Here is a 56928-nt window from a genome sequence, read left to right on the forward strand (position 1 = left end):
TGGCTGAACCTGGATACACGCGACAACGCTCCCACCAGGCTTGTCCCGTATTTGTTTAATGCCGTAGGAAGGCTGTTGCCAGGAGGTGATGCCGGTCAAGCACCTGTTGATTTTGAATACCTGGGTTCGCTTGAACTCGCTTTTAGCAATCTTGAAGTACTGGTCGAACAGCTTGGACCGAATTGTGTCCTATTTATGGACGACTTTCATTTCATCAAGAATCCTCAAGTCCTTGAACAAATGAATTATCTTCTCGATGCGTGTGACGTGCACCTGCGATTGATGCTGGGTGGGCGGGAACTGCCATTGATCAGCCCTACTTAAGTGGTCCAGTTTGAATGTTAGGCGGTGTTGACAAAAGGGATTCACAACGCACCGCAGGCGTGATTCAAGCTGGTATCTTCGATGGAGACCAGCTTGGCACGAGATCTGATGACGGATGAGGAATGGGCGTTTTTTTTGAACACTTCATCCTCGCTATCCGCGCTGCAAACGGGCGCAAACCGGCCAACCACCGCCTTGTTCTGGATGGGATTTTCTGGATATCCAGAACCGGGTCCCCGTGGCGGGACCTACCTGAGGAGTTCGGCAAATGGTCCAGCGTTTACCGCCAGTTCAGGCGCTGGACCCTGGCAGGGCTTTGGGAGGATATCCTGGATGCCCTGAACCAGAGCAGAGCCGTCCCCGACGCCCTGCAAATGGTTGATAGCACCGTGATCCGCGCGCACCACCAAGCCGCTGGCGCAAAAGGGGGACTCCGGAACAGGGTTTTGGCCGCTCAAGAGGTGGGTTTTCGACCAAGATCCACCTCCGCGTCAACGCGCACGGGTTGCCAATGAGAACCGAGATCACGCCGGGGCAAACGTCAGATTACCTTGGCTTTGATCTTGTCATGGCTGACAACCTGCCCGAGCCGAAAGTGCTGCTGGCAGATCGTGGATATGACGCTGATCGCATTCGGGAAAACATGAACGAGCGCATTATCCAGCCGCAAATCCCGATGCGAAAGACCCGCAAGATGCGTGTTGGAGTGGATCATACGCTTTACCGGCTGCGCAATATGGTCGAACGGTGCTTCAACAAGCTCAAGAACGCGCGCCGTGTCGCAACCCGTTATGACAAAACTGCTGAGAGTTTTCTGGGTTTCATCGACATCACGTCAATCCGCCTATGGTTCCGCCATTTGTCAACATGACCTAGTGCATGATTGGCCTGGGTTTCATCGGGACGATGGTTTCCGGGGCCGGTGGGCGGTAGCCCAGGGCACTATGTGGTCGTTTCGTGTTGTAGTGCTTCCTCCATTTTTCAATCAGAATTTGCGCCTCTCGCAGGCTGTAGAAGACCTCCCCGTTCAGCAGTTCATCCCTGAGGCGGGCGTTGAAGCTCGCGCAGTATCCGTTCTCCCAAGGCGAGCCGGGCTCGATGTAGACCGTTCTGGCACCGGCCGCTGCGATCCAGGCCCGAACGGCCTGAGCTATGAACTCCGGGCCATTATCTGACCGAATGTACGCAGGCACGCCGCGCAGGATGAACAGGTCGGTAAGCGCGTCGATGACCTCGGTCGAGTTCAGCTTGCGCTTCACCCGGATCGCCAGACATTCCCGGCTGTGTTCATCCAGGATGTTGAGCGTTCGGAACGCTTTCCCATCATCGGTTCGATGATGCATCGAGCCATTGGGAACGCCATTGGTCCGAGTGACAATGGCGAGCGTCATACGACCAGACATGGTTGCGATACTCTGGCCGTAATCGAATGCATGAACCGTCCACTGCCCGGCAGGGCATTGCGAAGCAATGTCCCGAGAGGGTTCAGCCAGAGCCGCCCTTTCTTGGGCTGCTTCATTGGCACTTTAAGCCCCTCACGCCTCCATCGGCGTTCAACACGCTTGTCGTTCACCCGTTGCCCGGCAGGCGATTGCGAAGCAATCTGCCGGGAGGGGGCAGCCCGCATCTCGCAGCAAAGCCGCAATCCGGCGATAACCGTAGCGGCCATATTGCCTGGTCAATTCAATCATGTCGGCAACCAGCCGGTCTTCATCGGCACGGCCCCTCGGAGCTTTGCGCTGCGTCGAACGATTCTGACGCAACACTCGGCAGGCCCGCCGCTCTGAGATGTGGAGCTGACTTTGCACATGGTCAATGCAAGCACGGCGACGCGAAGGGCTCAGGGGCTCCGCCCGTTCAGGCCTGAATTGATCCACAGGATCAATTCCTAGACGGCCATCACTCCCCGTGCGGCCTCCGATAGGATCAGCTTGTCCAGCGTCAGGTCGGACACGGCTCGGCGCAAGCGATCATTCTCTTTCTGGAGCCGTTTGAGTTCTTTCAGTTGCTCGGGTTCCATGCCGCCATATTGCTTACGCCAGCGGTAAACCGTCTGCTCGGTTATCTGCACCTGGCGGATGGCATCAACACGCGGCATCCCTTGGCCGCATAGCACCTCAACCTGCCGTAACTTCGTGACAATCTCTTCCGGCTTGTGTCGCTTTATTCCCATATTCGATCCTCCGTTTCCTGACTATACGGGCGGACCACTTCAGTGGGGGAGGATCAATTCCTGTCAGCAAGCGCCCTCCCGGCGTTAGTCATTTACTGGTTATGAAACCTGACCCCAGGGCTGATTTTGCCACCTCGTGACTCTACAACACAGCCGGACTGATAATCCGCCTCAAAAACGGCTCGAACATCTTCTTCGGATAGTCTGCCGTGCGAACCCTCAAACTTTCTCGAGAAACCAGCCTCTGCAGACATTCTAAGCCTACACCGCCACTTCAGCCTTTATGTGGGGATGGGGATCGTATCCCTCCACTTTAAAGTCCTCAATCTGATAGTCGTCAATACTAGCAGCGCGCCTAGTCAGAGAAATTTTGGGCAAGGGACGAGGTTCGCGCTTCAGCTGCTCGCGGGCCTGTTCAATATGATTGAGATATAAATGCACATCACCACCAAACCAGACCAGTTCGCCCGGTTGAAGATCCGCCTGTTGCGCAAGCATGAGCAGGAGTGCTGAAGCCCCTACGTAGTTGAAGGCGGCGCCCAGCAGCAAATCGACTGACCTCTGGAATAAAATGCAATCCAACCGCCCATCAGACGTCACATGGTACTGGTATACCATATGACAAGGCGGCAATGCCATCTCTCCTAGTTCGGCGACATTCCAGCCATGAAAGAGCATGCGGCGGCTTGCCGGAGTTTCCCGCAGCGACCGGATCAGCATCTCAATCTGGTCATGCTCACGCCCGTCAGCCCCCATCCAGCGCCGCCACTGTTTCCCATAGACGGGACCGAGTTCACCCCATTGAGCTGCAAAGCTATCGTCTTGAACAACCCTTCGCTCAAATTCCTCTTGCGTTACTTGCTCACCGGTCTCGCGGCGATAGACTGCAAGCGGCCAATCTGTCCAAATCCGTACATTTTCCCGCAGTAGTGGCTGAATGTTCGTTCCACCAGTTAAGAACCAGAGCATTTCCTTGATGGCGGTCTTCCAATAGACGCGCTTGGTCGTCAGAATCGGCGCACTTCCATCCGACAGGTCAAACCGGACCATCGCGCCGAACAGTGACCGCGTTCCAACGCCGGTTCTATCAATGCGTTCGTCCCCGCGCTCTAGAACCTGCTCCATCAGGTCCAGATACTGATACTCCGGATGCCGCATAACTCTGCCTCCACAAACGTTTCTTTACCGCCGCCAGCTAATAACTGCGGCCACTTTCCTCAATCATAATGCAAAGCGCGCGCGGGTTACAGCTCATTCGGCCACAATAGCGCTATTAAGCCACGGTTGCGCGCAAGGGCCTGAAAAAGCTCAACAACAAGCGGGTCGCGACCTCCGCTATGCCGGAAAAGAACGGCGCCCCAGCAGCAAATCGGCCGATCTCTGGAACAAATGGCAATTCAGGCGCCCGTCAGAGGTCACGTGATACTGATAGACCATATCACATGGCGGCAGCGCCATTTCTCCCAGTTCTGCAACGCTCCAGCCGTGAATCAGCAGACGCCGGCTCGCAGGGGGTTCGCGCAGCGAGGGGATCAGCGTCCCGATCTGGTCATGTTCGCGGCCATCTGACCCCATCCAGCGCCGCCACTGTTTCCCGTTTACAGGGCCAAGCCCCCATCAGGCGGCAAAGCCGTCGTCCCCGGTAATTCTGCGCTCAAAGTCCTGTTGCGTGATGCCTTCGCCTGTCTCGCGGCGAAAGGCCGCCAGCAGCCAACCTGTCCAGATCCGCACATTTTCCCGCAGCAGCGGCTTAATATTGGTGCCCCTGGTCAGAAACCAGAGCATCTCCTTGATTGCGGTTTTCCAAAAGACGCGCTTGGTCGTCAGAATAGGCGCAGTGCCATCCGACAGATCAAAGCGAACCATGGCTTCGAACAGCGAGCAGGTGCCGATCCCTGTTCTGTCAACCCGATCGTCCCCGTATTCAAGGACTCGTTCGATCAGGTCCAGATACTGTTATTCCGGGTGCCGCATGCCTCTGTCTCCACATCTTTTGCTATCAACAAAAACTTGCGCAGCAGGCCTTTTCAATCATAATGAATAACACGTGCCAGGCGATAGCTCATTCTTCTGTCCCAAGAACGTTCCACAACGTTTTGTGAAACAGAAAGCCGCGGCACCAGCCCAGATACCGATGCATGGCTGCTTGCCTCGATTTGCACCCGGAATTCACGCCCCGGCATATCGGCTGCGCCATCAAGCGCCAAGATCAAAAACACCTCCGCGCCGTTCCTTTCATACAACATATGCGCAGCCTGGCTTGAATTGGAGCTACATGCAGGTAGCGTATCCGCCACGGTTGCGTCCAAATGCCAACGGCTCAATTGACAACAGGCCAGCCTGGACCGAAGGTGGCGCAAAACGATAAAACATATTGAGGTACAGGCAGATGAGGCGCTATTGGCTGGGGCTCGCGGTTGTCACCGCGCTGTCCGCATGCGGCGGGGGCAATCCCTTTGTTACCGAAGACGAAACCGGCACGGATCCCGGAACTGATCCCGACACCGGCACGCCGATCACCCGTGACGGCATTCCTCCGGGAACCGCGTCTCCGACTCCGGATCAGGCCATCTTCCGGTCTGAACCAACAGAGGCAGACGGCGGTGAACTCGGCGATGGCTATGCTTCCGGCATTGCGTATAACGCCGGTGATGACACTTTTACCGTCGACAACCTCGGCTTTGATGGCGACAACACCTATGCCCGCGGGTCCGCCGTCAGCAGCCTCGGTCCTTTTGCGGTCTATGAAGCGGACGCGCAGTTCCCCGATATTGTTGATGGCGATGTCATCAACCAGTTCACCCATCGTGCGATTTACGGCGTCAGCACCTCTGGAAACAGCCAGTTTGCGATTGTCCGCACCGGCGCCTATGTCGACTATGGCTTCGGCGGTTTTGTCTACCAGCGCGACAACAGCGTCACCCTGCCGGATACCGGCCAGGCAGTGTATCAAGGCTCCCTTGCCGGAGTCCGCGACTTCAAAGGCTCGGGCGGCCTGGAATACACCACCGGCGACATCGAAATCGCGATCGACTTTGATGACTTCAACGACAGCACCGGCCAGCGCGGCGATGCGATTTCCGGCAGAATCAGCAACCGTTTGATCTTTGACACCAACGGCACCCATATCACCGATCAGGTCCTGAACCGCATCAATACCGAAAACTCCCTCAGCCTGTCCGAGATTCCGACTCTGACCTTTGACGTCGGACCCGGCAATCTGGACGACAACGGGGAAATCCTCGGCAGTTTGAAAAGCTATTATGCTGACGCCAACGGGATCACTCAGGTCTATGAAAGCGGCAACTATTATGCCCTGGTATCCGGTGACAACGCCGAGGAAATCACCGGTATTGTTGTTGTGAAGAACACCCTGGACCCGGCTGGCACCGAAGTGCGGGAAACCGGCGGCTTCATCGTTTACAACAACGAATGATCCCCGATGCCTGCTTTGCATAAAGGCTGGCGCGGGCGCGTTCTGGCGGCATTGCTGATGGCAATGCCGCCGCTTGCGCTGGTGGCCTCCCCGGCCAGGAGACCGCAACCCCGGATCAAGTCCGCGAAGCTGCTGCTGTTGCGCTGAAGCAGGGCCGGAATGCGCAGGCCTACAGTTTTTCCGAGGCGCTGTTGCACCGGGATCCGCAGGACCGTCTGGCCTTGCTGATCAAATCCCGGTCTGCACGCTCATTGGGAGAGTTCCGCGACGCCCGCCTTTCCGCACGGCAGGCCTGGAAACTGGCCGAAAGTGACAGCCAGAAATATGCCGCCTCGATGGTGATGGCACAGGCGCTGTCCTCCGGCGGCCAGAAAACGCTGGCCAAATTCTGGCTGCGCCGCGCCGTCCAGCACGCCCCTAACAGGCATCTGGAAAGGGTCGCCATCCGCGACTTCCGCTATGTGCGCGCCGCCAGTCCCTGGTTGCACCGGTTTTCCTTTTCAGTTGCACCGGAATCCAATATCAACAACGGATCTTCGGAACGCTCCTCCTTCCTGAACTATGCGCTGACAGAAGTCCTCCTTGGCGGGCCAGCGGAATTTCAGCTCGGCGGCAGCCAGCGTGCGCTTTCCGGCATCGAATACTCCTTCAACTCCCGCTCCCGCTTCCGGTTCCGCGAAACCCCGACCCGCGCCCATGACCTGACAGTTGCCGTCGATCTGCGCACATATACCCTCTCTTCCGAGGCCAAGGCGCAGGCGCCCGACGCCAAGGGCAGCGATTTCAGCTACGCCTCCTATGCGCTTGGCTATGCGCATAAGGGTCTGAATTTCGACCGGAAAGGAGAGTATCGGCTTTCCGGTCAGGCCGGGCAAAGCTGGTACGGCGGCGACGAATACACCCGTTTCATCCGGCTGTCCGCCGGCCAAAGCTACAAGCTGGAGCGCCAGCGCAGGGTCAATGCCCGGCTGTCCACAGAACGGCAGTTCGGCGTTATGACCAGCGATCAGGATACCTGGCGCGGCGATCTCTCCTACAGCTTCCGGCTCGGCAGCGGCGCAACTCTGTGGAGCGGCCTGACCCTGGCACAGGCCAGCGCCAGCACCGCGTCAAACGAGTTTTCCGAGGCCGGCCTCAGCACCCAGCTCACCCTGGCCAAGCCGGTGCTTGGCGCTACGGTCCTCTTCGGCCTGTCTGCGCGCGACCGCGACTATGACGTCTCCCGCCACAGCCCCGACGGGCGGCAGGACCGCAAATACAGCGCTGATGTCTCTCTTCTTTTCAGGGACATTGATTATTACGGCTTCAATCCCACCCTGCGCCTGTCCGCCTCCAAGAACGACAGCAACATCGGGCTTTATGAATCGCACCGCTTCGGGGTGAACTTCGGCATCCAATCGGCTTTCTGATCCCGGTTCCTCGACTTCCCGCAGCCGCACGTTAGGCTGCTGCGGAAACCGACGCACAAAGGAATCGCCGATGCCCCTCACATATCTGCACACCATGGTCCGAGTGAAGGATCTGGAAAAATCCATGGCATTTTACACTCTTCTGGGCCTGCGCGAGACCCGCCGCTGGGAGAATGATCAGGGCCGGTTCACCCTGGTCTTCATGGCCCCGCCGGGCCAGGACGAGGCGCCGCTGGAACTGACCTGGAACTGGGACGGCGATGATGCGCTGCCTGATGACAGCCGTCATTTCGGCCATCTCGCCTATGGCGTTGATGATATCTATGCCGCCTGCCAGCACCTGATGGACAATGGCGTCACCATCAACCGCCCGCCCCGCGACGGGCATATGGCCTTTGTCCGCTCCCCCGACAATGTGTCAATAGAACTGCTGCAAAACGGTGAGTCGCTGGCACCGGCAGAACCCTGGGCCAGCATGGAAAACACCGGCAAGTGGTAGAGTAACACCCCGTTCCGCAACGCAAATAACCCGGCGCAGCACCGGTTTGGTGCTGCCCGTTCCGTGCGGCATCTGCATCCGCCTATTGGTTTCCTGCAACCCTCAAACCCGGTAACAAGGGCGGCCGCTTCTGCAGCCGTCTGCCATGGACCTTCATGCGGATCCTGGCGCTTTGCCCTTCAATACGTCCAGAGCACGGTTTCCCCTCATGCCCTGTCAGCGGCCCGCCGGTGTTTTCCCGGCTTTTGCGGCCCGTTGCCCGCTGGGATTTCACACCCCAACCGGCGGCTTAGTAAATGTAACGGATCTGGTCAGACCAATACCGCTCCATCCGCTTCAGCGCGGTGGAGATATCATCGATCCCTTGGGAGGAGATCACATCCTTGTTCTCCAGGCCTTCCGCATGGCGCGAGAACAGCGCTGAGACGATATCGCGGATTTCCCGGCCCCGCGGGGTCAGGCGGACACGTACCGACCGGCGGTCGATCTCGCAGCGCTGATGGTGCATATAGCCCATCTCGACCAGCTTCTTCAGGTTATAGCTGACATTGCTGCCCTGATAGTAGCCGCGGGTCTTCAATTCCCCGGCGGTCACTTCATTGTCGCCGATGTTGAACAGCAGCAGCGCCTGCACCGCGTTGATCTCCAGCACGCCGACGCGTTCGAACTCATCTTTGATGACGTCCAGAAGCAGACGATGAAGGCGCTCAAGCAGACCCAGCGCCTCCAGGTAGCCAGTCATGAACCCTTTGCGGTCCGTCTGGCCGATTGGCATTTCCATACTCATTCGCATCTCCGACTCGAATTTGCTCTTGAGACAAGATGCCAACAATTCCCCAAAAATCAGTTAAGCCGGTATTTTATTATTTTTGGTACGTTTGCGATATATCGGCAACCAGGGTGCGGAACCGCTCTTGCGGTGCCGCCTGACCGGTGACCCATTGATACAGATCCTGATCATTCTCAAGCAGCAGCTGATCATAAAGATACAGCTGCGCCTCGTTCATCTGCTCAAGATTCGCGGCTGCAAAAGCTGACAGAAGGATATCCATTTCCTTGATACCCCGGCGCATTGAACGCATCTGCAGCCGCTTCAGACGGGTGGCACGGTCTTCCTGCATCCCGGTCTCAGGCAGCTTCAGTTGCCTGGCTTTCATTGACTTGCAGCAGGGTCCGCAGTTTTTTCTCCAAACGCGCCGCGCGATCTGCATTCTGGCGCATCTCGCTGCGCAGATCGCGCAATTCGCTCAGAACGCTTGCGAAATCACCAGCGTCCAGCTCCAGCGGCGCCGGTTCCGACATGCCTTCGCCTTCGCCGGTCAGCAGCCACGACATGGAGACGTTCAACACACCCGCCAGCATGGTCAGCTTGTTGGCACGCGGTTCTGCCAGATCCCGCTCCCAGGCGCTGAGAGTGGATTTCTTGATGCCAAGCCGGCGCGCCAGCTGGCCCTGGGTCATCCCGGCAGCTTCCCGTGCGGCCGCCACGCGGTCGCCGAAAGTTGCTGCATCCGGACCGTACCAGTCTGTGTTCTGCTCCGTCATTGCCAGTTCTCCTAAATCCAGTTTCGACGCGGCTTGATCGCCATCTAGCCGCACCCTATGACAGTTATGCGAAACATACAAACCAAGGCCATAGCCCATGTCTTTCCTGTCCGAGACCTTATCCCGCGTCAAACCGTCACCGACCATTGCAATGACCGCAAAAGCCGCCGAGCTGCGGACCGCGGGACGCGACGTCATCGGCCTCAGCGCCGGCGAGCCGGACTTTGACACGCCGCAGAACATCAAGGACGCAGCGGTCGCCGCCATTGCCGCGGGCAAGACCAAATACACCGCCCCCGACGGTATCCCCGAGCTGAAGCAGGCGGTCTGCGCCAAGATGAAGCGCGACCACGGGCTGGACTACACACCCGCGCAGGTGTCGGTCGGAACCGGCGGTAAACAGACGCTGTACAATGCGCTGATGGCGACCCTGAATGCGGGCGACGAGGTGGTGATCCCTGCCCCCTATTGGGTCAGCTACCCGGACATGGTGCTGCTGGCCGGCGGCACGCCGGTGATTGCCGAGACCTCGATCCAGACCAATTTCAAACTGACCGCCGATCAGCTGGAGGCCGCGATCACCCCGAACACCAAATGGTTCATCTTCAACTCCCCCTCCAACCCCACCGGTGCGGGCTACAGCCGGGACGAGTTGAAGGCGCTGACGGATGTGCTGCTGCGCCACCCGCATGTATGGGTGATGACCGACGACATGTATGAACACCTGGCCTATGACGGGTTCGAATTCTGCACGCCCGCCCAGGTGGAACCGGCGCTGTACAGTCGCACCCTCACCTGCAACGGCGTCTCCAAGGCTTATGCGATGACCGGCTGGCGCATCGGCTATGCAGCAGGCCCGGAGAACCTGATCGCCGCCATGCGCAAGGTGCAATCACAATCCACCTCCAATCCTTGCTCGGTCAGCCAATGGGCCGCGGTCGAGGCACTGAACGGCACCCAGGAATTCCTCGTCCCCAACAACGAAACATTCGTCCGCCGCCGCGACCTGGTGGTGCGGATGCTGAACGAAATCGACGGCATCTCCTGCCCGACGCCGGAAGGCGCCTTCTATGTCTACCCGTCGATTGCCGGGCTGATCGGCAAGACCACGCCCGCAGGCAAGGTAATCGAAACAGACGAGGATTTCGCCACCGCGCTTCTGGAAGAGGCCGACGTCGCGGTGGTGTTCGGTGCCGCCTTCGGGCTGTCGCCGAACTTCCGCGTCAGCTACGCTACATCCGACGCAGCGCTGGAGACGGCCTGCAGCCGCGTCCAGGCCTTCTGCGCCTCGCTGACGTAAACAGGAGAACAAGACATGAGCGCCGATCTGCCGGACTATTACTTCCGCGTCCGTGAAAACGGCGCTTTTGTCTTTCGCGTGGACACCGAGAACCGCCAGCGGCGGATCGAAATGGACCAGATCGCCGTTGTGAATATCCGCAACGGCGAGATCAAACCGCATGGCCAGCGCGAATTGTCCGAACAGGACATCGCCGAGATCAAATCCTGGATGGAAGACCGCGCTGCCACCATTGCCGCCCGCGATACCGACGATATCCACCGCGCCATCGATCACCTGAACCTTACCGCTCATTGGGCCAACAGCCGGGCTACGGATGCGCAGCTGGAAGACGTCACCGACGCTTTGCTGCTGGCCATGCACGACCTGCGCGGCGTGCTGGTGCGCAAAAAGGCCGACCGGCTGATGAAGGACCGAAGCGGGGAATGACCTCCCGCCCGCCCGGATGCTTCAGCCGCAGTACAGCGACCGCACTGAATAAGACCGGAACCGGGTCTCCGCCCGCCCGGGGGCCGGGTCTTGCAGGCCTGCCTGGCGCCTGGGCAACAGCGGGTTGCCCAGCACAAACCTTCTGCGCTGCCACAACTGTTCTGCCGTTCCGGCCTCAGGCGCGCGCAGCCCCAGCCGCAACTGCAGATGCAGGCTCCATCTTTCATGGCGGTCACCACCCAGGCGGAACAGCTGCCGGCTGTCCTGCAGCGGTCGGGGCACCGGCGCCGGCCCGTCCAGACTGGCAACCTGACAGATGTACTGCTCCTTGACCGCGGCCTCCAGATAGGCGCCGCTCCGCGTCAGGGTGATCTTGTGCCCGCCTTTGATCCCTGCCCCGCGGATGGCAAATTCCAGCACCTCCGGCAGCTTGAAGATCCGCGTTCCGGGTCCGAAAAGCCGCCCCTCGCCCTGCCAGCCTGATCCGCTGGCAAAATGCAGCAGGTAACGGCCCGGCGGCACCAGCACTTTGAAGAACGCACCGCCCTTGAAATAGGCTGCCAGCGCCTCCTCGCCGCTGTCTTCGCTGCTTAGCACCAGATAATAATCCGCTCCCGGCGGGCTTTTCACCTGCAGTGGAAACACGGCCGGCAGTCCGGTTTTGTTCCACATCAGCCCGCTCCGGGGCCGCTCAGTCTCTGCCGCGGCGCCCGCAGCCAGGGCAATCAAAACCAGGCAGGCCAGCAAAACGCCCCAAAGAGACGCCGGAAAAACAAAAGCGGGAACGGAATTTGCCATTGCAGGTGCCTCCTGACTGCCGGTGCGGTGATCCTGCCAAGTGTACCACACCGCTTCAGCGAATGCAGATCAACCCTTAGGGGATTAATTTTGCATTTACACAATCAAAGTATCACTTCAGGATTGTTATCGCCTGGACAGCCCCGCAGCCGAAAAAAACGCGGTGCACCGGTACGTCCCGCTTATGTTCTCAGTTACAACAGGAATCCTCATGCAAAAACCTATTCTGTCCCTGGCCGCCGCCACTGTTTCAACACTGCTCGCCGGGACCGCAGCCCATGCCGCCGGCGCAGGCGCCGTTGCGGACAGTGTGATTGCCGAACAGCGCGCAGCCCTCGCGGCCAAGACCAAGGGCGCCGGCTTCGGCCCCCAGTCGCCACGCGACATAGACGCCGCCGCTGGCAGCAACACGCGCAGTTTCCAAGCGGCACCGGACTATGCGGAAATGAACCTGTGCAACATCCACTTTCACGAAAACGCCGAACACCGCGGCGGTGACTTCACGACTTTCGCCGGCAATGGCGACGGCCACGGCTATGGCACCGGCTACAAATACGACGGCACGCTGACCGCCGCAGAACTGGCACCGCTGGATCACCCCGTCGGTGCCACCGCGCACGGCGACCTGCAGCCCGGCGACACGATCGAGGTGCATTACGTCCACTCCACCGCCCAGGTGCAGCCCGGCCCGACCCTTGGGTCCTGTCTCAGCGACGCGATCAAGAACCCGCAGCTGCGGGTCGAGGCACAGGTTTTTGTGCTGGTGAACGACGAAAATGCGCTCGACTTCAACACGCTGGCCTGGATTGGCAAGGCAAACGGGCTGCATCAGGCCAGCAATATTCCCAGCGATACCGGTACCCCGGTGCAATATGCCGGCTCCACCACCGGCCCCGGCTATAACGAGGACGGTTCGCCCTTCCAGGTCTCCTGGAGCGTGCGCCCCAAGGTCGCCAAGGTGAACATTCATTCCGTCGCCAAATGGCTGGAAGGCAATGTCTTTATGGAGGATCACGCCCACGGTGTGCGCAATCTGGTGATGAACCCGGATCTGCTGTCGGACATCAGCCACTAGAAACGGCCGCGCTAAGGCGCTGATTGCTTGTCCGCCGAATCCCCCCACGCAGGACAAGCCAAGGGCTTCGCGCTGCCCGCGCGAAGCCCTTTTTTCTTTCAGACTGACACGCGGTCCGTTGCGGCTCAGGACGCCGTGGCGGCGGCGGCGTCTTTCATTGCATCGACGCCTTTCTTCCACAGGTTGCCCTGCCACAGCTCCTCAAGGCCAGTTTCGCCGCTGGCGCCCTTGGTGGTCAAATAGTCATAATAAGAGGTCGGCTTGTGCCCGGTGATGTTATAGAAATCCGGGCTGCAGCGGGTGTAGAAGCCGTTTGTCAGATACTCAAAGAACTCGGCGCGGGTGCTGCCGAAATCGGCCTCGAACTGCTCCATCGACTGGGCGCGGTACGCGATTTCCTTGCCCATCGCGCGGCCCAGATCAGCGGCGATTTCCGCCATCGACTGCGGCGCCGGGCCGGTGATGTCATAGAATTTGTTGCCATGCCGCGCGGGGCCTTCCGCCAGCACCACCGCCGCTGCCTCGGCGATGTCGCGGGTAGCGACAAAGGAATTTCGCATATCTCCCAGCGGGTTGGAGAACCAGCCCTCGGCTCCGATGGTGTCGCAATCGGTCTTCAGCAGGTGATTCATGAAAAAGTTGTTGCGCAGCGCGGTCACGTTCAGACCCGCGTCAATCAGCGCCTTTTCGCCCCACCAGTAATGCTGCAGCATCAGCGGAATACCTGCGCCTGCGCGCGAGGCATGGGTATCCGCATCATAATCGGCGGTGTTGGTATCGGCGCCCATGCAGCTTATGCGCACCACATGTTTGATCTGGTTCTTGCGGCCGCCCAGTGCCTTGGCAAAGTTCAGATGCCCCTCCAGCATCGGGTCAAGCGAGGCGGAATAGACCGCCGAAACACCGTCCAGCGCCGCATCCCAGGTGGCCGGTTCCGACAGGTCGAACTTCACCACCTCATCGGCGCCCAGCGCGGTCAGCTGGTCTGCCTTGGCTTCGCTGAAGTAGCAGGCGCGCACGGTGAAACCGCCGGCGGCGGCCAAGCGGGCGACCAGTTCCCGGCCGATACGGCCGGTGGCCGAGGTGATCAGAACGACGGGTTTGGACATGGGGGATCCTCCTGCTGCCGCGCACCGTCCGAACGGCGCGCGCAAATATTGCCAATCTGCGCAGACCCTACCGCAAAAGCCTGGTGCCAAGCCTCCGAAACCCGACGCAAAATGCCATGGTTTCGCCAGACCTCAGGCCGCTGTCACTCGGCGATGTCTTCCGCCCACAGCTCCGGCCTTTCCCGGATGAACAGCTCCATCAGCGCGATGCAGTCCGGATCCTCGGCAATCACCACCTCGACACCGCGCGAGCGCAGGAATTCCTCGTTGCCGCCAAAATTCTGCGTGTCGCCGATCACCACCCGCGGGATGCCGAACTGCACAATGGTACCACTGCACATCATGCAGGGCGACAGCGAGGTATAAAGCACCGTATCGCGATAGGATCTCTGCCGCCCCGCCTTGCGCAGCGCGTCCATCTCGCCGTGGGCAATCGGATCGCCCTTCTGCACCCGCTGGTTGCGGCCCTGCGCCACCACCTGGCCCTCCCGCGCCAGAACAGACCCGATCGGGCAGCCGCCCTCGTCAAATCCCGCCCTGGCTTCTTCATAGGCAATGCGCAGCAGGCGTGTATCGTCGTCGGTCATCATCAGGAACCGCCTCTTATTGAATGCAAATTAGCTGTTCAGGAAGCCTGCCGAGTTGCCCGCAATGGGTCAACCCCGCCCGCTCAGACTGCCGCAGCGCCCACCAGCTTGATCGACTGCCGCCAGAACCGGGCCATCAGGAAGACGCCGGCGGTTGTAAGCCCGGCGATCAGCCCCACCCAGACACCAACGCCGCCCCATTCCAGCAGAAAACCAAAGACATAAGACGCAGGAATCCCGACGGCCCAATAGCTGAGCACTGCAATCACCATCGGCACGCCGGTGTCCTGCACTCCGCGCAAAAGCCCCAGGGCAATGGCCTGCATTCCGTCCATCAGCTGAAACAGCGCCGCCGCCGCCAAAAGCCCGGCACCGATCAGCAGGATCTCCGTCTTCTGCGGATCAGCCGGATCCAGGAACAGCGACATCAGCGGGTCCGGAAGGGTCAAAAACAGAGTGATCCCAACCACGGACACCACCAGCGACATCACTGTCACAACCTTGCCGCCGCGCGCCATATGGTCCCGGTCACCCCGGCCAAAGGCATTGCCTGCCCGGATCGTTGCCGCATTGGACAGTCCCAGATGCACCATGAACGTCAGCCCCGCCAGCGAGATCGCAATCCCGTGCGCAGCCAGCGGCACCGTGCCCAGCCACCCCATCATCATGGCTGAGGCCGCAAACAGGCTGGTCTCAGCCAGGGTGGTCAGCCCGATCGGCGTTCCCATCCGCAACACCTGCCCCAGCATCTCCCAGTCGGGGCGCTGGAAATTCTTCAGCAGCTCATGCTCCGGCAGCACCTTCAGCGCATAGGCCAGCACCAGCACAAAGGACACCCCGTTGGTCACCAGTGACGCGATCGCCGCCCCGGTGATGCCCAGCTCCGGCGCGCCCCAGTTGCCAAAGATCAGCGCATAGTTCACCAGCGCGTTCAGCACCGCCCCGAACACTGACAGCCACAGCACGATCTGGGTCCGCTCCAGCGCCGCCAGATACGACTTGGCCACCATATACAAAAGCGCCGGAAAGATCGCCCAGCCTGCAATCCGCAGGTATTCAGCCGCCGCATGGGCGATATCCGCCTGCTGCCCCAGCATCAGCAGAATAGGCTCCGACCACCACAGCAAGGGCATCGCCAGCGCACCATAAAGCAGCGACAGCCACAGCCCCATCCGGGTGCTGCGCCGGATCTGCCGCTCTTCCCGGCACCGGCTGCCGCCGCCACCATCGGCATTACCGCAAAGGCAAAGCCGGACCCTAAAAGGAAGATGGAAAAGAAATAGGTTGCCCCCAGCGTCACCGCCGCCAGCGCCTCCACCCCGTACCAGCCCAGCATCACGGTATCGGTCAGGCCGATTGCAAACTGCGCCACATGGCCGCCGATCAGCGGCAGCCCAAGGATGGCTATCGCCCTGGTATGGCCGCGCAGGGACATCTCGGTGTGTTTGGGTGCGAATGTGCTCATACAGCCAGCCTTAGGCGGGACAGTCATTCCCGGCAAGAGCGGAGTTTCCTTGCCCCTGCACAGGTCTATGGTGATATCCTGCACAGGAGGATTTCCCGCCTGCCGCCCAGGAGCCATTCCCGATGACCAACGCCTTTGCCCAGCTGATCCCCGATGCCCGCGCCTTTCTGGCGGCGCTTTCGCAGAACAACAGCCGGGACTGGTTCACCGCGCATAAGGACAAGTATGAGGCCCAGCTGAAGTCTCCCGCGCTGCGGCTGCTGGACGAAGTTTCCCAAGCGATCAGCCTGCGCAGCGGTGCCGAAGTCACGGGCAAATTGTTCCGCCCGCAGCGCGACGTGCGGTTTTCCAAGGACAAGACCCCCTACACCACCCATCTGCACCTGATGTGGACGCTGAACAGCAGCGGCTGTGCGCTGTTTTTCGGGCTGGCCCCGGATTATTGCACCGCAGGCGGCGGCATCATGGGTTTCAGCAAGCCGCAGCTGCCGCGCTGGCGGGCGGCCATCGACGGCGCCTATGGCGACGAGGTCGCCGCACTGACGGACATTCTGGCGCTCAAGGGCTTCGCCGTCAAAGACCCGGAACTGAAACGCGTGCCCTCCCCCTATGGCAAAGCCCACCCGCACGGGCACCTGCTGCAGCGCAAGTCCCTGACCTTCTGGCGTGGGATGACTGCGCGTGAACAAGCCGCCCCGATGCAAGCCCTGATGTCAGCCTATCTGATCCAGGAGCCGATGTTTGCCCTGCTGGACAGCGCCCTGACCGCGTGATCCTTTAAAATGCCCGCAGCATGATCTGGACCGCCAGCACCGCCACCACTGCGCCTGCGGCGATCTCCAGCACTGCCGCTGCCCGCAGCGCGCCCGTCCCTTGCAGCTGCGCCAGCGCGCCCTTGCGCAGGGTGACCGCCGCCGCCGCCACCGCCACAGTCACCGCTGCAGTGCCAAGCCCCATGGCAAAGGCGCCGGCAACCCCGGCCCACAGCACCCCCATGCGCCAGGTCAAAAGCAACAGAAACACCGCCCCCGTGCAGGGCCGCAGTGCCACCGCGCCGATGATTGCCAGCGCGTCGCGCAGCGAGGCGACACTGGCCGCCTCCTCCGCGGTGGGCCCGTGCCGGTGCCCGCAGGCGGCACAGGCGTCTCCCTGTTCAGGATGGTGGTGATGCGGGTGTTGCCCTTCCGGCCCGCCACCCCGGCTGGCCATCAGCCGCCGCGCCCCGCGCTGCAGCAGCCACAGCCCCACCAGTGCAATCAGCCCGTAGGACAGCGGCGCCAGCACATCCTCGGCCGCACGGGTCAGCTGCTCCCGCCCCCAGTCCAGCAGCAGCAGCCCGCCGGCCACCAGCAGCACCGCAGTGGCCGCCTGCGCCAGCGAAGACGCCACAGCCAGCCCGGCCAGCCGCGCCAGCGGCACCGGCTTGCCCATGCCATAGCCGCCGATCACCAGCTTGCCATGCCCCGGCCCGGCGGCATGAAAGAACCCGTAGGCAAAACACAATCCAAGCAGCGCCGTCAGCGCTCCGGGTTCACCGGCCCGCAAGGCCCGCAGCCCCCGCGCCATAGCAGTCTGCGCCTCGCGCTGGCCTTCGCCCGCCCAGGCGGCCACAACGCCGGCGCCGCCGAAGCCCCACAGCCAGGCGGCGGAAACCGCAACAGCCAGCACTGAAACTGCGAGAAAAGCCCGCACCTTACGCCCCGCAGCTCAACTGCACGGTATCCGCAAATGCCGCCCCTACCTCAGGATACGCCGCCTCTGCCTGTTCCGCGGGCATCGCATAGAGCAGCTCTTCAACTTTGGTATAGGCCGCGTCCAGATCCGGCGGGGTGACATGGCCTTGGCAGCCGCCTGAAACCTTCAGCCCGCCGGTCAGGGTATAGGCCGTGTAATACGTCGGATCATAGGCCTTGATCATCACCCCGTCCGCGGCCTGCGGCTGCGCCAGAACGCGCCGGTGGCGGGTGGTGATGCGCCCCTCGGCGACCTCGGTGGACAGATGCTCCGGCGCTCCCAGCGCCAGCGCAGCACCATCCCGGGTCAGATAGGTGTCGCCCTGAAACCCCTCGGTCCAAACCATGTCGAACCCCTGCAGCCCGGCCAGTTCCGCGGCTGTCAGCGCGCCATCAAAATCGCCGTCCAGCCCCCGGTCCTCGAAAATCAGCAGTGAATAGAACTCGTCATAGGCCCAGGTGATCTCCACGGCCTGCAACTGCCCGGCATCCGAAACAATCACCTTCAGCGCGGTATCGACAAAAATATGCGGATGCGATCCGGCGCCCTGCGGCACCAGAAGCGCAAACGAAAGCAAAGGAACAAAACGTTTCATAGCCACAGCTTTACGCCCCAATCCGCGCCCCCGCAACAGCCGCGCACCTCACCGGCAGTCTTCAGCCCGCCCGCTTCTTTCTGGCCGGAAATACCCTGGGGTGAGGCCGGAAGGCCGAGGGGCAACGCCCCTTCTTGCAACCCGAAACCGCAAAAGCCCGCCGATTGCCGCCCGATCCGCCGAGTTAACCGGCAGCCTCCCGCGCCACTGCCGCAATTGCCGCCCGCACATCCGCCTCGCGGCTGCGGTGGTTGGTAATCGCCGCGCGCAGCATCACCCGGCCTTGCGAACGGGTGGTGGAAAACACCGCCTCGCCGCTCTCCTGCAGGGTCTGGGCAACCCGCGCATTCACTTCTGACTGCGCCTCCGGCGGCAGATCGCTGCGGGCTGTGAACACGCAGACATTCGACACCACCGGCGCGCCCAGCGCCATATCGGGCTGCGCCTCAACTTGCGCCGCCATATATGCCGCCAGCTCGCAATTGCCGGTGATCGCCTCGCAGAAAGCTGCCTCGCCATAGGTCTCCAGCGCGGTCCAGACCTTCAGCGCCCGGTTGCCGCGGCTCAGATCGATGCCGTAATCACAGAACCATGGCTCGCCGCCCGCCAGCCCGCGCTCGGCCCCCTCCAGATAGGATGGCCGCGCCGAAAACGCCGCCCGGTGCTCGTCTTCGTTACGCAGCAGCGCCATGCCGCAGTCATAACCCACATACATCCACTTGTGGAAATCCAGCGCAATACTGTCGGCCCGTCCGATCCCGTCGGACAAAGACCGCCAAGGCTCAGCCGCGATCCGTGTCCAGGCGCCGAAAGCCCCGTCCACATGCAGCCACAGGCCCAGTCCGGACGCCGCATCGGCCAGCGCATTCAAATCATCATACAGCCCAAGATCCACCGATCCGGCTGTCCCCACCACCAGAAACGGCAGCGCCCCGGCAGCCTTGTCTTCCGCCACCATCGCCGCCAAAGCCGCGCAGTCGATCTGCCCGCCAGCCAAAGGCACCTTGCGCAGATTGTCCGAGCCGATGCCCAAAAGCTCCACCGCCTTCAGCGTTGCATTATGCACGCCCTCGCCCGCATAGGCCGTCAGCCGCACGTCACCCTGACCACGCTGGCGCAGGTCCTTCATCACCCGCAGCCGTGCGGCCTGAAAGGCTATCACCGTGGCCTGCGAGGTGCCCGTGACCAGCAGCCCGCTGGCCCCATCAGGCATCCCCATCTTGCGGCGCGTCCAATCCACCACTGCGCGCTCCATGTAGTTCGCGCCGTGATCGCGCCCGCCCATGTTGGCATTGACCGCCGCCGCCGCGACCGAAGCGATCAGATCCGACGCCAGTCCCGACCCCTGCACCCAGCCCCAGAACCGCGGATGGGTGTTGCCGCCGTGATAGGGCAGCACGTCGCGGATGATCCGGTCCACTGCCGCCTGCGGCCCCTGCGCCTGCGCTGTCACCGCATAGCGCGCATCAATATCCTCAGGCACCGGCTGCCAGGGGCGCTCCGCAGCTTCCTGCATCTGATCCAGCGCCGCCCCCAGCATCCGCTGCGCCTCCGCCCGGAACGCCGCCCAGTCCTGCGTTTTGATCCCCTTGTCAGCCACTTGGCGGCCCTCCTCATACCATTCGCTGGCCGAGGTGTAGCCCGCAGCCCCCTGCACCGCACGGAGAATATCGCCGCACCCGGATTACCGGAACCTACTTTCGATGGTTTGAAAACTATCTGCCCTTCAGCCCGCCGTCTGAAAAGTTCCACTACCCCGCAAACCATTCCGCCCGGCGGCACGCCCCTCAGCCCTCGACCGCCCCGTCCCGCCCGAGGCACGCTTTCAACATGACGGCGGGGGCTTACCCCCGCCTGCGGCCAACAGATGCCCTGACCGCTCTACTCCCTGACCTTAGCAGACCCCCAAGCCGCCTTATCCACAGCCCCTTGCGTCCCTCTTCCACCCGGCCCCGACACCTGCCATAATGGCTGCCAATCAACACCAAGGAAGAGCAGTTCCCGCACATGGCCGACGACCTCCTCAGCACGCCTGCAGCCGACACCTATGACGCCTCCTCGATTGAAGTTCTGGAAGGGCTTGAGCCGGTCCGCCAGCGCCCCGGCATGTATATCGGCGGCACCGATGAGCGCGCACTGCACCATATGGTCGCCGAGATCCTCGACAACTCGATGGACGAGGCCGTCGCGGGCCATGCCAACCGTATCGAAGTCACCCTGAATGCGGATTATTCCGTCACCATCACCGACAACGGCCGCGGCATCCCGATCGACCCGCACCCCAAGTTCCCGGACAAATCCGCGCTTGAGGTGATCCTCTGCACCCTGCACGCAGGCGGCAAGTTTTCCGGCAAGGCCTACCAGACCTCCGGCGGTCTGCATGGCGTCGGCTCCTCGGTGGTGAACGCTCTGTCGGATTCGCTGGTGGTCCAAGTGGCCAAGAACAAGGAGTTGTTCGAGCAGCGCTTCTCCCGCGGCCTGCCGCTGGGACCGGTGGAAAAAATCGGCGCCGCCCCCAACAAGCGCGGCACCTTCGTGACCTTCCACGCGGATGAGCAGATCTTCGGCTCCCACCGGTTCAAGCCCAAGCGCCTGATGACCCTGGTGCGCTCCAAGGCCTATCTGTTCTCCGGCGTCGAAATCCGCTGGAAAACCCACATTGACGACGGCGAAACCCCGGCCGAGGCCACTTTCCACTTCCCCGGCGGATTGCGCGACTACCTGAGCGAAGTCCTGGGCAAATCCTCCGTCTATGCTGACGCGCCCTTTGCCGGCAAGGTCGAGTTCCGCGAGAAGTTCAACGCGCCGGGTTACGTCGAATGGGCGATCAACTGGACGCCTTCGCGCGACGGCTTCACGCAGTCCTACTGTAACACCGTCCCCACCCCGAAGGCGGCACCCATGTGGCCGGTTTCTGGGCCGCGATCCTCAAGGGGATCAAGGCCTACGGCGAGCTGGTCGGCAACAAAAAGGCCGCGCAGATCACCCGCGACGACCTGATGGCCGGCGGCTGCGCGCTGATCTCCTGCTTCATCGCCGACCCGGCTTTCGTGGGCCAGACCAAGGACCGCCTGTCGACCGAGGCGGCCTCGAAAATGGTGGAAAACTCGGTCCGCGATCACTTTGACAACTGGCTGGCCGCCGACACCAAATCGGCCGGCGCCATTCTCGATTTCCTTGTCCTGCGGGCCGAGGAACGCCTGCGCCGCAAGCAGGAGAAAGAGACCCAGCGCAAATCCGCCACCAAAAAACTGCGCCTGCCGGGCAAGCTGACCGATTGCACCTCCAAAGACCGCTCCGGCACCGAATTGTTCATTGTCGAGGGCGACTCGGCCGGCGGCTCAGGCAAGGGCGCGCGCAACCGGGTCAATCAGGCGCTGCTGCCTTTGAAGGGCAAAATCCTGAACGTGCTGGGGGCTGCCTCCAACAAGATCGGCACCAACGCCGAAATCCGCGACTTGTGCGAGGCGCTTGGCGTCGGCACCGGCACCAAATTCAACCTCGACGATCTGCGCTATGACAAGATCATCATCATGACCGATGCGGACGTCGACGGCGCCCATATCGCATCATTGCTGATGACCTTCTTCTTCACCCAGATGCGCCCGCTCATTGACGGCGGCCATCTCTACCTCGCCTGCCCGCCGCTGTTCCGCCTGACCCAAGGGGCGAAACGCGTCTATTGCCTGGACGAGGCCGAGCGCGACAAATGGCTGGAAAAGGGTCTGGGCGGCAAAGGCAAGATTGATGTCTCCCGCTTCAAGGGTCTTGGCGAAATGGACGCCAAGGACCTGAAAGAGACCACGATGGACCCCACCACCCGCAAGCTGATCCGCGTCACCATAGACGAGGACGAACCCGGCGAGACCGGCGAGCTGGTCGAACAGCTGATGGGCAAAAAACCCGAGCTTCGCTACCAGTATATTCAGGAGAACGCGAAGTTCGTGGAGGAGCTGGATGTTTGATGTTTTCTCCACCATATACGCTCAAAACAGTGAATTTATAAATGGAGTTGCTAGCACCGTAACAATTCTCGGATTTATTTTCGGTCTCTCAAAGAGAAATAACGACAAGCAAAAGAGAATTTTTTATCAGTGGGTAAGGCAGGAAAGAATAAGTTTTGACTTGCCAGCAGGATTCGAAGCAGAGGTTTTCAACGTTACAGGAGGCGGAAAAACTCTGATCACGGACTTCATTACACTCTCCAATCGAACCGATGTAACGGTTACAGATGACGACTTCGTAAACCGTCCAACCTTCAAAAAGAAAAATAGTTCTACAATTTTTGCATCACAAATTGTGGATACGAACAACGGCGCGCACGCTCAGGTCGATGATATAGGTGACGGGATCCAAATTTCTAAAATTTGCATTCCAAGAAACACCGCACTCACTGTTTATTTAGCTCATGATAGCGCGATTGAAAAAGGAATAGATGCGACCACGAAAGACTTACCTGATTTAACCCAAAGATCTTTCAATAAATTGCACGACACCTTTCTGTTCACCCTACCATTTTTTCTTGCTTGGATGGCTAGTTTCACGGGCTTCTTTGTATGGGGCCTCAAAACCGCCTCCGAATTTCAAATTCCTATTTGGTCATACTTAATTTTTATACCTTTCCTTGGCGCACTCCTTATTGCTTCGCTTCAAATCTGCGCGGAAACACTTCCACGGATAGTTGGAGAATTCATCGAGAACCGTTTTTCACGAAACAAAGACGAAACGCGTCATGCAGCTAAAAACGTTAGACAGGAAGTGGAAAGGCGTCTTGCGCTGCAAAATCAAGACCTCGAAAAGGCTTGACCCAAAGATAATTCTAGAATCGCAACTTTAACTTGATTATTTGAACACACTTAACTCTTTCTCAGTAATTGTTGTTTCCGGTACGCAACTACGCAAAGAGTCACACTCCAAAATGGTGTCCTGGGTGCGTTTTCTTGCCCCCGTCCCCGCAACACAAGGCCCGCGCCTGACCTTGGGGAGGCGTGAAGCGCCTTCCCGGGGGAAGGTCAGGCGCGGGCCGTGCCGCTGCGCGCCACGTCCCAATTGGGCAATACTTGCCAACCAAAGAGAGGTCTTTAAATGTCATCCGCCGACTTCGATTCCTTTTGTCTTCGCGCCAAAGAGAATTTTGATACGCTGCTCAACCAGGAAATCTTCCTGATGAGCGCCAGACCAAAAGGGTTAAACATCCCAGCGATCTACGTGTTTTACGAGGACAAAAATCCCGTTTACGTCGGACGGACCAACAAACTGTCTCAGCGCCTGCAAGCCCATGTAGCTTTGTCGCACAACTCCGCTTCCTTTGCTCTGAAGCGCACAAGGATGCGGCATGAGGAGATTCGAAAGGCGACATACAAAAAGGTCCTGAGCAGGTCCGATATCGTGAACCATTCCATCTATGGCGCAACGTTCAGCGAGGAAATTCAGAAGATCAGAGACATGAGCTTTCGTTTTCTCAAAGTCGAGAACCACATCGAACAGTACCTGACAGAACTGTATGTAACGATGGCTCTGGATCTAAGCACAGACGGGTTTGATAACTCGTAGACACAGACCGAGCCGCACCACCCATCACGGGCGTTGCGCCAAGCCCCAACCCACCGCACGCCCCGCTTGCGCGCCCTTAATCCCGCTCTGCCATACTCCAATCCGTCGCGACCATCGGTGCGGACTGACACCCCGCTACCGACCAGGAGATACGGGACCCCCCAAGACCACCTCTTCATCGGGTGCAGGGGTTCTCCGCAGACCGAGAGCTTTCGAGCGGACATGGGGATTTGCGATCCCTTGCCGGCCCTCCGCCATCCTGGCGGCGCCGCCACCTCTTACCCGGCCTATCCATCCGGCCACAGCACGTAACGGCCCAACCGGCCCCCGGAACAGCAAACCACCCGGACAGAGGCACCCCTCGCGTCCGGCCAAACCCATGTGCGCCGCCCGCCGCATGACACATCCGTGATGCCTGTTGCCTGAAACCCCCTTCCCTTCCTATGGTCAGGCCAGCCAATCACAGCAAAGAGACCGGGCATGAATTTCATCGCAAACAACCAGCTGCCCCTGCTTTTGCTGTTCTTCCTTGCGGGCCTCATCGGCACCATCTTCCTGTTCCGCAAACCGGCCGGCCACCGCGCCTGGAAACTGGCCGATCTCGTCTGGGTGGTGCTGGGCGGCTTCGGCGCGCTGGTGGCGGTGATCTCCGGCATCTACGCCGCCGACAGCTCCAAACTCGAACGCCAGATCGACATCGCCTATGCCGCCACGGCGGCCTTTGACCGCGACGCCGCCCGCTTCCGCCTTCGGTTCTGCGACCCCGCCTATGACGCCGACATCGCGGTCTTGTGCGAAAAGGTCGAATTCCTCTCCGCTTCCACCGCAGGCAACGCCGAACTGCCTCTGTTTATCGCGGTAACAAATGAGGTGGCGCCGCTGCAGGGCCTCAACTTCCTGTTCGGCACCGGCGGGGACGACATGGAAGAGATGAAACACATGGAAGCCAAGGCCAGCGCATTCAACCCGGAAGCGTTTCTGGTCTTCACCTCGCTCGACGCCCCTGCCCAGGCCGCCGTCGACAACATGCGCCGCAAGGTCCCCGCCATCGCAGGCGACTACCTTATCATCGCGCGGGCCTATGACGACCTGATCACCCATGTGTCCAAGCTGAAGGACGAATGGGAATACCTGCAGGCCAATGCCCATATCCTGGTGCTGCAGATCATCGCGCTGTGCCTCGTCAGCTTCGCCGCCCCCTTCCGCCTCGGCAAATCCATTGTCGAGCTGCGCCGCCCCCGCTAACCTCACCGGAACGCCACACCGGAGCCGCCATGCGATCCTTTGACGACATCCGCGCCATCTCCGCAGACCGCCACGGCGGGCCGGAGGCGCTGGAGGAAAAACTCGCCAAACCCGACCCCAAGGTCGCGGATCTGCCCGAGGACCGCTGGCTTGCCACCATGACCAAATGCATCTTCCAGGCGGGCTTCAGCTGGAAAGTGATCGAGGCCAAATGGGACGGCTTTGAGGAGGTCTTTCACGGGTTTGAGCCCGGCCCTTGCGCCTTTATGGCTGAAGAGGAATTCGACCGGATCCTGCAAGACACACGGATTGTCAGAAACGGCGCCAAACTGGCCACCGTGCGCGAAAACGCCGCCCTGCTGATGGAGCTGCGCGCGGAGGGCGGCGCGGGCCAGGTGCTGGGCGGCTGGCCCTCCACCGACTACATCGGGCTATTGGACATGCTCAAAAAGCGCGGCAGCCGGCTGGGCGGCAACACCGGCCAATACGCCATGCGCTTTGCCGGGCGCGACAGCTTCATCCTGTCCCGGGACGTCACCGCCCGGCTGATCGCTGAAGGCGTGATCGACAAGCCCGCAACCTCCAAAACCGCGCTGAAATCCGTGCAGGCTGCCTTCAACACCTGGATGGAGCAATCGGGCCGCTCGCTCACCGAAATCAGCCGCGTTCTGGCGATGAGCTGCTGACCGGATGGCAATGCACACATGATCCGCGCCCTGCTTCTTGCCCTGCTCGCTCTCTCCGCCTGCGGCCGCCCGCTGACAGAGACCGAGCGCGCTTATCTGGCCGGGCTGCACGGGTCCAGCCTGAACGCCGGCAAGGTGCGGATCGTGCGCGGCGCCCCTGTGGGGGCGGTCACCTTCCGCCGGATGCCGCGCCCGCGTGTCACCTGCCGCGAACGTATCCTGCCGCCGGTCACGGACGAGGTCGTCACCTCTTCCCCCGCTGCGGTGGCCCTGTTCAACCGGATCTTCTTTGCCAAAGTCTGGTACACGGAAAACTACCTTCCCGACTATCCGGACAAGCTGCACCTTGTCGAGGCGATGCTGCTCGCACATGAAGTCACCCACGTCTGGCAGTGGCAGAACCGCAAGCAAACCGGCTATTCGCCGCTGCGGGCTGCGGCAGAACACGGCCAGAACCGCGACCCCTATCTGTTCGATCTCGAGGGCGAACCGGATTTCCTCACCTATGGCTTTGAGCAACAGGGCGCCATCATTGAGGAATACGTCTGCTGCCGCGCCCTGGCCCCGCAGGCGGCACGCACCCGCCGGCTGCACGGGATGCTGAAAGCAGCGATGCCCGTCAGCGCCCTGCCGCAAAACCGCGAAAGCGATGTCTACCTGCCCTGGAAGGACGCCGAACTGCGCGGCATCTGCGACTGACCCCGTCGTTTTCTTGCACTTTTGACGGCCCCGGAAAATCAAATTTGCCTCAAATTTGCCAGGGCCGGAATCCGCGCCGCAACGTAGCACTTGTTTTGCCAAGAGATTTCCGGTCACAACTCTCGCAAGCAATCTTCAGGAGCCGCTCGATGACACAATACGCCCTCATCATGCTGGCCGCGGGCCTTGGCATCCCGGTGCTGGCCGCCCTGAATGCAGCCCTGGGCAAGCTGATCGGCTCCCCCGCCTCAGCCGCTGTGGTGCTGTTCCTGATCGCGCTGATTGCCACGATCCTCTATTGCCTGATTGTTGGCCCGCAAGCCCTGGCAAAAATCCCAGCCGCGCCCAAGCACCTGCTGCTGGCAGGCGTTCTGGTGGCCTTCTACGTACTGTCCATCACCCATGTCGCGCCGCATTTCGGGGTTGGTAATGCGGTATTCTTCGTGCTGATCGGCCAGTTGATTTCAGCTGCAGCCATCGACCACTACGGGCTGTTCGGCGCCCAGATCAGCCCCCTGACCCTGACCCGCACAGCCGGAATTTCGGTAATGGCGCTGGGGGTCTGGATCACGCAGATGGCGTGAAACGCAAAAACCGGGAAAAGAACAAGACTGCCGTTGCCCTTGCGGCAGATCAACGCTTCCAGCAAGAGCAACGAGACATGACAAAGCGCCTTCTCACTTATGCCGCTGCAGTCTTGGCAGGATTTCTAACCTGGGTTTTCTTCACGGTAATGGAAGCGATGAACCCGTTTCTTCCCTGGCAGTATCCGGCTCTCGCTTTGTTCACCGGAATGTCCTTCCCTGGCGGAGCCACACCAGGCCTGCACTTCCTGAACCATGTGGCAGAAACCTGGTTTCCCTTCTTGGCTGCATTTCTCGCCGCCAAAGTATTGACGCGGAAGCGAGCAAGGTTCCTGGGCGCGCTCACCTTGTATGCTGCTTTTCTGGTTTGGTCCCTTGCGATGGCCGTGCTGGTCAGCAAAGGGGTCCCATTGGAGACCATATTCACGATCGGCCTTTTGGGAACCCTTGCTGGAGGGGCTGTTTTTTACCTGCGCTCAGTTGACCCGATCCGCCCTTCAAAATACGCGGATTAACTGGCCAAGGTGAGATCAGCCCAGGCTGACAGCAGGCTAGCGGATTTTTTCACCCGCACCTCTAACCCTTACCGGTGATCTTGATGTTGCCTTCCACCTGCGCACCGCTTTCGGTGGCCATGCTTTGGGCAGACACATCCGCCTTCACCTGCGAACTGGAGGCAAGCCGCAAATCCTCGCATTGGATTCTGCCGCTGTAGGTGCCCTCAACGGTCACCGATTGCGCGCTCAGCGCGCCGTCAACCGTGCCGCCCTGATGCACCGTCACCGCCTGCGCCGAAAGGTCGCCAACCACCCGGCCGCGGACCTCGACGCTGCCTTTGCTGGAGGTGATATTGCCCTCAACAGTCACATCTTTTTCGATAACGGAATTCACCACGTCTCAGCCCTTTCTGCGCATTCCCGGCCAGCCTAACCTGCCAGCTCCGGTTTGAACACCTGATAGCAAACCCCGGCACCCGGCCATAGCCCGCTCCCGGCACCGCCGGCAAGGTTCCGCCTGCCGCTGCCTGCCCCGCTTTCACCTTTTCGAAAATACTCTCGCCGAAGGCATTGCGCCGCATAGGCGCAATATACTCACAGGGCCACCAGCAACCCGTCCTGCAGCTTCACCTGCCGGTCCATCCGCGCAGCCAGCTCCAGGTTGTGGGTGGCAATCAGCGCCGACAGGCCGGTGCCGCGCACCAGTTCCATCAGCGCTGCAAACACCTGATCCGCAGTGCCGGGATCCAGATTCCCGGTCGGCTCATCCGCCAGCAGCACCCGCGGCGCATTGGCCAGCGCGCGGCAAAAGGCCACCCGCTGCTGCTCACCGCCCGACAGCGCCGCGGGGCGGTGACCGGCGCGGCCCGCCAACCCGACTGTGGCCAAAAGATCCACCGCCCGCGCGGCTGCGGCTTTTTGCGAGACCCCGTTGGCCAGCTGCGGCAGCACGATGTTCTCCAGCGCCGTGAACTCCGGCAGCAGGTGGTGGAACTGATAGACAAACCCCACCTCCTGACGGCGCACACGGGTGCGGCGGCGGTCGCCCTTGCGGCTCACGTCCTCACCGGCCACCCGCACCTCGCCCGCGTCCGGCGTATCCAAAAGGCCGGCGATATGCAGCAGTGTTGATTTACCGGCACCGGAGGGCGCCACCAGCGCCACAATCTCCCCCGCCTGCAAGGTCAGATCAGCGCCGCGCAATACATCCACCTGGCCGGGCGTGCCCTGCAGATAGGATTTGCTGATCCCTGTCAGCTCCAGCGTCAGTTCACTCATAGCGCAGCGCCTCCACCGGGTTCAGCCGCGCCGCGCGGCGGGCCGGAAAGATAGTCACAAAGAACGACAGCCCAAGCGACAGGCCAACCGCCGACAGCACATCCGGCAGCCGCAGCTCGGCCGGCAGCGCATAGATGCCGCGGATTGACGGGTCCCAGACGCCGCCGCCCATCAGAAAATTCACGAAGGAGAAGATCGGATCGATATACAGCGCAAAAAGGCACCCCAGCAGCACCCCGAACAGCGTGCCCAGCACCCCGGTAAAGGCGCCGCAGATGAAGAACACCCGCATCACCGACCCTTCGCTCAGCCCGATGGTGCGCAGGATACCGATATCGCGGCCCTTGTTCTTGACCAGCATGATCAGCCCCGAGACGATGTTCATCGCCGCAATCAGCACCAGGATCGACAGGATGATGAACATCACATTGTCCTCGACCTCCAAGGCCCGCAGGAACCCGCCCGAGGCATCGCGCCAGGTCCACACGCCTGCGGTGCCGCCAGCTGCCCCCAGAATTGCAACCGCCATGGCATCAACGTCTTCCGGATTCTCTACCATGACCTCGATCTCATCCGCCGTGCCTTCGCGGTTGAAAAACCCCTGCGCTTCGGCAAACGGCAGATAAACACGGGTGCGGTCGATGTCCCAGCGCCCGGCAGTGAACACATAAACCACCTCATAGGCGTTCACCCGCGGGCTGGTGCCGAACGCGGTCTTGACCCCGTTGGGCGAGATCAGCTTGATCTTGTCACCGACCGAGACCCCCAGTTCGCGTGCCACGCCCGACCCGATGGCAATGCCGTCGTCAAAGCGCGCCAGATCGCCCAGCGCCTCCGCGCTTTGGGCGACACCGGGGATGCCTTGAATATCAGCAGCTGAGATGCCGAACACCTCAACCCCTGCATTGCGCTGGCGCCGGTTCGCCATTACCTGGCCTTTGACCAGCGGGGCCGCGCGGGTCACGCCGGGAACGGCGGCCACTGTTTCAGCAAGCGCCTGATAGTCTTTCAGCGAGCGGTCCAGCACCCCGGATTCCGTCACCTCGCCGTAGGAATAAAGCGTCACATGCGCGTTGGCGCCCAGAATGGTGCCGACAAATTCCGAGCGGAATCCCGAGCGCACCGCCAGCGTGGCAATCAGCGCAAACACCGCCAGAGTGATGCCGATGAGGCTGATCCAGGTCATCACGCTGACCCCGCCCTCGGCCTTGCGGGCGCGCAAGTACCGCCAGGCGATGATCCATTCAAAACGTGAAAACGGCGGAGGTGTCGTGGCCATGTGCTGTCCTGCCCGGAAATTTTGCTGCAACCTGTGCTGCCGCGAGCTTGGGGTCAAGATGTGGTTGCCGGCCCGGCCCTTTTTCCGCCGGCCGCGGCGGGACCCGGCCGCAGCCGAAGCCGCAAATCTTTTGAGAAAAGACTCGCCAAGAGTTTCCCTCAAAACTCTTGGACACCGGTCACAGGCTCCTCTGCCGGACGTCACTGCAACGTGACTTGCCGCAAATGCCTATTGCCTTGCATCTGTGCCGCAAACAGTGTGTACCGCGCCGATTGCGTTTTTTTTACGGGTGAGAACGATGGACAGATACTTCAAGCGCGCGCTGCCGCATCCGTCACCGCGGGCTGTGATCACCGCCGGGCTGGGTGCCTTTCTGGCAATTGCTGCGTTGTCGCTGCTGACCACCCATGCCAATCTGTTACTGCTGATCGCGCCGTTTGGCGCCAGCTGCGTGCTGCTGTTCTCAGTTCCCGCAAGCCCGCTGTCGCAGCCTGCCAACGTGATTGGCGGCCACCTTCTGGCCACTGCTATCAGCCTCGGCCTTAATGCCGTGCTGCCGGAAGCCTGGTGGGCACTGGCGCTGGCGGTGGGTCTGTCGATTGCGGTGATGGCGGCTTTGCGCCTTACCCATCCGCCTGCCGGCGCCAATCCGCTGGTGGTCTTTGCCACCGATCCCGGCCTGTCCTTCCTGCTGTTCCCGGTGCTGACCGGTGCTGTGGCGCTGGTGGTGATTGCCGCAGTGTTCCACCGGCTGGCCGGCCACGAGTATCCGATAAAACACAGCTAAGCACTGCGGCTCTCAATCGTGCAATGCCCGGCTTACCGCGTACCGCGCCCGCCACTTAAGCATAGGTGTTTTCCAGCCCCTCTGCCGTTGGCAGCGGCACCGGCGCCCGTTCCGGCGCGGCAGGCCCGGCAGGCTTGGCGATGGTGCTGACAAAGTTGAAAACCCCGCAAAACTCCTGACCGTCAGAAAACGCCGCTTTGCGTCAGTCCTCATGTGTGGCCGCATCAAAGCCCTGCGCAATCCCATCTGCCTGACTGCCGAACGAAAAACCCCGCCAGCTTCCGCTGACGGGGCCTTTTATCTGATTGCCGGACTGGCTCAGAAGCCGCGGCCGGTCGGGTGCGCCTTGTAGACCTCGGCCACTTTTCTCACCGCCTCTTCCGGCGACAGCTCCTCGCTCTCGCCGGTGCGGCGCGAAGTCAACTCCACCACGCCGTTCTTCAGCCCGCGCGGGCCGACAGTGATGCGCCACGGCAGGCCGATCAGGTCCATAGTGGCGAACTTGCCGCCCGCGCGTTCCTTGCGGTCGTCATAAAGCGGGTCCAGCCCAGCCGCCGTCAGCGCCGCGTACAGCTGGTTGCAGGCCGCGTCTGCCTCGTCGTCGCCCTGCTTAAGGTTGACGATGCCGCAGTGGAACGGGGTCACGCCCTCGGGCCAGATGATGCCCTTGTCGTCGTGGCTGGCCTCGATGATCGCACCCAAGAGGCGCGAGACGCCAATGCCGTGCGAGCCCATGTGGACCGGCACGTTCTTGCCGTCCGGGCCTTGCACCGTTGCGCCCATCGCATCGGAATACTTGGTGCCGAAATAGAAGATCTGCCCAACCTCGATGCCGCGGGCCACCCGGCGGCGCTCCTCGGGGATCTGGTTGAACAGGGCTTCGTCATGGGTCTCGTCGGTGCGGGCGTATTTGGAGGTGAACTCCTCCAGCACGCTCTTGCACTGCTCGACGCTGTCATAATCGATTTCACGGTCGCCGAAGGTCAGATCGGTGACGGCGCTGTCATAGAACACCTCCGACTCGCCGGTTTCGGCCAGCACCAGAAATTCATGAGTGTCATCACCGCCGATCGGGCCGGAATCCGCCCGCATCGGGATCGCCTGCAGGCCCATGCGTTCATAGGTGCGCAGGTAGCTGACAAGGTGGCGGTTGTAGGCGTGCAGCGCGTCTTCCTTGGTCAGGTCGAAGTTATAGCCGTCCTTCATGTAGAATTCCCGGCCGCGCATCACGCCGAAACGCGGGCGGATCTCGTCGCGGAATTTCCACTGGATCTGGTACATGGTCAGCGGCAGGTCCTTGTAGCTGCTGACATGGGCGCGGAAGATGTCGGTGATCAGCTCTTCCGCCGTCGGGGTGAACAGCATGTCGCGGTCATGCCGGTCCTTCATCCGCAGCATCTCCTGGCCATAGGCCTCATAACGGCCGCTCTCGCGCCACAGGTCGGCGGACTGCATGGTCGGCATCTGCATCGGGATATGGCCCGCGCGGATCTGCTCGTCATGGACGATGCTTTCGATCTTTTTCAAGACCTTGAAGCCAAGCGGCAGCCAGGAATAGATCCCTGCGGCGGATTGCTTGATCATCCCGGCGCGCAGCATCAGCCGGTGGCTGACGATCTGGGCTTCCGAGGGGTTCTCTTTCAGAACCGGCAGAAAATAGCGGGACAGGCGCATCTTGGCTCCATCGGTGATGTGGGTTCGAGTTCCCGCCCGGTTTAGTGGCTGATGGGGGTGCGGGCAAGAGGAGGATCCAACTGCGGTGTCCAGGGTGGCACCAGTGCCAGGTTCGCCCCTTGGGACGTGAGGCGTCAGCCGCACGGCCTGCGCCTGACCTTCCCCCCGGGAAGGCGCATTCGCGCCCTCCCAAGGTCAGGCGCGGGCCTTGTTGTGCGGCCAGTTTGCACCCGAGAAAAACTGCGGGCGCCGGAACACCCGCAGAAGTTTCACCTAGGCTTTGCCTTAACCTACATCTTCGCCCGCTCGGCCCGCAGCGCCAGCCACAGGCAGTAGCACATGATCAGCACCACCAGCGTGAACGGGATGCCGGTCGAGACCGCCGCGCCTTGCAGCGCCGACAAGCCGCCGCCGAGCAAGAGCGCAATCGCGACCAGCCCCTCCAGCGTGCACCAGAACACCCGCTGGATCACTGGCGCGTCCATCTTGCCGCCTGCGGTGATGGTGTCGATCACCAGCGAACCGGAGTCGGAGGAGGTCACAAAGAAGATCACGATCAGCACCAGCGAGACGGGTGCGACGATCGAGTAAAGCGGCAGTTCCTTGAGGAAGCCGAACAGCGCGCCCTCAGGCTTGTAGCTGTCGATCACGGTTGCCTTGACGCCCTCGGCGCCGCCGGCGTTCAGCATGTCGATGGCGCCACCGCCAAAGGTCGACATCCACAGCGCGCAAACTGCAGTGGGGGCGATCAGCGCGCACAGCACGAACTCGCGCACCGTACGGCCCTTGGAGATGCGGGCGATGAACATGCCGACAAAGGGCGACCAGGCGATCCACCAGGCCCAGTAGAAGGTGGTCCAGCCGTGGAAGTAACTGGTGTCCTCACGCCCGAACGGGTTTGAAAGCGCCGGAAGCAGCTGAACATAGTCCACCATCACGCTGAAGTAACGTGAAATTGCGGTGCCGATGCCGGTGACCAGAATCACAAAGATGAACAGCCCCACTGCCATCACCATATTGATCTCCGACAGGCGTTTGACGCCGGCATCCATGCCCATCAGCACCGAGCCCAGCGCAATCGCGGTGATGCCGATGATCAGCAGGACAACAACCGTCGGGCTGGGTTCGATGCCAAAGACCTCGTACAAGCCGGCCGCAACCTGCTGCGCGCCAAGGCCCAGCGAGGTGGTCAGCCCGAACAGGGTGGCAAAGACCGCCAGCGTGTCGATCGCATGGCCCCACCAGCCCCAGACACGTTCGCCCAGGATCGGATAAAACGCCGAGCGCAGGGTCAACGGCAGGCCAAGATTGTAGCAGAAGATCGCCAGCGACAGGCCGACTGCGGCGTAGACCGCCCAGCCCTCCAGCCCCCAATGGTGGATGGTGCCGACAATGCCGATGTATTCATTGCCCGGCTGGGTGATGTCGATGTTCAACGGCCGCGCCGCGCCTCCTTCGGAGAAGTTGTAATAAACCGGCTCAAGCACGCCGAAGAACAACAGGCCGATGCCGATGCCGGCCGCGAACATCATCGCGATCCAGCCGGCATAGGAGTAGTCAGGCGTGGCGTCCTGGCCGCCGATCCGGACCGCGCCGACCGGCAGCACGATCAGCGCCAGGCAGAACAGGGTGATGGCGTCCACCGACAGCACCAGGAACCAGTCAAACGTGCTGGTGAGCCAGGGCCGGAGCCAGCCGAAGAACGCCGCCGCGGCCTCCTGATTGGCCAGCGCAATCAGCACAAAAGCCGCAATCAGAACGCTGGAGATCAGAAAGACCGGATTATGGATATCCAGGCCGAACGGCCGGATGTTGTCCTGTCCCAGCTCATGGTCCGTCTCGAAGTCCCAGACCCTTGGATCGGGATCGAGCATTTTCTTTGTCTCTGGCATGACGCCTCCCCTTATACTCGTTAACTATCCCGCAAGTGTCGCATTAATTGCCGGAATTACCTAATCCCGCGTCCAAGCCTGCCGTTGCAGCAGACACTAGATCGCGCAAAGGGGCCGGTTCCACCGCCCGCGCCGATGTCGTTTTTGCGGCATCATGGCGCAAAAGAACTTGAACCACTGTACAAGATTCGAAACTGTTACCGGAAACACCGCTCTCAGCAGCGACAAGGGAGAGACAGACGTGGCCAAAACAATCCTTGAGCCGGCGCGCGAAATACCAGTCATTCATGAAACCGAAGTGCTGGTGGTCGGCTCCGGTCCCGGCGGGCTTGCGGCCGCCTTGGCGGCGGCGCGGACGGGAGTACAGGTGGCCCTTTTAGACCGGTTCGGCTGTTTCGGCGGCAATATCACCACTGTCGGGTCGAAGGGTTCGCCTGGTACCGGCACGCGCAAACGGTGGAGGCCCACGGCATCGGCTGGGAGTTCGAGGAGCGCGCCAAGGCAATGGGCGCGGCAGTACCGGAAAGCCAGTCACTGTCATATGAGCTGGACAGCGAGGGCTTCAAGCTGGTGGCGGACAAGCTGGTCGAGGAAGCCGGCATCCACCCGATGCTGCACCGGGTGTTTGTGGCGCCGATCCGCGAGGGCAGCCGGATCACTGGTGTGATTGTCGAAAGCAAGGCAGGCCGCGAGGCCATCCTGGCGAAACGGGTGATCGACGCAACCGGCGACGCGGACATTGCCCATATGATGGGCGCGCCCTGCGTGAAAACCCCGGTCGAGGAAATGCAGGCGGCCAGCGTGATGTTCCACATTGCCGGCGTCGACAAGCAGACGTTCATGGAAGGGGTCAAGGCAGACCCGCAGACCTATGCCAACTGGTCCACCGGCGAATGGCAGGTAGAGACCTCGGGCAAGGAGGACGGCATGTTCTCGCCCTTCCTGGCCAAGCCGTTCGGCCAGGCGATCCGCGACGGGGTGATCCCGGCGCATCTTAATACCATCGGCGGCACCTGGGGCGCGGTGCATGACAGTGGCGAGATGACCTATATGAACCTGGTGCATCTGGCGGGCATCGACGGCACCGACCCGGACAGCATGACCAAGGGCGAGATCGAGGGCCGCAAACAGGCGATGCATGCGATTGACGCGCTGCGCGCTTACACGCCTGGCTGCGAGGGCGCGCGGCTGCGCAACTTCGGCATGACCATCGGCATCCGTGACACCCGCAAAATCGACGCCCATCATAACATAACCGAGGGTGAGACCCGCAATCAGGGCCGTTTTGATGACACCATCGGTATCTACCCGGAGTTCATCGACGGCTACGGGGTGCTGATCCTGCCGACCACCGGACGTTACATGCAGATCCCCTACCGGTCGATGCTGCCCAAGGGGGTTCAGAGCCTGCTGGTGACAGGCCGCGCCATCGGCGGCGACAGAATCGCCCATGCCGCCACCCGCAATATGGCCTGCTGCGCCGTGGCCGGTCAGGGCGCGGGCATTGCCGCAGCGCTGTCAGTCAAATCGGGATGCGAATTCGATGCGGTGGACATCACCGCCGTTCAGGCCGAGCTGAAACGCCAGGGGGTGCGGATCCATTGACCCAGACCATCCCGACCATCGACATCACACCGCTGCGGGAGGACGGGCATCCGCAGCGGCAGGAGACCGTCAACGCCATTCTGGCGGCGGCGCAGGACATCGGGTTTCTGTCTATCACCGGCACAGGTGTTGCACAGGGTTCGGTGGAGGCTGCGCGGGAAGCGGTGCGGGCTATCTTCAGCGTTCCGGAAAAATCGAAATGGGATCAGGCGATTACGCGGGAGAATTACCGCGGCTACATCCCTATGGGTTTTTTCACGCCCAATGACGGCTCAGGTACTGCGGACAAATACGAGGGCTACAAGCTGCATTACGAGGTTGCGGCGGATGATCCCATCCGCAGCGAATGCCCTCTTTATGGTCCCAACCGCTGGCCCGCTGAAGTGCCGGAAGCACGCGAGGTGATCCTGGGCTACTGGGCAGAACTCGACAGCGTGTTCCACCTGCTGCTGGGCGCTTTGGCCGAGGGTCTTGGGCTGAACCCGGCGCAGTTTCAGGAGCCGTTTGAATCGCCGCTCACCAATATGTCGCTGCTGCATTATCCGCCGCAGGCGCCGGAGGAAGAAGGGTTCGGCATCCATCCCCACAAGGACACCGATGCGCTGACCATCATCGCGCCCGATCCGGTGGGCGGGCTGGAGGTGCAGACCCGGACCAAAGACGGGACTGACGGCTGGATCACCCCGGACTGCCCGCCCGGCGGCTTTGTCGTCAATATTGGCGACATGCTGGAGCTGTGGTCCGGCGGGCGGCTGATCTCCACCCCGCACCGGGTGGTGAACAAGACCGGCAAGGAGCGCTACTCCTTCCCCTATTTCGCGGTGCCGCGCCATGATGTGGTGGTCCAGCCGCTGCTGCCGCCGGTCGCGGGGTTTGACCGCCCGTCCGTGCATTGCGGCCACTGGTCGGCCGAGATCTGGCGCACCAACTGGCCGGATGAAGACGCGGGCGCCGATACGCCGGAACTGGGCACGCTTCACAGCTAAGGGAACGCCCCGCCCCGCAAGGGGCGGAGCGCCCGCCCACACTGTGAGGGCGGGCGCTGCCCTGCCTGCCGGCCGGGCGGAAGGCCTTTCCCGAGTTGCCCCCCGGTTGCCCCCCGGTTTCCCCCGGTCTTTTCCGTCTTATCCCCGGCTTGCCCACAGGGGATTTGCGCGCGGCCCTTGCAAGCCCCTGCCCCATCAGGGAAGACTGGCCGCCAAGATCCTGAACCAAACGGATAAAGGGCGGGCTGTCTGACCATGGCGCTACCAGCACAGAAACAATTCAAATACTGGGGCATCGCCGCAGTGGTGTTCGCCGTGGTGATGTGGGCGCTGGGCGGCGTGCTGATGCCCTTTATCCTGGGCGCGGCCATTGCCTATATGATCGACCCGATTGCCGACCGGCTGGAGGCCTGGGGGATGAGCCGAACGGCTGCCACCGCCACCATCACCGCCGGCGCGCTGCTGGTGTTCCTGCTGCTGCTGGTGGTGGTTGTGCCGACGCTGGTGTCGCAGATGATCGACCTGGCACAGGTGCTGCCGCAACTGCTGCGCGATCTGCGCAGCTTCGCCTCTGAACATTTCCCCTCAGTCTTTGAGGAAGACAGCCGCATCCACCAGGCCCTCACCGCCTTTTTGCAGACGCTGCAATCGCGCGCGGTTGAGGTGCTGCAGTCGGTTGCGGGATCGGCGGTTTCGCTGCTGAACGTGGTGATTCTGCTGGTCATCGTGCCGGTGGTTGCGGTCTATCTGCTGCTCGATTGGGATCGTATGGTCGCCCGCATCGACGAACTGCTGCCGCGCGATCATCAGCCGGCGATCCGCCGCATTGCCGGCGAGATCGACGCGGTGCTGGCGTCGTTCATCCGCGGCATGGGCACGGTCTGCCTGATCCTGGGCACCTATTACGCCGTGGCGCTGATGCTGGTGGGGCTGAACTTCGGCCTGGCGGTCGGCTTTATCGCCGGGCTGGTTACCTTTATCCCCTACCTCGGCGCCCTGATCGGCGGCGCGCTGGCAATCGGCCTGGCGCTGTTCCAGTTCTGGGGCGACTGGGTATCGATCGGGCTGGTTGGCATCATCTTTGCCATCGGCCAGGTGGCCGAAGGCAACTTCCTGACCCCGAAACTGGTCGGCAGCTCGGTCGGCTTGCACCCGGTGTGGCTCTTGCTGGCGCTGTCGGTCTTTGGTGCGCTGTTTGGCTTTGTCGGCATGCTGGTTGCTGTCCCTGTGGCCGCAGCCCTGGGCGTGGTGGCCCGCTTCCTGACTGAACAATATCTGCACAGCCGCCTCTATCAGGGGCAAAGCCACCAGGACGCAGGGGCGGAATAACACAAATGGCACAACAGCTGAGCTTTGACCTCCCGGCGAAACCCGCGCTGGGGCGGGATGATTTCTTTGTGGCACCTTCCAATGCAATGGCGGTGGCGCTGCTGGACCCGCAATTTGCCTGGCCCAGCGGCAAGCTGGTGCTGACCGGGCCTGCGGGTGCGGGCAAAACCCATCTGGTGCATGTCTGGGCCAGCCAGACCGGCGCGCGGATCCTGCCGGCGGCAGAGCTGACAGCCGGAGCCGTGCCGGAGCTGGCGCAAGGCCCCGTCGCGGTTGAGGACGTGCCGCAGACCGCCGGCAGCGCAGAACAGCAGAACGCTCTGTTTCATTTGCACAATATGGTGCTGGCAAACGGGTTCCCGCTGGTGATGACCGGCCGCGGCGCGCCGAATCTGTGGGGGCTGACCCTGCCCGATCTGCAAAGCCGGGTGCAGGCCGCCACCCATGCCGAACTGCAGCCGCCGGACGACCAGCTGCTGGCGGTGGTGCTGGCCAAGCTGTTCAACGACCGCCAGATCACCCCGAAGGCGGATGTGATTCCCTATCTGGTGGCGCATATGGACCGCTCCTTTGCCGCAGCCGCCCGGATTGTCGGACGGCTGGACCACCTGTCGCTGGCCGAAAAACGCAGCCTGTCACGGCCCCTGGCAGTGCGGGCGCTGTCCGAGATCCGCCACGAGGCCGCGGAAAATGACGCATCCGCAAGCGGTTGACCGCTGCCCTCCCTTCGACCATCCTGACCGCGGATTGCCAGACGGAGCCCTCATGAACGTCACCCAGGACCCCGCCGCCGCCAATGCCGATTGGGGGCCCTTCGGCCGCCCGATCTTTGATGACCCCAGGGCCCGGGCACTGTCGCGGGTGGGGGTGGTCGATGTCGGCTCCAACTCGGTCCGGCTGGTGGTGTTCGACGGCGCCGCCCGCAGCCCGGCTTATTTCTATAACGAAAAGATCATGTGCGCGCTTGGCGCGGGCCTGTCGGAATCGGGACGCCTGAACCCCGAGGGGCGCGCCCGCGCCCTGTCGGCGCTGCGCCGGTTTCAGCATCTGGCCAAGGGCATGGGCCTGCCGCCGCTGTCCGCCGTTGCCACCGCCGCAGTGCGCGATGCCGGGGACGGGCCGGATTTCTGCGCCGAAGTGCTGCGCGAGACCGGGCTGAAGATCCACGTTATCGACGGGCGCGAAGAGGCGCGGCTGTCGGCGCAGGGCGTACTGCTGGGCTGGCCCGGCGCCTATGGGCTGGTCTGCGATATCGGCGGCTCGTCAATGGAGCTGGCGGAAATACAGGAGAACTCTGTCGGGCGCCGGGTCACCTCATCCCTGGGACCGCTGAAGCTGCGCGACATCAAGGGCGGGCGCAAAGGCCGCAAAGCCCATATCAAGGAGGTGATCGAACAGCTGAAAGGTGCGATGGGCGCGCAGCGCGACCGGCTGTTCCTGGTCGGCGGCAGCTGGCGGGCGATTGCCCGCATCGACATGCACCGGCGCGGCTATCCCTTGAAGGTGCTGCATGAATACCGGATGTCCGCCAAGGACGTGCGCGAAACCGCCCGCTATATTGAGACCACAAACCTGGACAAGCTGCGCAACGCCTGCGGCGTCTCCGCCAGCCGGATGTCGCTGGTGCCCTATGCGATCGACGTGCTGACCCGGCTGGTCAAGACCTTCAAACCCAAGGATATCGCCGTCTCCAGCTATGGTATCCGCGAAGGCCTGCTGTATGAGCAGATGCCGCAGCGCCTGCGCGCCCGCGACCCGCTGATCGAAGCCTCGCGCTTTGCCGAGGCCAAGGACGCCCGCGTGCCCGGTTTCGGCGGCACCCTGTATGAATTTGTCAGCCCGCTGTTCAGCGGTGCCCCGCTGGCCAAACGGCGGCTGGTCAAGGCGGCCTGCCTGTTGCATGACGTCAGCTGGCGCGCCCATCCCGACTACCGCGCCGAGGTCTGTTTCGACAACGCCACCCGCGCCAACCTGGGCGGGTTGAAACATTCGGAACGGGTGTTCCTGGGCCTGGCGCTGCTGCACCGTTACAGCAACAAGCGGCAGGGCAGCTCGTTCGAATACCTCTATGGGCTGCTGGACGAAAAGGGCCAGCACGAGGCCGAGGTGCTGGGCAAGGCGATGCGGTTCGGCGCAATGCTGATGCTGACCAGCACCGGCGCCATCGGCAGCTTGCGATGGCAGCCGCGCAAGCGGGTTCTGCACGCGGAACTGCCGGATGCGGCTCGGCCGCTGTACGGCGAAGTTGCCGAAGCCCGGTTGCAATCTCTGGGCAAGGCATTGGATGCCGGGGTGCAACTGAGTTTCAGCAAACCCGCCGGTCCGTCTGAGGCATAAGGTCCTTCGGCGCTGCGTCAGATTTCGGTGACGCCTTCCTCCTCGCCCTTGTCTTTCTCGGCGGGCGCGTTGTCCTTGGGTTTCTTGCGGATGATGATATCGCCGTTGGGCAGAATCTCGGGCAGCTCATAGGTGCTCCAATCCTTCACCTCCTTGGCGATTTCGGCCAGCGCAGGCCCCATTTCGGCAAGGAAAGCCCCCATCGAGGGGCCGATGTCCTCCATCATGCCCTGCAAGTCTTCCAGCGCCGGCGCCATTTCCTCGCGCAGCCCCTCCCAGAACAGTTCCGCCCCGCGCTCCATCAGAGAGGGGGCACCGCCCTCCTCCCCGGCTTCCTGGGCGGCAAGCGGAACGGACATCAGGGCAACGAGGGCGGCCGGCAAAAGGATCTGTTTCATAGTGCCAATATAGGGACGTGTTGCCGGGGGTAACAGGGGGCAAAACCGTGCAGGGCAGGATGGCAGTTTTACGTACAAAGCGAAAATTCACCCCAACCGATGGAACCGTTTTGTTTTGGTTACTTCAGATAGGTTTCCAAGAATGCAAAAAGAGCCTGCCTGGGTTGCTTGAAGCCGAGAAGCGCGTGCTGAACGGAGAGCTGACCTGACCGGTAAACGATTGATTTGCTCCCGTTCGAGCGGTTCAAAAACCTTCCACAATCACCTTCCAGCCAAGGCTTTCCCAGAAACCAGGGATCCTTGGATCCAAGCAAGCTGAGCACGTGTTCGCTTCTGTCCGCATTCATACCTGACCAATCCGGCCAGCCCGCGTGGCAGGTCCACGCCTCTATCACTCTTACGCGGGTCCGCTGCTTTGCATTGCGTGCTTTGAACGTCGCGGCCAAGTTACCGCCCTCACTGACGCCAACGAGAGCGATTTTCGAGGCCGCGACAATTGGAACATCCCTTAGACTTTCGATTGCATAGCCGATGTCGAATTGCCGCATTTTCAGAACACCGCGATAGAATCCTCCTTTGAGCGTTTTCTGATCGCAAGACTTCGCGTACTTTGAACGCGCAAAACTCGCCAAGGCGACAACGATATACCCCTGTTGGGCTATCATCTTAGCGCGGTCTAGATCACCAGCGAGAAGGCCAGAGCACCCATGCAAATACACTATTGCGGGGAGGCGCTGCCCTTTTGCCAAAGTTATGCCAGTCAGTTTTTCCGTGGTCGTCTTCCTGATCCCGCCGGAGCGTTTTGGCACATAGACCGGGGAAGCGGCCCAGACACGGGCCATTTCATTGCGATTTGTAACGTCAGAGTTAGTGATGGCGGATGGTTCGACAAATCTCTTTCCATTGTTGTTTAAATTTCGGATTTGTGCGTCGCTTGCGGTCACGCCTCCCACAACAATGATAAGGAACGCACTGCAGAATTGTTTCAATGATGCCACGTGCTGTCTCCCCCAAGATTACTCACTCTGCCAACCGGGTTCCAATATCCTGGCTGCCAAAACGCTTGGCAAGGTTTTTGACAGAACTGGCGATGTGTTTCGGCATCCTGTCAAAATGATGATTGAAGGTGCCAGCAGACAAAAACTTGCGGCGCCTTCAACACGATCCTTGAAAGGGTCGCTTTGGGCTTGGAACTGCCCTTCACTGCACTTTGCGCCCACAGTAGAAACCGTTCTTTGGTCCTAAAACTGCAAGTCTCTGCCGTCTCACGCCACCTTGATATCCAACGTCACCGGGAAATGATCCGAGGCATTCAGCAGCGCCTGGCGCAACTCCGCATCACCGTAGCATTCCGCGTCCTCGAACGGGTGCCAGATGCGCCACTTGGGTTGCAGCCCCATCAGGCTGTGCGAGATCATCACATAATCCAAAAGCGCGCAGAAATAGCGTTTTGTTTCAGGATTGTAGAACCGCGAGGTGCTGGGCAGAACGGTAGCGCGCGGACGCAAGAGGCTTTGCGCGTTGGGGTCGTTCAGCAGGCTGCCCATCACGATCTCAACCGAGGACTGGCCGAACAGTTTCTCAAATTCATCCAGGCCTGGGCCGTCGTTCAGATCCCCCAGAACCACCAAATGCTCCCCCGCTGCGGCATGTTCCGCCACCCGCCGGTGCAGCCAGATCGCCTGTGCCAGCTGCTTGCGCCGGTTGGCGATGGAGACAGTGGCGACCTCGTTCCTGGTCCGGGCACCATGCGGCGCCTTGGATTTCAGATGCGCGCCGATCATCCGCAGCGGCGTGCCGCCTTTGGTGGTCACCGCCAGTTCCAGCGGCGGCTTGGAAAACCGCACTTGATCGGCCTGGGCGTCGATGTCGAGGTCAATGCCGAACACCCCGTCAAACCGCGGCGCATCCGCCGTGGCGCGGGGATCATGGCGGGCGTCCAGAACATCCGGATCAAACAGCAGTGCAATTTCCTGCTGGGTGTCGTTGGCAAAGCCGCTGACGGCCTCGCGCGCTCTGAGCCCGGCTTCAGCCGCAAAGCGCTCCAACGCGCGGGTGGTGCGCTGGCTGCGGCCGGTATTGGGCGCCTCGACCACCATCACCGCATCGGCATCAATGCGGCGCAGCACATGGGCGATCGCGTGGCCCTGGGTGTATCGGTCGACCCCGTGGCGGGAGGAACGTTCGCCGTCAAGCAGCAGATTATCCTCTGCATCAAACAGGTTGGCGAACCATTCGATATTATAGGTTGCCAGCCGCATTGCCGCAGCATCCATTGATTTCATCCCAAGCGCGGTTGATGTCGATCATCCGCTTCTCCGCCAGCCGCACGGCCTCTTCGGGCACCCCGCGGGCGATCATCGCATCCGGGTGGGTGTCGCGCACCAGCTTGCGCCAATGCTTGCGGATCTCGTCCATGGCCATATCCGGGCTGACACCCAGCACAGTATAGGGATCCTTGGGCGCATCCGGCACAAACCGCGCCCTAAGCGCCTGGAACTGCTGCGGAGTCTGGCCGAAGATGCGGCTTACTTCTTCCAGGAATTCATTCTCGCCGGGGTGATAGAAGCCATCGGCCATGGCGATATGAAACAGCCCCTCCATCAGGTCGCACAGCGTGGTGGGGTCATCGGCAAACATGCTGTGGATGCGGCGGGCGTATTCCTGGTAGCCGGCCACATCGGTGCGCGCCATGTCAAAGACGCGGGCAGCACCTGTTTCATCATCGCGGGCGATCTGGAACACCTCGCGGAAGGCGGCGACCTCGTCGCGGGTGACCTGCCCGTCGGCCTTGGCCATCTTGGCGCCAAGGGCGATGACGGCAATGGCAAAGGCCACGGTGCGTTCGGGCGGTGCGCGCAAGCGGTCAAAGACTTCCGACAGGCTTTCGCCTGCGGCAAGGGCTGCCAGCGCGTCGGATATGCGGGTCCAAAGTGACATGTTGCCAGCCTATGCGTCTTTGCCGGGGTTGTCAGGGGCGGGAATACCGGGCGTCAGGATTTTCTGCATGAAAACAGTGTCGAGCCAGCGCCCCTGCTTGCAACCCAGTTCCGGCATCCTTGCGGTTTCCACATAGCCCATAGCAGCATGGAAAGCGATTGCTGCGGGATTGGCACTGCTGACACTGGCGATCAGCACGTGAATGCCCGCCTGTTCCGCCTTGGCCTCCAGCGCCTGCATCAGCTTGCGGCCCGCGCCCTGCCCCTGTGCTTCGGGCAGCAGATGAATGGTGTGCTCTGCCGTGAAACGGTAGCCGGGACCGGGGCGGAACAGGAAATAATGCGCGTGGCCGAGGATCCTGCCGCCCTGTTCCGCCACCAGATAGGCGCCGTTGCCGGCCGCGATCTGATCCCGGACGTCTTCAGGCGACTTTTCAATGGTGTTGAAGGTGGCCAGCGTGTCGCGGATCACCCAGTTGGCAATGGTGCAGACGGCTTTGGCATCATCAGGGCGGGCAGAGCGGATTTTCATCGCAGCACCCTTGGCCCATGCGGGGTTTCGAATTCAGCCAGCATCGCAGGTTTACCCTGCTCCACAGCAACGCGCGGGTCGGCGAGGATCCGGTCCAATGCGGCTTGCAGGTCTTTGGCCTCCGGGTGGCTGAGGATCAGGCGGGTCAGGCGGCAGCGCGACCGCGGCAGCTTGCCGGCGGGCGGCTCGGCCTGCCACTGCAGCACCGCAGGAAAGATGTTGTCAAACGGCAAAAACCCGTCGCTTGGCACTGTCATCAGCCAGCTGAGGCCGCCGCGCTGCATCGCCACATGCCGCTGCGCATGGGGCGGCAGCAACGGTTTCTCAGTCTCAAGGTTTTCGCTTCGAAGAATCCAGTTGTTCAGTCTTGCGGGGCCTTTGAAACGGTCGAGGTCAAACCAGCGCGGCTGCTGCTGCGGCTCGGCCTCAATGTCGATGGCGATGGCTTCGAGGTAAAGGCCGTCCTCCAGCCCGATGAGGCGGTTATGGGTGCCATACCGGGTGTGGGAGCCACCGGGGCCAAGCGCGGCGCCAAGGGCCTCTTCGGCATGGGCAACCGCCTCTTCCAGCGTTTCGCCGGCCACGGCCAGGTGATCAAGTATCATTTGCGCCTCCCCTTTTGCGGCCAGAGACTAGCCGGACAGCGGCGGGGTGCAAGGCGGGATTTGCCGTCAAGGACAGTGAAGCGGGCACCCGCCACCGGCGCTGAGAGGACACTCAAAACCGCCAGCGCTCCCGCCCGTCGCAGGCTGTGCCGAAGGCACATCCGCTCCCGTTGGGCGGGGCATCGCGCGCCTGACGGCGCGCGATGCCGACAGTTCACCTGGCAGGGTGAACTGCCAAGCCCAAAGCCGCCAAGGGGTTTGCCCGCAGGGCTGGCACCTGCGGGTGCGGGAGCCCCCTGCTACTTACGTTACGCCCGCGCTTCGCGGATCAGGCGCAGGATGTCCTGGGCGGCCTCGGGGATGTTGGTGCCGGGGCCAAAGATTGCCTTGACGCCTTTTGAGTACAGGAACTCGTAATCCTGCTGCGGGATCACGCCGCCGCAGATCACCAGGATGTCGCCTGCACCTTCCGCCTTCAGCGCCTCGACCAGCTGCGGTGCCAATGTCTTGTGTCCTGCCGCCTGGCTGGAGATGCCGATCACATGGACGTCATTGTCGATGGCGTCCTGCGCGGCCTCGGCGGGGGTCTGGAACAGCGGGCCGACATCAACGTCGAAACCGATGTCAGCGAACGCCGTCGCAATCACCTTGGCGCCGCGGTCGTGGCCGTCCTGGCCCATCTTGACCACCAGAAGACGCGGGCGGCGGCCCTCTTCTTCGGCGAAATCCTCGATCGATTTCTGGATCGCGGCAAAGCCTTCATCGCCTTCGTATGCGGCACCATAGACCCCCGCCAAAGTCTTCACTTCCGCACGGTGGCGGCCGAATTCCTTTTCCATCGCCATGGAGATTTCTCCGACTGAGGCCCGCGCGCGGGCGGCTTCAACTGCGGCTTCCAGCAGATTGCCGCTGCCCGCCTGGGCACGGCGGGTGAGTTCATCAAGCGCGGCCTGGCAAGCGGTTTCGTCGCGGCCGACCCGCATTTTCTGCAAACGGGCGATCTGAGACTCGCGGACAGCCACATTGTCCACATCCAGGATGTCGATCAGGTCTTCTTTTTCCTTGCGGTACTTGTTGACGCCGACAACCACCTCGTCGCCGCGGTCAATCATCGCCTGGCGGCGGGCGGCGCTTTCCTCAATGCGCAGCTTGGGCATGCCGCTCTCAACCGCCTTGGTCATGCCGCCCATTTCCTCAACCTCTTCGATCAAGGCCCAGGCCTGTTCGATCAGGTCGTTGGTGAGGCTTTCGACATAATAAGAGCCGGCCAGCGGATCGACGACATTGGTCACACCGGTTTCCTCCTGCAGCACCAGCTGAGTGTTGCGGGCGATGCGGGCGGAGAAATCGGTGGGCAGCGCGATGGCTTCATCCAGCGCGTTGGTGTGCAGGCTTTGCGTGCCGCCGAGGACAGCCGACATCGCTTCATAGGCGGTGCGGATCACGTTGTTGTAGGGATCCTGCTCCTGCAGCGACACACCCGAGGTCTGGCAATGGGTGCGCAGCATCTTGGAGCGTTCGGACTTGGCGCCGAACTCGGTCATCACCCGGTGCCACAGGGTACGGGCGGCGCGCAGTTTGGCGATTTCCATGAAAAAGTTCATGCCGATCGCAAAGAAGAACGACAGCCGCCCTGCGAATTTATCCACGTCCATACCGGCATCCAGCGCCGCGCGCACATATTCGCGCCCGTCGGCGATGGTATAGGCCAGCTCCTGCACCAGGTTCGCGCCGGCCTCCTGCATGTGGTAGCCGGAGATCGAGATCGAGTTGAACTTGGGCATCTCGTTGGAGGTGTATTCGATAATGTCCGAGATGATCCGCATCGAGGGTTTCGGCGGATAGATATAGGTGTTGCGGACCATGAACTCTTTCAGAATGTCGTTCTGAATGGTGCCCGCGAGGACCGATTTATCGTGGCCCTGTTCTTCGCCCGCAACAATGAAGGACGCCAGCACCGGGATCACCGCGCCGTTCATGGTCATCGAGACCGAGACCTTGTCGAGCGGGATGCCGTCGAACAGGATTTTCATGTCTTCGACGCTGTCAATCGCCACGCCGGCCTTGCCGACGTCGCCGACCACACGGGGGTGATCGCTGTCATAACCGCGGTGGGTGGCGAGGTCGAAGGCGACCGAGACGCCCTGCTGGCCGGCGGCCAGGTTGCGGCGGTAGAAGGCGTTGCTTTCCTCGGCGGTGGAGAAGCCTGCGTACTGGCGGATGGTCCAGGGGCGGCCGGCATACATGGTGGCCTTGACGCCGCGGGTAAACGGGCCGACGCCGGGCAGCGTGCCCATGTGGGGCAGGTCCTTGGTGTCGTCTTCGGTATAAAGCGGCTTGACCTCGATGCCTTCCAGCGTCTGCCAATTAAGGTCGTCAACCGCCCGTCCGCGCAGCTCTTTCTCAGCCAGAGCCTGCCATTCGTCTTTGTTTGTCATCAGGTCTTCCTCTTGTCAGTCCGGTGTGGGGCGGGTTCAAGCCCGCCGCCGGTTTATCGGGATCATGGGCCAGCGCGGCGATGCCATCGGCACCGCCTGCCAGCCACATCATGTCGTCGGCATACGCCTCGCGCAGGCGTGCGGTCTGCGCGTCGTCAAAGGGGCGCCAGCGGCCTGAGCCCTCTGGCAGTTTGGCCGCCGCAGAGGACGGCACGCTGGCGCGCAGGTCCTGCAGGCACAGCGAGGCGTTGAGCCGCACCCTTGCGTGGGTGCGCGGCGCCTCGGCCCCGGTGAGGGCGGCCAGCTGTGCCTCGGGCCGGGTGCCAAAGGTTTCAAACGGCAGCACATGCAGGCGCACATCAGGCACCGCGCAGGCAATATCGGTGATCACATCGCGCCAGCTGCGCGGCGCCTGCACCAGACGGTCAAGCTGCACTGCAGATGGCACCCGGTGGCCGCGGGCCACCGCATAGGCCAGTGCCGAGGTCCAGTAGCCGTCCAGGCTGCGGATGCTGAGTGCCACGTCTGTCACAGCATTGCCGAAGGCCTGGGAGAACCGCGCCATCCGTTCCCCCACTCCGTTATAAAGATCGCCAAACCGCAGGTTGCCGCGGATGGAGCCGATCATGTTTTCTTCACTGATCAGCAGCTGATGGATGCCCTGCTGGCGGCAGCCGGAAATCTGGATCTGCAGCCGTCCGCGGGCGCGCTGGGCGAGGTCGCGGCCGGTCACCCGTGCAGGCCCTGGCTGGATGCCGTGGAACAGCCCGCCCCTGGTGCGGAACGGTCCCCAGAACCCAATGCGCTGTTTGGCAAGCCCATCGGCGTTCTGGCGCATGTATTCCTGAAACGACGTGGTTGCGCAGCGGTGCGCACCGGTATGAAGGATCACTTTCATCATGCTTCGGGACCTCTTCTGGAGGGCCGCAGGCCGCAGCCCGGTCAAGGGGAATGGCACAATCATGGCCGGCAACCCCTCAGTATCCCGTTAACGATGATGTTTTTTGGCCAAGTTGCGGATTTCCCGGTCGCATTTGCCGCCGCGGCGCATATATTCAACGGGACAGGAGAGATCATGAGAGCAATCCTAACCGTTGTTTTGGCAGGTTTTATTCCGCTTGCGGCCCTGGCTGCAGATGGCAGTGCGCCTGATTGGATACAGCCCGGGTATGATGTGGAACTGGAGGATTTCCAGTGGAAGCAGCGCCCTGTGGTGGTGTTTGCCGACAGCCCCGACGACCCGCGCTTCCACGAGCAGATGGAGCGGCTGATGCAGGGCGCCGAGGTTCTGAAAACCCGGGATGTGGTGGTGCTGGTTGACACCGACCCGGCCGCAAAATCGGCGCTGCGCAACAAGCTGCGTCCGCGCGGATTCATGCTGGTTCTGGTCGGCAAGGACGGCGGCGTGAAGCTGCGCAAACCGCACCCTTGGACGGCGCGCGAATTGTCCCGCACCATCGACAAATTCCCCGAGCGGCTGCGCGAAGTGGAAGAGCGGCGCGGCGGCTGAGCTGACCGGGCCGCGCCTGCTGTCAGCTGTTGCCGCGGACGTAAATCAGCGCCATCGCCTGTTTGTCGAGCACAACCATGGCATGGCTGTCCGGCACAAAGACAAGGTTGGATTGCGGGTTCAGGATGGCGCGGTAGTAGACGCCCTTGACGATCTCGCTCATGCAATTGACGCCGGCCAGGCCCGAGTTCAGGATCCCGATACCCTGCGGCAGATCCCGCGACATGATCGCCTCGGTCACCGCATTGGGGGATTTTCCCGCCACGCGGAACACAACCGGCTTGCCGTCTGCCAGCATTTTCATGCCGGTGTTGACGGATCGCGCCCTGCCCAGCAGCGAGGTGATCCGCGGCTGTTCCGTTGTGTGGAAAACCGCAGCGGTGCAGGTGGACGAGGATTGGAAAAAGAAGGTTTCGCCCAGTTCCGTCCATTCGGACAGCAGCACGCGCACCTCCTCTTCCTTGTCGAGCGTGCAGCCCGTCAGCAGGAGAATGCCCGAAAGCAAACCGGTCATTAAGCGGAACATACGGCACCTTGAGGAAGTTCGACCCGGGCAGGATGGCAGAGATTCCTGAAGATTTCGTGCACGGGGGCGTGCTGTGCGGGGCAGGCACACAGCCGTCGGCGGGAGACCCCGCCGCCGCGTCCGCATATATGCCTGCCCCGTGGTGCATTATTCGAATTCCATGATCACATCGTCGACCGCCAGGCTGTCGCCGGCGCCTGCGTTGATCTTGGCGACCACACCCTTTTTCTCGGCGCGCAGGATGTTTTCCATCTTCATCGCCTCGATTGTGCAAAGGGCCTGGCCCTCCTGGACCTCCTGCCCCGCTTCGACGTCGACCTTCACAATCAGGCCGGGCATCGGGCACAGCAGCATCCTGGAGGTGTCGGGCGGCAGTTTTTCCGGCATCAGCTGCGCCAATTCCGCCTGGCGCGGGGTGCGCACATGGACTTTGAGATCCGCCCCGCGGGAGCGGATGCGGAAACCCTGGGTTACCTTGCCGGTCTTCAGCACCAGGATCTCGCCGTCCACGTCCAGGGTGGCCAGCTGGTCGCCCGGCGTCCAGTCCGAGGACACGCGCAATGCGGCACCGTCGGCGAACTTGACAGTGGCGCCGTCGCGGTCGGCGTCAATCACCACGTCATAGGACTGGCCCTGCAGAGTGACGGTCCAATCGGTGCCGACCTTACGTTCATGGTTATCCATCCGGCCCGACACCCGGGTGCGGCGGATTTCGGCAACCCGGTGCATGGCCGCACAGGAGGCGGCGATCTTGCGCAGGTCGGCTTCGGGCAGCTCAACGCCCTCAAAACCTTCGGGGTACTGTTCCTCGATAAAGGCGGTGGTCATGGTGCCGTCGATGAAGATCGGGTGATCCATGACAGCTGACAGGAACGGCAGGTTGTGGCCGATGCCTTCGACCTCGAAACTGTCGAGGGCAATGCGCATGGCGTCGATCGCCTCAGCCCGGGTGGGCGCCCAGGTGCAAAGCTTGGCGATCATCGGGTCGTAATACATCGAGATCTCGCCGCCCTCATAGACGCCGGTGTCGTTGCGCACGGCGGTCTCGCCCGCGGGCGCATCCCCCTGCCACTTGCCATTGATCAGCATCGGGCCTGCGGCAGTCTCGGCCGGCGGGCGGTAGCGCGACAGGCGGCCGATGGAGGGCAGGAAGCCGCGGTAGGGATCTTCGGCATAAAGACGGTTTTCAATCGCCCAGCCGGTAAGTTTCACGTCTTCCTGGCGCAACGGCAGCTCACCGCCGCCGGCAACGCGGATCATCTGTTCGACCAGATCAACACCGGTGATCAGCTCGGTCACCGGATGCTCCACCTGCAGGCGGGTGTTCATTTCCAGGAAGTAGAAGTTCTTGTCGCCATCGACGATAAATTCCACAGTGCCGGCTGAGGCATAGCCCACCGCCTTGGCCAATGCCACGGCCTGCTCGCCCATCGCCTTGCGGGTTTCCTCATCAAGGAACGGCGACGGGGCCTCTTCCACGACTTTCTGGTTGCGGCGCTGGATCGAGCATTCACGCTCGCCCAGGTAGATACCGTTGCCGTGGGTGTCGCAGAGCACCTGGATTTCAATGTGGCGCGGCTGGGTGACGAACTTTTCGATGAAGATGCGGTCGTCGCCAAAGGAGTTCGCGGCCTCGTTCTTGGAAGACTGAAAACCTTCGCGGGCCTCTTCGTCGTTCCAGGCGATGCGCATGCCCTTGCCGCCGCCGCCGGCGGAGGCCTTGATCATCACCGGGTAGCCGACCTCATTCGAGATCTTCACCGCCTCATCGGCATCGGCAATCAGCCCCATGTAGCCGGGCACGGTGGAAACACCGGCCTCCTGGGCGATTTTCTTAGAGGTGATCTTGTCGCCCATGCTTTCAATCGCACCCACCGGCGGGCCGACAAAGGCAACGCCTTCGGCGGCCAGGGCCTCGGCGAATTTGGAGTTTTCCGACAGGAAGCCATAGCCCGGATGCACCGCCTGGGCGCCGGTTGCGCGGACCGCCTCCATCACCTTGTCGATGACGATATAGGACTGGTTGGCGGGCGGCGGGCCGATGTGGACAGCCTCGTCGGCCATTTGCACATGCAGGGCCTGCTTGTCGGCGTCAGAGTAGATGGCAACGGTTTTGATGCCCATTTTCCGCGCGGTTTTGATCACCCGGCAGGCGATCTCGCCCCGGTTGGCGATCAGGATCTTGTCAAACATAGGTGGTCCCTTTGTATTCTGGCCCTTGGTCCTTGGCATTCCGGAATGCAAAACGCCGCGCCCGGGGCAGACCCAGGCACGGCGTTTGCGCGATTTTTGCACCGGCCGCAGCGGGCCGGATATTCACCAGTGCAGCGGCAGCGGTGGCCGCCTTAGCACTTGCGGGGGTTCTGCTGGCAATAGACCAGGTTAGCGGCCACGCCGACGGCTGCGCCGGTGACCAGGCTGCCGTCCAGCAGTGCAGCACCTGCGGCGCCTGCGCCGGCACCATAAACGATACGTTCGCCAGTGGTGTCGCCGCAGGCCGCCGCAAAGCCGCAGAGCGACAGGGCCGCGATGAAAGTTTTTGCCCGCATGTCCAGTTTCCTTCTTCCGGGGACGTCAGTGTCCCCTCGGAATTTGCAGGCTGGACAGCCGCGCGCAACGCTGTGCGGACCCCGCCCTTCAGTTGGGCGGAGGCTTGCCGCATGGGGGGAGTATACGGCAAGCTTCCGCCGGTGCCTGAAGGGGAGAAAAGACGGGCAGGACGCGGATGGGGGCGCGTACCTGCCCGTTCAGGCGAAGGGGCCGGAACAGATGCTCGGCACAGCAGCGTGGCTGCGCTGCTTGACCCACGATGCACAGCCCCGGCGCTGCTGTAAGCCCCTGAAATGCAAGGGTGCGAATTTGGGCAGATTCCTGCTGACCGGCGCGGCGGCTGTGCGATTTCACGCCGAAATCACGCACCGCCCACCGAGCAGTGGCGCAGGGCCGCGTCAGCCCTGTCACATCGCCGTTACAACCCTGACGCTGTGCTGGCCGGCCAAACAAGCGGCCGTCAAAGCGCCGTGAACGGCAGCGCCGGACCGGCGCGGAGATTTGCAGCCCCGCCAGCACCTTGGCCTGCGCAAACACTGCAGCGTGAACAGCCCGTGAAAATTCCGCACTTTTTCCGGCGCAAATCCTCACGGCGGCTCTCTTTGAAGTCATTTCCCCCCCGTTTGCGCACGTGGGAGTCTGGCTGCACGACACATAAGGAGGAGGGATAACCCCATGACCAAAGTGCATAGAGGGCGCTTCGCCCTGGCTGCTGCTGCACTTGCCGGCAGCGCTGGCCTGGCCCAGGCGGATACGCAATCCGAGCTGCAAGAGCTGCGCAACCGGGTCGAGGTGCTGGAAGCGGAAAACCAGCAGGTGACCGGCGCGCCCGGCGACTTCCGCCTGGGCAATACCGCGGTCGACATCTACGGCTACGTCAAGGCCGATTTCTTTTATGATTTCGATTTCGTCCAGGGTGACACGGCCTTTGTCAACAACATCGGCGAGCCGGTGAATGCCACCGACGGCGACTTCGGCGCCACCGTGCGGCAGTCGCGGCTGGGCATCCGCACCACCACCGAGACCGGCATCGGCACCATTCAGGGCCAGCTGGAGTTCGACCTGTTCGCCTCGGGCGGCACTTCCGAACTGCGGCTGCGCCATGCCAATGTGCAGATCGGCGATCACTGGCTGATCGGCCAGACCTGGACCAATTTCATGCCGCTGGGGCAATACCCCGCCAGTGTCGAGTTCAACGGCCCGGTCGGAATTGCCTTTGCCCGGGTGCCGCAGGTCCGCTACAGCAACAGCTTCGGCGACGGTTTCGACTACAGCCTGTCGCTGGAGGAAAACACCGCCGCCTCCAGCGATCCGGTCGCCACGGCAGCGTTCCAGTACAGCAATGATCTGTTCACCGCGCGGATTGCCGGCCTTGCCGGCACCATCCAAAGCGGCGGCGTTGACGTTGATCAGACCGGTGTTACCGTGTCCGGCTCCATCACGCCCTGGGACGGCGGGTTGTTCCAGGCCACCTATGTTGACGGCGAGGCCCTGGGGCCGTTGCTGATCGGCCTCGGGGATGCGGTGGTCGGCGGCCAGGCCAACGATGTGAAGGGTTATACCGTCGAATTCCGCCAGGACATCACCGACCAATGGAATGTCGGCATCGCCTACGGACGCGAGGATTATGACCTGCCGACCTCGACCGGCACGCTGTCCTTTACCGAGCTGGAGACCATTCACGTGAATGCCTTCTACAGCCCCACCGACAATCTGACCTTCAGCGCTGAATACATTTTTGGCGAGCGCAACGACACGATCTCCGGCAATACGTTTGACGGCGACCGGGTGCAGCTGGCGGTTCAGCTGAACTTCTGAGGAAACAGCAGACGGGCGGCGCCCCGGACGCAGCGGCAGGCATCGCGGAAAGGTCCGCGGTGCCTGTTGCTGGATATGCGTCCGGGACGGTGCCATCAGTCAAACACGTCCGGGAAAGACGCCTGCGCCACGGCCACGTTAATGACCAGCAGCGCCTCGTAGCTGGCCGGATCAAACGGATCTTCGGCAGCGACCACCTCGCGGCCGAACAGCCAGCTAAGACGGCCGGCGTCCAGATTGCCACGCTCGAACGGCTGGTCGCCGAACTGCTCCCACAGAGCCCGCATAAAGGTGGCATCGACGCGCCGGTCGACGTTCTTGCGGTCGGCAAAACGCTCGCGCCGGGTCAGCGGCGTGACCCCTTTGGGATTGGGGCGGCGGACGGTGAATTGAAAATCGGTGCCGGGCATACGGCCCGGGAACCCGCGGTGTTTCAGCATTTGGGTGCCTCCTGTCCGGCACCCTGCGGGCGGGTAAGGGCCGGCCGCAGGGCCGGACCCTTGTGGTCGTTACTTGTACTTGCCGGTGAATTCCGGCTCTTGCGAGATCGGCTCGGGCTCGACCACGACAAATTCTTCTTCCTGCTGGGCGCAGGCAGTGACGGCGGCCAGCAGGCCAGCCAGGGCGATAAGCTTGATGCTCTTGGACATTTCTGTCTCCTGATAAAAAACGCGAAACCTGCGGGGCCTGGCCCGCCGCCTGCCTCAACCTCAATGTGAAGGCAGCCCGCAGGCTGCCCGCGCCAAGGATAGCGGGGTTTGCAACCGAGTCACATGTGAATCGCGGCAATTGGCAGCGCTGTGGCTGCAATGCCGCAAGAATCCGCCGATCTGAAGTTCGCCCCGCAAGATGTTGTGGATGCATCAGAAAGCCTCCCACATGCAGCCTGCGGCCTCGGGGCGGTAGGCCTCGAAAAACTGTGTGGCCGCCGGGTCCTGCGCCCCAAAAGGCACCATTCGGTCCGAGAGCGAAATCACCACCCGGGCTGCGGTCAGTCCGCGACCGGCCAGATAGGGCACCGCCAAGGTCTCGCAAAGATGGTCCATGTCGGGCGCCGCCGCCTCATAGCTGACGGAACCGGTTTCCCGGGCGATTTCCGGCGCCAGGAAGCGGAACCGGGCCCAGGTTTCGCCCGCCTGCCCAGGTGCTTCGTCCAACAGCACCTCGGCCAGGGTCACGGGCTGGCCCGACGGAACCGCAACCGGTTCCGCGGCAGAGGCGGATAGGACGGTCAATGCCAAAGGGATAACAGCCAGATATCCGCAGCCCCGGCCCCCGGTTTCCCAGGCTCCTCCGGCCGGGGCTGCTGGCGCAGCGCATAAAGCGCGCGCTGTAGGTATCTGACTGAGGCGGATCATGAGGCTGATTCGTTTCCCTTGTCAAATTTTGCCGCAATTTCGGGCGTATTATTCGTTTTCGGGCCCGTTTCCGGGCATGTCTTGTCCCGGCGCCGCACCGCATGGCGCTGCCAGCGGGCCCGGTCGGCGGGGTTTTCCAGAACGTCGGCAATCAGCCCGGCGGCATTGGAGGGCACCCGGCCCATCACCTGCCCGCCTGCACGGACCCGCAGCGCCTGCCCTGACCCCGGCCCCGTGGCGGTGACTTCCACCACCGGAGAGAAGCCCCGCATGCCCTGCAGCTTACGCCACATATCCTGGCGGATCTGATGCGCCAGCCGCAGGGGATCGGCGGCGGACAGCACCGTTTCCGCCGCCACGTCGAACTGCGCAGGCAGGCGGCGCGACAGCGTCAGACTGCTGTCCGTGCGGGTGATATGCCAACGGTTGCTGGGCAAATCCAAAGACTCCCTCTTCTTTCTGGTCAAAAATACCTTCGGGGTGCGGGGGCAGACAGCCCCCGCTCAACATCGGCCTTACAGCGGAATGTTGTCGTGTTTCTTCCACGGGTTCTTCAGCTGCTTGCCCCGCAGAGAGGCAAACGCGCGCGAAACCCGGCGGCGGGTGGATTGGGGCATAATCACCTCGTCGATAAAGCCGCGTTCTGCCGCCACAAAGGGGTTGGCGAAACGGTCTTCATAATCCTTGGCGTGGGCCGCGATCTTATCCGCGTCTTTGAGATCGGCGCGGTGGATGATTTCGGTCGCGCCCTTGGCGCCCATCACCGCGATTTCCGCGGTCGGCCAGGCATAATTGAAATCGCCGCGCAGGTGCTTGGAGGCCATCACGTCATAGGCGCCGCCATAAGCCTTGCGGGTGATCACGGTGACCTTGGGCACGGTGGCTTCGCCGTAAGCAAACAGCAGCTTGGCACCGTGTTTGATGACGCCGCCGTATTCCTGGGAGGTGCCCGGCAGGAAGCCCGGCACATCAACAAAGGTCAGGATCGGGATCTCGAAACAGTCGCAGAAGCGCACAAAACGTGCGGCCTTGCGGGAGCTGTCGATGTCGAGGCAGCCTGCCAGCACCATCGGCTGGTTGGCGACGATGCCCACGGTCTGGCCCTCAAGGCGGATGAAACCGGTGATGATGTTCTTGGCGAAATCCTCCTGGATCTCGTAAAAGTCGCCCTCGTCCGCGACCTTGGTGATCAGCTCCTTCATGTCGTAGGGGCTGTTGGGATTGTCCGGGATCAGGGTGTCCAGGCTGCTCTCAATCCGGCCCGGTTCGTCAAAGAACGGGCGCACCGGGGGTTTTTCACGGTTGTTGAGCGGCAGGAAATCAACGAGGCGGCGGACTTCTGCGA

Annotated in this window: 54 protein-coding genes and 6 pseudogenes (2 of these 60 running past the window's edge); 25 read left to right on the forward strand and 35 right to left on the reverse strand. The window is 62.0% G+C overall.

The window, feature by feature from the left end:
- Positions 1-324, forward strand: the 3' portion of a protein-coding gene (locus ETW23_RS12140) for an AAA family ATPase (protein WP_134830130.1). Its footprint begins 222 nt before the window's first position; only the last 324 of its 546 coding nucleotides appear in the window; its start codon lies off the left edge, out of view; its stop codon occupies positions 322-324.
- A gap of 81 nt (positions 325-405) precedes the next feature.
- Positions 406-1195, forward strand: a pseudogene (locus ETW23_RS12145) (IS5 family transposase).
- 1 nt (position 1196) lies between these two features.
- On the opposite strand, the pseudogene ETW23_RS12150 reads toward ETW23_RS12145, so the two are convergent.
- The 4 genes and pseudogenes from ETW23_RS12150 to ETW23_RS12165 form a co-directional block, all read right to left on the reverse strand.
- A pseudogene (locus tag ETW23_RS12150) lies at positions 1197-2497 on the reverse strand (IS3 family transposase).
- A gap of 261 nt (positions 2498-2758) precedes the next feature.
- Complete coding sequence (thyA, locus tag ETW23_RS12155; RefSeq protein ID WP_134830131.1) at positions 2759-3655, reverse strand: thymidylate synthase; 897 nt, start codon at positions 3653-3655, stop codon at positions 2759-2761.
- A gap of 101 nt (positions 3656-3756) precedes the next feature.
- A pseudogene (thyA, locus tag ETW23_RS12160) lies at positions 3757-4447 on the reverse strand (thymidylate synthase); the annotation flags it as partial.
- 77 nt (positions 4448-4524) lie between these two features.
- Positions 4525-4743 carry a hypothetical protein gene (locus ETW23_RS12165; RefSeq protein WP_134830132.1) on the reverse strand — a complete coding sequence of 73 codons (219 nt, stop codon included), beginning with the start codon at positions 4741-4743 and terminating at the stop codon, positions 4525-4527.
- 143 nt (positions 4744-4886) lie between these two features.
- Between ETW23_RS12165 and ETW23_RS12170 the strand changes: the two genes are divergently transcribed.
- The 3 genes from ETW23_RS12170 (at position 4887) to ETW23_RS12180 (ending at position 7841) form a co-directional block, all read left to right on the forward strand.
- On the forward strand, positions 4887-5933 hold the full coding sequence (locus ETW23_RS12170; RefSeq protein WP_134830133.1) for a hypothetical protein: 1047 nt from the start codon (positions 4887-4889) through the stop codon (positions 5931-5933).
- Positions 5934-6154: 221 nt separating this feature from the next.
- On the forward strand, positions 6155-7342 hold the full coding sequence (locus tag ETW23_RS12175; protein ID WP_134830134.1) for a surface lipoprotein assembly modifier: 1188 nt from the start codon (positions 6155-6157) through the stop codon (positions 7340-7342).
- A gap of 70 nt (positions 7343-7412) precedes the next feature.
- Positions 7413-7841: a VOC family protein gene (locus tag ETW23_RS12180; protein WP_134830135.1), complete on the forward strand. Its 429-nt coding sequence runs from the start codon at positions 7413-7415 to the stop codon at positions 7839-7841.
- A gap of 289 nt (positions 7842-8130) precedes the next feature.
- Here ETW23_RS12180 and ETW23_RS12185 read toward each other — a convergent pair whose 3' ends face one another.
- From ETW23_RS12185 to ETW23_RS12195, 3 genes are all read right to left on the reverse strand, one after another.
- The gene (locus tag ETW23_RS12185; RefSeq protein ID WP_129370461.1) at positions 8131-8628 is read right to left on the reverse strand and encodes a MarR family winged helix-turn-helix transcriptional regulator; all 498 of its coding nucleotides are present in this window, start codon (positions 8626-8628) and stop codon (positions 8131-8133) included.
- Between the two features lie 76 nt (positions 8629-8704).
- Positions 8705-8962 carry a succinate dehydrogenase assembly factor 2 gene (locus tag ETW23_RS12190; protein WP_134831310.1) on the reverse strand — a complete coding sequence of 86 codons (258 nt, stop codon included), beginning with the start codon at positions 8960-8962 and terminating at the stop codon, positions 8705-8707.
- A gap of 7 nt (positions 8963-8969) precedes the next feature.
- Positions 8970-9386: a helix-turn-helix domain-containing protein gene (locus ETW23_RS12195; RefSeq protein ID WP_129370460.1), complete on the reverse strand. Its 417-nt coding sequence runs from the start codon at positions 9384-9386 to the stop codon at positions 8970-8972.
- Between the two features lie 97 nt (positions 9387-9483).
- Between ETW23_RS12195 and ETW23_RS12200 the strand changes: the two genes are divergently transcribed.
- Together ETW23_RS12200 and ETW23_RS12205 are read left to right on the forward strand one after the other, a co-directional pair.
- Positions 9484-10686: a pyridoxal phosphate-dependent aminotransferase gene (locus tag ETW23_RS12200; RefSeq protein WP_134830136.1), complete on the forward strand. Its 1203-nt coding sequence runs from the start codon at positions 9484-9486 to the stop codon at positions 10684-10686.
- Positions 10687-10701: 15 nt separating this feature from the next.
- Complete coding sequence (locus ETW23_RS12205; protein WP_134830137.1) at positions 10702-11115, forward strand: hypothetical protein; 414 nt, start codon at positions 10702-10704, stop codon at positions 11113-11115.
- 21 nt (positions 11116-11136) lie between these two features.
- Here the strand turns inward: ETW23_RS12205 and ETW23_RS12210 are convergent, their stop codons facing one another.
- On the reverse strand, positions 11137-11913 hold the full coding sequence (locus ETW23_RS12210; RefSeq protein WP_134830138.1) for a hypothetical protein: 777 nt from the start codon (positions 11911-11913) through the stop codon (positions 11137-11139).
- A 211-nt stretch (positions 11914-12124) separates the two neighbouring features.
- Here ETW23_RS12210 and ETW23_RS12215 point away from each other — a divergent pair, with 211 nt between their 5' ends.
- Complete coding sequence (locus ETW23_RS12215; RefSeq protein ID WP_134830139.1) at positions 12125-12988, forward strand: delta-class carbonic anhydrase; 864 nt, start codon at positions 12125-12127, stop codon at positions 12986-12988.
- A gap of 125 nt (positions 12989-13113) precedes the next feature.
- Here the strand turns inward: ETW23_RS12215 and ETW23_RS12220 are convergent, their stop codons facing one another.
- From ETW23_RS12220 to ETW23_RS12230, 3 genes and pseudogenes are all read right to left on the reverse strand, one after another.
- Positions 13114-14097 (reverse strand): SDR family oxidoreductase, encoded by a 984-nt coding sequence (locus tag ETW23_RS12220; protein ID WP_134830140.1) that lies wholly within the window; start codon positions 14095-14097, stop codon positions 13114-13116.
- Positions 14098-14240: 143 nt separating this feature from the next.
- Positions 14241-14684 (reverse strand): nucleoside deaminase, encoded by a 444-nt coding sequence (locus tag ETW23_RS12225; RefSeq protein ID WP_348773143.1) that lies wholly within the window; start codon positions 14682-14684, stop codon positions 14241-14243.
- An 83-nt stretch (positions 14685-14767) separates the two neighbouring features.
- A pseudogene (locus ETW23_RS12230) lies at positions 14768-16119 on the reverse strand (MATE family efflux transporter).
- A gap of 152 nt (positions 16120-16271) precedes the next feature.
- On the opposite strand from ETW23_RS12230, the gene ETW23_RS12235 reads away from it, so the two are divergent.
- Positions 16272-16922 carry a TIGR02453 family protein gene (locus ETW23_RS12235; protein WP_134830142.1) on the forward strand — a complete coding sequence of 217 codons (651 nt, stop codon included), beginning with the start codon at positions 16272-16274 and terminating at the stop codon, positions 16920-16922.
- Positions 16923-16926: 4 nt separating this feature from the next.
- Here ETW23_RS12235 and ETW23_RS12240 read toward each other — a convergent pair whose 3' ends face one another.
- The 3 genes from ETW23_RS12240 to ETW23_RS12250 all read right to left on the reverse strand — a co-directional run bounded on the left by ETW23_RS12240 (position 16927) and on the right by ETW23_RS12250 (position 20078).
- A complete protein-coding gene (locus tag ETW23_RS12240) occupies positions 16927-17841 on the reverse strand; it encodes a nickel/cobalt transporter (RefSeq protein ID WP_134830143.1) in 915 nt (304 codons plus the stop codon).
- A gap of 1 nt (position 17842) precedes the next feature.
- Positions 17843-18478, reverse strand: a complete 636-nt coding sequence (locus tag ETW23_RS12245; protein ID WP_134830144.1) for a DUF1007 family protein — start codon at positions 18476-18478, stop codon at positions 17843-17845.
- A gap of 184 nt (positions 18479-18662) precedes the next feature.
- Positions 18663-20078, reverse strand: coding sequence for a pyridoxal-dependent decarboxylase (locus tag ETW23_RS12250; protein ID WP_134830145.1), 1416 nt, complete (start codon positions 20076-20078; stop codon positions 18663-18665).
- A 407-nt stretch (positions 20079-20485) separates the two neighbouring features.
- Here ETW23_RS12250 and parE point away from each other — a divergent pair.
- The 8 genes and pseudogenes from parE to ETW23_RS12290 all read left to right on the forward strand — a co-directional run bounded on the left by parE (position 20486) and on the right by ETW23_RS12290 (position 27760).
- Positions 20486-22443: pseudogene (gene parE / locus ETW23_RS12255) on the forward strand (DNA topoisomerase IV subunit B).
- Positions 22436-23284: a hypothetical protein gene (locus ETW23_RS12260; protein ID WP_134830146.1), complete on the forward strand. Its 849-nt coding sequence runs from the start codon at positions 22436-22438 to the stop codon at positions 23282-23284. The pseudogene parE and the gene ETW23_RS12260 overlap by 8 nt, the downstream one beginning before the upstream one ends.
- A 279-nt stretch (positions 23285-23563) precedes the next feature.
- Entirely contained in the window at positions 23564-24031 is a 468-nt protein-coding gene (locus tag ETW23_RS12265) for a GIY-YIG nuclease family protein (RefSeq protein ID WP_134830147.1), read from the forward strand.
- Between the two features lie 480 nt (positions 24032-24511).
- Positions 24512-25276 carry a hypothetical protein gene (locus ETW23_RS12270; RefSeq protein WP_134830148.1) on the forward strand — a complete coding sequence of 255 codons (765 nt, stop codon included), beginning with the start codon at positions 24512-24514 and terminating at the stop codon, positions 25274-25276.
- Between the two features lie 29 nt (positions 25277-25305).
- Positions 25306-25962 (forward strand): DNA-3-methyladenine glycosylase I, encoded by a 657-nt coding sequence (locus ETW23_RS12275; RefSeq protein WP_134830149.1) that lies wholly within the window; start codon positions 25306-25308, stop codon positions 25960-25962.
- Between the two features lie 18 nt (positions 25963-25980).
- Positions 25981-26661, forward strand: a complete 681-nt coding sequence (locus ETW23_RS12280) for a hypothetical protein (protein WP_134830150.1) — start codon at positions 25981-25983, stop codon at positions 26659-26661.
- Between the two features lie 149 nt (positions 26662-26810).
- Positions 26811-27245, forward strand: a complete 435-nt coding sequence (locus ETW23_RS12285; protein WP_129370444.1) for a DMT family transporter — start codon at positions 26811-26813, stop codon at positions 27243-27245.
- On the forward strand, positions 27242-27760 hold the full coding sequence (locus ETW23_RS12290) for a hypothetical protein (RefSeq protein WP_134830151.1): 519 nt from the start codon (positions 27242-27244) through the stop codon (positions 27758-27760). The genes ETW23_RS12285 and ETW23_RS12290 overlap by 4 nt, the downstream gene beginning before the upstream one ends.
- Positions 27761-27821: 61 nt before the next feature.
- On the opposite strand, the gene ETW23_RS12295 is transcribed toward ETW23_RS12290, so the two are convergent.
- From ETW23_RS12295 to ETW23_RS12305, 3 genes are all read right to left on the reverse strand, one after another.
- On the reverse strand, positions 27822-28139 hold the full coding sequence (locus ETW23_RS12295; RefSeq protein WP_129370442.1) for a polymer-forming cytoskeletal protein: 318 nt from the start codon (positions 28137-28139) through the stop codon (positions 27822-27824).
- A gap of 197 nt (positions 28140-28336) precedes the next feature.
- Positions 28337-29020, reverse strand: a complete 684-nt coding sequence (locus ETW23_RS12300; protein ID WP_134830152.1) for an ABC transporter ATP-binding protein — start codon at positions 29018-29020, stop codon at positions 28337-28339.
- On the reverse strand, positions 29013-30299 hold the full coding sequence (locus ETW23_RS12305) for a lipoprotein-releasing ABC transporter permease subunit (RefSeq protein WP_134830153.1): 1287 nt from the start codon (positions 30297-30299) through the stop codon (positions 29013-29015). Before ETW23_RS12305 ends, ETW23_RS12300 begins: the two co-directional genes overlap by 8 nt.
- 298 nt (positions 30300-30597) lie before the next feature.
- On the opposite strand from ETW23_RS12305, the gene ETW23_RS12310 reads away from it, so the two are divergent.
- Complete coding sequence (locus tag ETW23_RS12310) at positions 30598-31086, forward strand: HPP family protein (protein WP_134830154.1); 489 nt, start codon at positions 30598-30600, stop codon at positions 31084-31086.
- Between the two features lie 318 nt (positions 31087-31404).
- On the opposite strand, the gene proS is transcribed toward ETW23_RS12310, so the two are convergent.
- Both proS and ETW23_RS12320 read right to left on the reverse strand, forming a co-directional pair.
- Positions 31405-32760, reverse strand: a complete 1356-nt coding sequence (gene proS, locus ETW23_RS12315) for a proline--tRNA ligase (RefSeq protein WP_134830155.1) — start codon at positions 32758-32760, stop codon at positions 31405-31407.
- Between the two features lie 290 nt (positions 32761-33050).
- Positions 33051-34652: a BCCT family transporter gene (locus ETW23_RS12320; RefSeq protein ID WP_129370436.1), complete on the reverse strand. Its 1602-nt coding sequence runs from the start codon at positions 34650-34652 to the stop codon at positions 33051-33053.
- A gap of 241 nt (positions 34653-34893) precedes the next feature.
- On the opposite strand from ETW23_RS12320, the pseudogene ETW23_RS12325 reads away from it, so the two are divergent.
- From ETW23_RS12325 to ETW23_RS12345, 5 genes and pseudogenes are all read left to right on the forward strand, one after another.
- Positions 34894-36257, forward strand: a pseudogene (locus ETW23_RS12325) (FAD-dependent oxidoreductase).
- On the forward strand, positions 36254-37243 hold the full coding sequence (locus ETW23_RS12330) for an isopenicillin N synthase family oxygenase (RefSeq protein WP_134830156.1): 990 nt from the start codon (positions 36254-36256) through the stop codon (positions 37241-37243). The pseudogene ETW23_RS12325 and the gene ETW23_RS12330 overlap by 4 nt, the downstream one beginning before the upstream one ends.
- Before the next feature lie 255 nt (positions 37244-37498).
- The gene (locus ETW23_RS12335) at positions 37499-38572 is read left to right on the forward strand and encodes an AI-2E family transporter (protein WP_129370433.1); all 1074 of its coding nucleotides are present in this window, start codon (positions 37499-37501) and stop codon (positions 38570-38572) included.
- 5 nt (positions 38573-38577) lie between these two features.
- Positions 38578-39285: a DnaA/Hda family protein gene (locus ETW23_RS12340; RefSeq protein WP_134830157.1), complete on the forward strand. Its 708-nt coding sequence runs from the start codon at positions 38578-38580 to the stop codon at positions 39283-39285.
- Positions 39286-39337: 52 nt separating this feature from the next.
- Positions 39338-40909 carry a Ppx/GppA family phosphatase gene (locus ETW23_RS12345; RefSeq protein ID WP_129370431.1) on the forward strand — a complete coding sequence of 524 codons (1572 nt, stop codon included), beginning with the start codon at positions 39338-39340 and terminating at the stop codon, positions 40907-40909.
- Positions 40910-40926: 17 nt separating this feature from the next.
- Here ETW23_RS12345 and ETW23_RS12350 read toward each other — a convergent pair whose 3' ends face one another.
- From ETW23_RS12350 to ETW23_RS12385, 8 genes are all read right to left on the reverse strand, one after another.
- The gene (locus tag ETW23_RS12350) at positions 40927-41307 is read right to left on the reverse strand and encodes a hypothetical protein (protein WP_134830158.1); all 381 of its coding nucleotides are present in this window, start codon (positions 41305-41307) and stop codon (positions 40927-40929) included.
- Positions 41308-41426: 119 nt separating this feature from the next.
- Positions 41427-42305: a dienelactone hydrolase family protein gene (locus ETW23_RS12355; protein WP_134830159.1), complete on the reverse strand. Its 879-nt coding sequence runs from the start codon at positions 42303-42305 to the stop codon at positions 41427-41429.
- 267 nt (positions 42306-42572) lie between these two features.
- Complete coding sequence (locus tag ETW23_RS12360; RefSeq protein ID WP_134831311.1) at positions 42573-43568, reverse strand: endonuclease/exonuclease/phosphatase family protein; 996 nt, start codon at positions 43566-43568, stop codon at positions 42573-42575.
- The gene (locus tag ETW23_RS12365; protein ID WP_134830160.1) at positions 43549-44247 is read right to left on the reverse strand and encodes a molecular chaperone DjiA; all 699 of its coding nucleotides are present in this window, start codon (positions 44245-44247) and stop codon (positions 43549-43551) included. Before ETW23_RS12365 ends, ETW23_RS12360 begins: the two co-directional genes overlap by 20 nt.
- Positions 44248-44256: 9 nt before the next feature.
- Complete coding sequence (locus tag ETW23_RS12370) at positions 44257-44778, reverse strand: GNAT family N-acetyltransferase (protein WP_134830161.1); 522 nt, start codon at positions 44776-44778, stop codon at positions 44257-44259.
- On the reverse strand, positions 44775-45383 hold the full coding sequence (locus ETW23_RS12375; RefSeq protein WP_134830162.1) for a VOC family protein: 609 nt from the start codon (positions 45381-45383) through the stop codon (positions 44775-44777). Before ETW23_RS12375 ends, ETW23_RS12370 begins: the two co-directional genes overlap by 4 nt.
- A 308-nt stretch (positions 45384-45691) precedes the next feature.
- Entirely contained in the window at positions 45692-47821 is a 2130-nt protein-coding gene (scpA, locus tag ETW23_RS12380; RefSeq protein ID WP_134830163.1) for a methylmalonyl-CoA mutase, read from the reverse strand.
- Entirely contained in the window at positions 47787-48722 is a 936-nt protein-coding gene (locus ETW23_RS12385; RefSeq protein WP_348773155.1) for a hypothetical protein, read from the reverse strand. Before ETW23_RS12385 ends, scpA begins: the two co-directional genes overlap by 35 nt.
- Positions 48723-48896: 174 nt before the next feature.
- Between ETW23_RS12385 and ETW23_RS12390 the strand changes: the two genes are divergently transcribed.
- Positions 48897-49331, forward strand: coding sequence for a DUF4174 domain-containing protein (locus ETW23_RS12390; RefSeq protein WP_134830164.1), 435 nt, complete (start codon positions 48897-48899; stop codon positions 49329-49331).
- Between the two features lie 22 nt (positions 49332-49353).
- On the opposite strand, the gene ETW23_RS12395 is transcribed toward ETW23_RS12390, so the two are convergent.
- The 3 genes from ETW23_RS12395 to ETW23_RS12405 form a co-directional block, all read right to left on the reverse strand.
- Positions 49354-49845: a hypothetical protein gene (locus tag ETW23_RS12395; protein WP_237455091.1), complete on the reverse strand. Its 492-nt coding sequence runs from the start codon at positions 49843-49845 to the stop codon at positions 49354-49356.
- A 159-nt stretch (positions 49846-50004) separates the two neighbouring features.
- Positions 50005-52050 (reverse strand): acetyl/propionyl/methylcrotonyl-CoA carboxylase subunit alpha, encoded by a 2046-nt coding sequence (locus ETW23_RS12400; RefSeq protein ID WP_134830165.1) that lies wholly within the window; start codon positions 52048-52050, stop codon positions 50005-50007.
- Between the two features lie 152 nt (positions 52051-52202).
- On the reverse strand, positions 52203-52406 hold the full coding sequence (locus ETW23_RS12405) for a hypothetical protein (RefSeq protein WP_129370421.1): 204 nt from the start codon (positions 52404-52406) through the stop codon (positions 52203-52205).
- 676 nt (positions 52407-53082) lie between these two features.
- Between ETW23_RS12405 and ETW23_RS12410 the strand changes: the two genes are divergently transcribed.
- Positions 53083-54225, forward strand: coding sequence for a DcaP family trimeric outer membrane transporter (locus ETW23_RS12410; protein WP_129370420.1), 1143 nt, complete (start codon positions 53083-53085; stop codon positions 54223-54225).
- A gap of 95 nt (positions 54226-54320) precedes the next feature.
- On the opposite strand, the gene ETW23_RS12415 is transcribed toward ETW23_RS12410, so the two are convergent.
- The 5 genes from ETW23_RS12415 to ETW23_RS12430 all read right to left on the reverse strand — a co-directional run.
- A complete protein-coding gene (locus tag ETW23_RS12415) occupies positions 54321-54665 on the reverse strand; it encodes a hypothetical protein (protein WP_134830166.1) in 345 nt (114 codons plus the stop codon).
- Positions 54666-54734: 69 nt separating this feature from the next.
- Positions 54735-54875, reverse strand: coding sequence for a hypothetical protein (locus ETW23_RS25165; protein WP_024089507.1), 141 nt, complete (start codon positions 54873-54875; stop codon positions 54735-54737).
- 213 nt (positions 54876-55088) lie between these two features.
- Positions 55089-55466, reverse strand: coding sequence for a DUF6497 family protein (locus ETW23_RS12420; protein WP_368075837.1), 378 nt, complete (start codon positions 55464-55466; stop codon positions 55089-55091).
- A 113-nt stretch (positions 55467-55579) separates the two neighbouring features.
- Positions 55580-56020 carry a hypothetical protein gene (locus ETW23_RS12425; protein ID WP_134830168.1) on the reverse strand — a complete coding sequence of 147 codons (441 nt, stop codon included), beginning with the start codon at positions 56018-56020 and terminating at the stop codon, positions 55580-55582.
- A gap of 78 nt (positions 56021-56098) precedes the next feature.
- On the reverse strand, positions 56099-56928 hold the 3' portion of the coding sequence (locus ETW23_RS12430) for an acyl-CoA carboxylase subunit beta (protein ID WP_129370416.1). It continues 703 nt past the right edge of the window; only the last 830 of its 1533 coding nucleotides appear in the window; the start codon falls outside the window, past its right edge; its stop codon occupies positions 56099-56101.

Source organism: Leisingera sp. NJS201 (genome assembly GCF_004535885.1).
GTDB lineage: Bacteria > Pseudomonadota > Alphaproteobacteria > Rhodobacterales > Rhodobacteraceae > Leisingera.

Coding starts and splice junctions, on each gene's coding strand:
- thyA (WP_134830131.1), bottom strand. CDS start 3,655: ATGCGGCATCCGGAGTATCAGTATCTGGACCTGATGGAGCAGGTTCTA.
- ETW23_RS12165 (WP_134830132.1), bottom strand. CDS start 4,743: ATGTTGTATGAAAGGAACGGCGCGGAGGTGTTTTTGATCTTGGCGCTT.
- ETW23_RS12170 (WP_134830133.1), top strand. CDS start 4,887: ATGAGGCGCTATTGGCTGGGGCTCGCGGTTGTCACCGCGCTGTCCGCA.
- ETW23_RS12180 (WP_134830135.1), top strand. CDS start 7,413: ATGCCCCTCACATATCTGCACACCATGGTCCGAGTGAAGGATCTGGAA.
- ETW23_RS12185 (WP_129370461.1), bottom strand. CDS start 8,628: ATGAGTATGGAAATGCCAATCGGCCAGACGGACCGCAAAGGGTTCATG.
- ETW23_RS12190 (WP_134831310.1), bottom strand. CDS start 8,962: ATGCAGGAAGACCGTGCCACCCGTCTGAAGCGGCTGCAGATGCGTTCA.
- ETW23_RS12195 (WP_129370460.1), bottom strand. CDS start 9,386: ATGACGGAGCAGAACACAGACTGGTACGGTCCGGATGCAGCAACTTTC.
- ETW23_RS12200 (WP_134830136.1), top strand. CDS start 9,484: ATGTCTTTCCTGTCCGAGACCTTATCCCGCGTCAAACCGTCACCGACC.
- ETW23_RS12205 (WP_134830137.1), top strand. CDS start 10,702: ATGAGCGCCGATCTGCCGGACTATTACTTCCGCGTCCGTGAAAACGGC.
- ETW23_RS12210 (WP_134830138.1), bottom strand. CDS start 11,913: ATGGCAAATTCCGTTCCCGCTTTTGTTTTTCCGGCGTCTCTTTGGGGC.
- ETW23_RS12215 (WP_134830139.1), top strand. CDS start 12,125: ATGCAAAAACCTATTCTGTCCCTGGCCGCCGCCACTGTTTCAACACTG.
- ETW23_RS12220 (WP_134830140.1), bottom strand. CDS start 14,097: ATGTCCAAACCCGTCGTTCTGATCACCTCGGCCACCGGCCGTATCGGC.
- ETW23_RS12225 (WP_348773143.1), bottom strand. CDS start 14,684: ATGACCGACGACGATACACGCCTGCTGCGCATTGCCTATGAAGAAGCC.
- ETW23_RS12235 (WP_134830142.1), top strand. CDS start 16,272: ATGACCAACGCCTTTGCCCAGCTGATCCCCGATGCCCGCGCCTTTCTG.
- ETW23_RS12245 (WP_134830144.1), bottom strand. CDS start 18,478: ATGAAACGTTTTGTTCCTTTGCTTTCGTTTGCGCTTCTGGTGCCGCAG.
- ETW23_RS12260 (WP_134830146.1), top strand. CDS start 22,436: ATGTTTGATGTTTTCTCCACCATATACGCTCAAAACAGTGAATTTATA.
- ETW23_RS12265 (WP_134830147.1), top strand. CDS start 23,564: ATGTCATCCGCCGACTTCGATTCCTTTTGTCTTCGCGCCAAAGAGAAT.
- ETW23_RS12270 (WP_134830148.1), top strand. CDS start 24,512: ATGAATTTCATCGCAAACAACCAGCTGCCCCTGCTTTTGCTGTTCTTC.
- ETW23_RS12275 (WP_134830149.1), top strand. CDS start 25,306: ATGCGATCCTTTGACGACATCCGCGCCATCTCCGCAGACCGCCACGGC.
- ETW23_RS12280 (WP_134830150.1), top strand. CDS start 25,981: ATGATCCGCGCCCTGCTTCTTGCCCTGCTCGCTCTCTCCGCCTGCGGC.
- ETW23_RS12285 (WP_129370444.1), top strand. CDS start 26,811: ATGACACAATACGCCCTCATCATGCTGGCCGCGGGCCTTGGCATCCCG.
- ETW23_RS12300 (WP_134830152.1), bottom strand. CDS start 29,020: ATGAGTGAACTGACGCTGGAGCTGACAGGGATCAGCAAATCCTATCTG.
- ETW23_RS12305 (WP_134830153.1), bottom strand. CDS start 30,299: ATGGCCACGACACCTCCGCCGTTTTCACGTTTTGAATGGATCATCGCC.
- ETW23_RS12310 (WP_134830154.1), top strand. CDS start 30,598: ATGGACAGATACTTCAAGCGCGCGCTGCCGCATCCGTCACCGCGGGCT.
- proS (WP_134830155.1), bottom strand. CDS start 32,760: ATGCGCCTGTCCCGCTATTTTCTGCCGGTTCTGAAAGAGAACCCCTCG.
- ETW23_RS12320 (WP_129370436.1), bottom strand. CDS start 34,652: ATGCCAGAGACAAAGAAAATGCTCGATCCCGATCCAAGGGTCTGGGAC.
- ETW23_RS12335 (WP_129370433.1), top strand. CDS start 37,499: ATGGCGCTACCAGCACAGAAACAATTCAAATACTGGGGCATCGCCGCA.
- ETW23_RS12340 (WP_134830157.1), top strand. CDS start 38,578: ATGGCACAACAGCTGAGCTTTGACCTCCCGGCGAAACCCGCGCTGGGG.
- ETW23_RS12345 (WP_129370431.1), top strand. CDS start 39,338: ATGAACGTCACCCAGGACCCCGCCGCCGCCAATGCCGATTGGGGGCCC.
- ETW23_RS12350 (WP_134830158.1), bottom strand. CDS start 41,307: ATGAAACAGATCCTTTTGCCGGCCGCCCTCGTTGCCCTGATGTCCGTT.
- ETW23_RS12360 (WP_134831311.1), bottom strand. CDS start 43,568: ATGCGGCTGGCAACCTATAATATCGAATGGTTCGCCAACCTGTTTGAT.
- ETW23_RS12365 (WP_134830160.1), bottom strand. CDS start 44,247: ATGTCACTTTGGACCCGCATATCCGACGCGCTGGCAGCCCTTGCCGCA.
- ETW23_RS12370 (WP_134830161.1), bottom strand. CDS start 44,778: ATGAAAATCCGCTCTGCCCGCCCTGATGATGCCAAAGCCGTCTGCACC.
- ETW23_RS12375 (WP_134830162.1), bottom strand. CDS start 45,383: ATGATACTTGATCACCTGGCCGTGGCCGGCGAAACGCTGGAAGAGGCG.
- scpA (WP_134830163.1), bottom strand. CDS start 47,821: ATGACAAACAAAGACGAATGGCAGGCTCTGGCTGAGAAAGAGCTGCGC.
- ETW23_RS12385 (WP_348773155.1), bottom strand. CDS start 48,722: ATGATGAAAGTGATCCTTCATACCGGTGCGCACCGCTGCGCAACCACG.
- ETW23_RS12390 (WP_134830164.1), top strand. CDS start 48,897: ATGAGAGCAATCCTAACCGTTGTTTTGGCAGGTTTTATTCCGCTTGCG.
- ETW23_RS12395 (WP_237455091.1), bottom strand. CDS start 49,845: ATGACCGGTTTGCTTTCGGGCATTCTCCTGCTGACGGGCTGCACGCTC.
- ETW23_RS12400 (WP_134830165.1), bottom strand. CDS start 52,050: ATGTTTGACAAGATCCTGATCGCCAACCGGGGCGAGATCGCCTGCCGG.
- ETW23_RS12405 (WP_129370421.1), bottom strand. CDS start 52,406: ATGCGGGCAAAAACTTTCATCGCGGCCCTGTCGCTCTGCGGCTTTGCG.
- ETW23_RS12410 (WP_129370420.1), top strand. CDS start 53,083: ATGACCAAAGTGCATAGAGGGCGCTTCGCCCTGGCTGCTGCTGCACTT.
- ETW23_RS12415 (WP_134830166.1), bottom strand. CDS start 54,665: ATGCTGAAACACCGCGGGTTCCCGGGCCGTATGCCCGGCACCGATTTT.
- ETW23_RS25165 (WP_024089507.1), bottom strand. CDS start 54,875: ATGTCCAAGAGCATCAAGCTTATCGCCCTGGCTGGCCTGCTGGCCGCC.